The sequence below is a fragment of the Hoyosella levis genome (assembly GCF_026008515.1).
GTDB lineage: Bacteria > Actinomycetota > Actinomycetes > Mycobacteriales > Mycobacteriaceae > Lolliginicoccus > Lolliginicoccus levis.
Genome location: NZ_BQYM01000002.1, coordinates 57672 through 114888, shown reverse-complemented (window position 1 = coordinate 114888; position 57217 = coordinate 57672). Strand labels below are relative to the sequence as shown.

56 protein-coding genes and 1 pseudogene (2 of these 57 only partly in view) are annotated in these 57217 nt (G+C 68.6%); 20 read left to right on the top strand and 37 right to left on the bottom strand.

What is annotated here, in order from left to right:
- From QC765_RS02705 to pgsA, 3 genes are all read right to left on the bottom strand, one after another.
- Window positions 1–280, bottom strand: the 5' portion of a protein-coding gene (locus QC765_RS02705) for a helix-turn-helix domain-containing protein (RefSeq protein WP_278312882.1). Its footprint begins 59 nt before the window's first position; the window shows 280 of its 339 coding nt (coding positions 1–280); it begins with the start codon at window positions 278–280; its stop codon lies off the left edge, out of view.
- Window positions 281–415: 135 nt separating this feature from the next.
- Entirely contained in the window at window positions 416–913 is a 498-nt protein-coding gene (locus QC765_RS02700; protein WP_278313119.1) for a CinA family protein, read from the bottom strand.
- Window positions 913–1536: a CDP-diacylglycerol--glycerol-3-phosphate 3-phosphatidyltransferase gene (pgsA, locus tag QC765_RS02695; protein WP_278312881.1), complete on the bottom strand. Its 624-nt coding sequence runs from the start codon at window positions 1534–1536 to the stop codon at window positions 913–915. The genes QC765_RS02700 and pgsA overlap by 1 nt, the downstream gene beginning before the upstream one ends.
- A gap of 42 nt (window positions 1537–1578) precedes the next feature.
- On the opposite strand from pgsA, the gene QC765_RS02690 reads away from it, so the two are divergent.
- Together QC765_RS02690 and QC765_RS02685 are read left to right on the top strand one after the other, a co-directional pair.
- Complete coding sequence (locus QC765_RS02690) at window positions 1579–2115, top strand: amino-acid N-acetyltransferase (protein WP_278312880.1); 537 nt, start codon at window positions 1579–1581, stop codon at window positions 2113–2115.
- 38 nt (window positions 2116–2153) lie between these two features.
- Window positions 2154–2453, top strand: a complete 300-nt coding sequence (locus QC765_RS02685; RefSeq protein ID WP_278312879.1) for a YciI family protein — start codon at window positions 2154–2156, stop codon at window positions 2451–2453.
- Window positions 2454–2752: 299 nt separating this feature from the next.
- On the opposite strand, the gene QC765_RS02680 is transcribed toward QC765_RS02685, so the two are convergent.
- Entirely contained in the window at window positions 2753–3868 is a 1116-nt protein-coding gene (locus QC765_RS02680) for a TerC family protein (RefSeq protein ID WP_278312878.1), read from the bottom strand.
- A gap of 69 nt (window positions 3869–3937) precedes the next feature.
- On the opposite strand from QC765_RS02680, the gene QC765_RS02675 reads away from it, so the two are divergent.
- Window positions 3938–4075 carry a hypothetical protein gene (locus tag QC765_RS02675; RefSeq protein WP_278312877.1) on the top strand — a complete coding sequence of 46 codons (138 nt, stop codon included), beginning with the start codon at window positions 3938–3940 and terminating at the stop codon, window positions 4073–4075.
- Here the strand turns inward: QC765_RS02675 and QC765_RS02670 are convergent.
- The 4 genes from QC765_RS02670 to thyX form a co-directional block, all read right to left on the bottom strand.
- On the bottom strand, window positions 4072–6816 hold the full coding sequence (locus QC765_RS02670; protein WP_278312876.1) for an FtsK/SpoIIIE family DNA translocase: 2745 nt from the start codon (window positions 6814–6816) through the stop codon (window positions 4072–4074). The genes QC765_RS02675 and QC765_RS02670 overlap by 4 nt on opposite strands.
- Before the next feature lie 338 nt (window positions 6817–7154).
- Complete coding sequence (locus QC765_RS02665; protein ID WP_278312875.1) at window positions 7155–8969, bottom strand: ribonuclease J; 1815 nt, start codon at window positions 8967–8969, stop codon at window positions 7155–7157.
- Window positions 8969–9877 (bottom strand): 4-hydroxy-tetrahydrodipicolinate synthase, encoded by a 909-nt coding sequence (gene dapA / locus QC765_RS02660; protein ID WP_278312874.1) that lies wholly within the window; start codon window positions 9875–9877, stop codon window positions 8969–8971. Before dapA ends, QC765_RS02665 begins: the two co-directional genes overlap by 1 nt.
- A gap of 129 nt (window positions 9878–10006) precedes the next feature.
- A complete protein-coding gene (gene thyX / locus QC765_RS02655) occupies window positions 10007–10759 on the bottom strand; it encodes an FAD-dependent thymidylate synthase (protein ID WP_278312873.1) in 753 nt (250 codons plus the stop codon).
- Between the two features lie 117 nt (window positions 10760–10876).
- Here thyX and QC765_RS02650 point away from each other — a divergent pair, with 117 nt between their 5' ends.
- The gene (locus QC765_RS02650) at window positions 10877–11314 is read left to right on the top strand and encodes an SRPBCC family protein (RefSeq protein WP_278312872.1); all 438 of its coding nucleotides are present in this window, start codon (window positions 10877–10879) and stop codon (window positions 11312–11314) included.
- An 80-nt stretch (window positions 11315–11394) separates the two neighbouring features.
- Window positions 11395–11835: pseudogene (locus tag QC765_RS02645) on the top strand (toxin-antitoxin system HicB family antitoxin); the annotation flags it as partial.
- Window positions 11836–12173: 338 nt separating this feature from the next.
- On the opposite strand, the gene QC765_RS02640 reads toward QC765_RS02645, so the two are convergent.
- The 6 genes from QC765_RS02640 to rpsO form a co-directional block, all read right to left on the bottom strand.
- Window positions 12174–12638, bottom strand: coding sequence for a flavodoxin family protein (locus QC765_RS02640; RefSeq protein ID WP_278312870.1), 465 nt, complete (start codon window positions 12636–12638; stop codon window positions 12174–12176).
- Between the two features lie 3 nt (window positions 12639–12641).
- Window positions 12642–13037 (bottom strand): hypothetical protein, encoded by a 396-nt coding sequence (locus QC765_RS02635; RefSeq protein ID WP_278313118.1) that lies wholly within the window; start codon window positions 13035–13037, stop codon window positions 12642–12644.
- Window positions 13038–13093: 56 nt separating this feature from the next.
- A complete protein-coding gene (dapB, locus tag QC765_RS02630; protein WP_278312869.1) occupies window positions 13094–13852 on the bottom strand; it encodes a 4-hydroxy-tetrahydrodipicolinate reductase in 759 nt (252 codons plus the stop codon).
- A gap of 63 nt (window positions 13853–13915) precedes the next feature.
- Window positions 13916–15268 (bottom strand): M16 family metallopeptidase, encoded by a 1353-nt coding sequence (locus QC765_RS02625; protein ID WP_278312868.1) that lies wholly within the window; start codon window positions 15266–15268, stop codon window positions 13916–13918.
- 97 nt (window positions 15269–15365) lie between these two features.
- Window positions 15366–17627: a polyribonucleotide nucleotidyltransferase gene (locus QC765_RS02620; protein ID WP_278312867.1), complete on the bottom strand. Its 2262-nt coding sequence runs from the start codon at window positions 17625–17627 to the stop codon at window positions 15366–15368.
- A 447-nt stretch (window positions 17628–18074) separates the two neighbouring features.
- Window positions 18075–18344 (bottom strand): 30S ribosomal protein S15, encoded by a 270-nt coding sequence (rpsO, locus tag QC765_RS02615; RefSeq protein WP_149359933.1) that lies wholly within the window; start codon window positions 18342–18344, stop codon window positions 18075–18077.
- A 291-nt stretch (window positions 18345–18635) separates the two neighbouring features.
- Between rpsO and QC765_RS02610 the strand changes: the two genes are divergently transcribed.
- Window positions 18636–19847 (top strand): NYN domain-containing protein, encoded by a 1212-nt coding sequence (locus tag QC765_RS02610; protein ID WP_278312866.1) that lies wholly within the window; start codon window positions 18636–18638, stop codon window positions 19845–19847.
- A gap of 47 nt (window positions 19848–19894) precedes the next feature.
- On the opposite strand, the gene QC765_RS02605 is transcribed toward QC765_RS02610, so the two are convergent.
- Window positions 19895–20902: a bifunctional riboflavin kinase/FAD synthetase gene (locus QC765_RS02605; RefSeq protein ID WP_278312865.1), complete on the bottom strand. Its 1008-nt coding sequence runs from the start codon at window positions 20900–20902 to the stop codon at window positions 19895–19897.
- 157 nt (window positions 20903–21059) lie between these two features.
- Here QC765_RS02605 and QC765_RS02600 point away from each other — a divergent pair, with 157 nt between their 5' ends.
- From QC765_RS02600 to QC765_RS02585, 4 genes are all read left to right on the top strand, one after another.
- Complete coding sequence (locus QC765_RS02600) at window positions 21060–21959, top strand: metal ABC transporter substrate-binding protein (protein WP_278312864.1); 900 nt, start codon at window positions 21060–21062, stop codon at window positions 21957–21959.
- Entirely contained in the window at window positions 21956–22753 is a 798-nt protein-coding gene (locus QC765_RS02595) for a metal ABC transporter ATP-binding protein (protein ID WP_278312863.1), read from the top strand. Before QC765_RS02600 ends, QC765_RS02595 begins: the two co-directional genes overlap by 4 nt.
- A gap of 2 nt (window positions 22754–22755) precedes the next feature.
- A complete protein-coding gene (locus QC765_RS02590; protein WP_278312862.1) occupies window positions 22756–23706 on the top strand; it encodes a metal ABC transporter permease in 951 nt (316 codons plus the stop codon).
- A gap of 83 nt (window positions 23707–23789) precedes the next feature.
- Window positions 23790–24449, top strand: a complete 660-nt coding sequence (locus QC765_RS02585; protein WP_278313117.1) for a metal-dependent transcriptional regulator — start codon at window positions 23790–23792, stop codon at window positions 24447–24449.
- A gap of 29 nt (window positions 24450–24478) precedes the next feature.
- Here the strand turns inward: QC765_RS02585 and truB are convergent, their stop codons facing one another.
- The 11 genes from truB to rimP form a co-directional block, all read right to left on the bottom strand.
- A complete protein-coding gene (gene truB, locus QC765_RS02580; protein ID WP_278312861.1) occupies window positions 24479–25390 on the bottom strand; it encodes a tRNA pseudouridine(55) synthase TruB in 912 nt (303 codons plus the stop codon).
- Window positions 25383–26096, bottom strand: a complete 714-nt coding sequence (locus tag QC765_RS02575; RefSeq protein ID WP_278312860.1) for a 4'-phosphopantetheinyl transferase family protein — start codon at window positions 26094–26096, stop codon at window positions 25383–25385. The genes truB and QC765_RS02575 overlap by 8 nt, the downstream gene beginning before the upstream one ends.
- A complete protein-coding gene (locus QC765_RS02570; RefSeq protein WP_278312859.1) occupies window positions 26093–26977 on the bottom strand; it encodes a metallophosphoesterase family protein in 885 nt (294 codons plus the stop codon). Before QC765_RS02570 ends, QC765_RS02575 begins: the two co-directional genes overlap by 4 nt.
- Before the next feature lie 48 nt (window positions 26978–27025).
- Window positions 27026–28390, bottom strand: a complete 1365-nt coding sequence (locus QC765_RS02565; RefSeq protein ID WP_278312858.1) for an MATE family efflux transporter — start codon at window positions 28388–28390, stop codon at window positions 27026–27028.
- Window positions 28383–29378, bottom strand: coding sequence for a DHH family phosphoesterase (locus QC765_RS02560; RefSeq protein ID WP_278312857.1), 996 nt, complete (start codon window positions 29376–29378; stop codon window positions 28383–28385). The genes QC765_RS02565 and QC765_RS02560 overlap by 8 nt, the downstream gene beginning before the upstream one ends.
- Window positions 29379–29383: 5 nt before the next feature.
- Complete coding sequence (gene rbfA / locus QC765_RS02555; protein ID WP_278312856.1) at window positions 29384–29878, bottom strand: 30S ribosome-binding factor RbfA; 495 nt, start codon at window positions 29876–29878, stop codon at window positions 29384–29386.
- 82 nt (window positions 29879–29960) lie between these two features.
- The gene (locus tag QC765_RS02550) at window positions 29961–30251 is read right to left on the bottom strand and encodes a DUF503 domain-containing protein (RefSeq protein ID WP_278313116.1); all 291 of its coding nucleotides are present in this window, start codon (window positions 30249–30251) and stop codon (window positions 29961–29963) included.
- 117 nt (window positions 30252–30368) lie between these two features.
- A complete protein-coding gene (infB, locus tag QC765_RS02545) occupies window positions 30369–33404 on the bottom strand; it encodes a translation initiation factor IF-2 (protein WP_373876654.1) in 3036 nt (1011 codons plus the stop codon).
- A gap of 150 nt (window positions 33405–33554) precedes the next feature.
- Window positions 33555–33869, bottom strand: a complete 315-nt coding sequence (locus tag QC765_RS02540; RefSeq protein WP_373876653.1) for a YlxR family protein — start codon at window positions 33867–33869, stop codon at window positions 33555–33557.
- A gap of 198 nt (window positions 33870–34067) precedes the next feature.
- The gene (gene nusA / locus QC765_RS02535; protein ID WP_278312853.1) at window positions 34068–35069 is read right to left on the bottom strand and encodes a transcription termination factor NusA; all 1002 of its coding nucleotides are present in this window, start codon (window positions 35067–35069) and stop codon (window positions 34068–34070) included.
- Window positions 35066–35614 carry a ribosome maturation factor RimP gene (rimP, locus tag QC765_RS02530; RefSeq protein WP_278312852.1) on the bottom strand — a complete coding sequence of 183 codons (549 nt, stop codon included), beginning with the start codon at window positions 35612–35614 and terminating at the stop codon, window positions 35066–35068. Before rimP ends, nusA begins: the two co-directional genes overlap by 4 nt.
- Window positions 35615–35707: 93 nt before the next feature.
- Here rimP and QC765_RS02525 point away from each other — a divergent pair, with 93 nt between their 5' ends.
- Together QC765_RS02525 and QC765_RS02520 are read left to right on the top strand one after the other, a co-directional pair.
- On the top strand, window positions 35708–36274 hold the full coding sequence (locus QC765_RS02525; RefSeq protein WP_278312851.1) for a hypothetical protein: 567 nt from the start codon (window positions 35708–35710) through the stop codon (window positions 36272–36274).
- Window positions 36274–36783: a DUF4439 domain-containing protein gene (locus QC765_RS02520; RefSeq protein ID WP_278312850.1), complete on the top strand. Its 510-nt coding sequence runs from the start codon at window positions 36274–36276 to the stop codon at window positions 36781–36783. Before QC765_RS02525 ends, QC765_RS02520 begins: the two co-directional genes overlap by 1 nt.
- Here QC765_RS02520 and QC765_RS02515 read toward each other — a convergent pair.
- Window positions 36744–37484 carry an O-methyltransferase gene (locus tag QC765_RS02515; protein ID WP_278312849.1) on the bottom strand — a complete coding sequence of 247 codons (741 nt, stop codon included), beginning with the start codon at window positions 37482–37484 and terminating at the stop codon, window positions 36744–36746. The two genes, QC765_RS02520 and QC765_RS02515, sit on opposite strands and share 40 nt — an antisense overlap.
- Window positions 37484–39229: a proline--tRNA ligase gene (locus tag QC765_RS02510; protein ID WP_278312848.1), complete on the bottom strand. Its 1746-nt coding sequence runs from the start codon at window positions 39227–39229 to the stop codon at window positions 37484–37486. The genes QC765_RS02515 and QC765_RS02510 overlap by 1 nt, the downstream gene beginning before the upstream one ends.
- Before the next feature lie 82 nt (window positions 39230–39311).
- Here QC765_RS02510 and QC765_RS02505 point away from each other — a divergent pair, with 82 nt between their 5' ends.
- Window positions 39312–40052 (top strand): YaaA family protein, encoded by a 741-nt coding sequence (locus tag QC765_RS02505; RefSeq protein WP_278312847.1) that lies wholly within the window; start codon window positions 39312–39314, stop codon window positions 40050–40052.
- 30 nt (window positions 40053–40082) lie between these two features.
- Window positions 40083–41054 carry an arsenic resistance protein gene (locus QC765_RS02500; RefSeq protein ID WP_278312846.1) on the top strand — a complete coding sequence of 324 codons (972 nt, stop codon included), beginning with the start codon at window positions 40083–40085 and terminating at the stop codon, window positions 41052–41054.
- Here the strand turns inward: QC765_RS02500 and QC765_RS02495 are convergent.
- The 7 genes from QC765_RS02495 to mqo all read right to left on the bottom strand — a co-directional run bounded on the left by QC765_RS02495 (window position 41051) and on the right by mqo (window position 50319).
- Window positions 41051–42517, bottom strand: a complete 1467-nt coding sequence (locus QC765_RS02495) for an MFS transporter (RefSeq protein ID WP_278313115.1) — start codon at window positions 42515–42517, stop codon at window positions 41051–41053. The genes QC765_RS02500 and QC765_RS02495 overlap by 4 nt on opposite strands.
- 188 nt (window positions 42518–42705) lie before the next feature.
- On the bottom strand, window positions 42706–43923 hold the full coding sequence (cobA, locus tag QC765_RS02490; RefSeq protein ID WP_278313114.1) for a uroporphyrinogen-III C-methyltransferase: 1218 nt from the start codon (window positions 43921–43923) through the stop codon (window positions 42706–42708).
- 92 nt (window positions 43924–44015) lie between these two features.
- Window positions 44016–44537, bottom strand: a complete 522-nt coding sequence (locus QC765_RS02485) for a cobalamin biosynthesis protein (RefSeq protein WP_278312845.1) — start codon at window positions 44535–44537, stop codon at window positions 44016–44018.
- Window positions 44534–45952 carry a cobyrinic acid a,c-diamide synthase CobB gene (locus QC765_RS02480; protein WP_373876643.1) on the bottom strand — a complete coding sequence of 473 codons (1419 nt, stop codon included), beginning with the start codon at window positions 45950–45952 and terminating at the stop codon, window positions 44534–44536. The genes QC765_RS02485 and QC765_RS02480 overlap by 4 nt, the downstream gene beginning before the upstream one ends.
- Window positions 45949–46569 carry a cob(I)yrinic acid a,c-diamide adenosyltransferase gene (cobO, locus tag QC765_RS02475; protein WP_278312843.1) on the bottom strand — a complete coding sequence of 207 codons (621 nt, stop codon included), beginning with the start codon at window positions 46567–46569 and terminating at the stop codon, window positions 45949–45951. The genes QC765_RS02480 and cobO overlap by 4 nt, the downstream gene beginning before the upstream one ends.
- Before the next feature lie 67 nt (window positions 46570–46636).
- Window positions 46637–48640 (bottom strand): VWA domain-containing protein, encoded by a 2004-nt coding sequence (locus QC765_RS02470; RefSeq protein ID WP_278312842.1) that lies wholly within the window; start codon window positions 48638–48640, stop codon window positions 46637–46639.
- A complete protein-coding gene (gene mqo, locus QC765_RS02465) occupies window positions 48637–50319 on the bottom strand; it encodes a malate dehydrogenase (quinone) (protein ID WP_278312841.1) in 1683 nt (560 codons plus the stop codon). Before mqo ends, QC765_RS02470 begins: the two co-directional genes overlap by 4 nt.
- Before the next feature lie 161 nt (window positions 50320–50480).
- Between mqo and QC765_RS02460 the strand changes: the two genes are divergently transcribed.
- Window positions 50481–51545, top strand: a complete 1065-nt coding sequence (locus QC765_RS02460) for an alpha/beta hydrolase (protein ID WP_278312840.1) — start codon at window positions 50481–50483, stop codon at window positions 51543–51545.
- 27 nt (window positions 51546–51572) lie between these two features.
- Window positions 51573–53000: a mycothione reductase gene (locus tag QC765_RS02455; protein WP_278312839.1), complete on the top strand. Its 1428-nt coding sequence runs from the start codon at window positions 51573–51575 to the stop codon at window positions 52998–53000.
- A 24-nt stretch (window positions 53001–53024) separates the two neighbouring features.
- On the opposite strand, the gene QC765_RS02450 is transcribed toward QC765_RS02455, so the two are convergent.
- Entirely contained in the window at window positions 53025–53588 is a 564-nt protein-coding gene (locus QC765_RS02450; protein WP_278312838.1) for a hypothetical protein, read from the bottom strand.
- A gap of 227 nt (window positions 53589–53815) precedes the next feature.
- Between QC765_RS02450 and QC765_RS02445 the strand changes: the two genes are divergently transcribed.
- Genes QC765_RS02445 through QC765_RS02435 form a run of 3 tightly spaced genes read left to right on the top strand, consistent with a single transcriptional unit; the run spans window position 53816 to window position 55798 of the window.
- Window positions 53816–54184, top strand: a complete 369-nt coding sequence (locus QC765_RS02445; protein ID WP_278312837.1) for a GntR family transcriptional regulator — start codon at window positions 53816–53818, stop codon at window positions 54182–54184.
- Window positions 54171–55067 carry an ABC transporter ATP-binding protein gene (locus QC765_RS02440; RefSeq protein ID WP_278312836.1) on the top strand — a complete coding sequence of 299 codons (897 nt, stop codon included), beginning with the start codon at window positions 54171–54173 and terminating at the stop codon, window positions 55065–55067. Before QC765_RS02445 ends, QC765_RS02440 begins: the two co-directional genes overlap by 14 nt.
- Complete coding sequence (locus tag QC765_RS02435) at window positions 55064–55798, top strand: hypothetical protein (protein ID WP_278312835.1); 735 nt, start codon at window positions 55064–55066, stop codon at window positions 55796–55798. Before QC765_RS02440 ends, QC765_RS02435 begins: the two co-directional genes overlap by 4 nt.
- 34 nt (window positions 55799–55832) lie before the next feature.
- Here the strand turns inward: QC765_RS02435 and QC765_RS02430 are convergent, their stop codons facing one another.
- Window positions 55833–56747 carry a diacylglycerol/lipid kinase family protein gene (locus QC765_RS02430; protein ID WP_278312834.1) on the bottom strand — a complete coding sequence of 305 codons (915 nt, stop codon included), beginning with the start codon at window positions 56745–56747 and terminating at the stop codon, window positions 55833–55835.
- Window positions 56748–56898: 151 nt separating this feature from the next.
- Between QC765_RS02430 and QC765_RS02425 the strand changes: the two genes are divergently transcribed.
- A protein-coding gene (locus QC765_RS02425) for a TetR/AcrR family transcriptional regulator (protein WP_278312833.1) crosses the window boundary here: on the top strand, window positions 56899–57217 show its 5' portion. 281 nt of this gene lie beyond the right edge of the window; the window shows 319 of its 600 coding nt (coding positions 1–319); the start codon lies at window positions 56899–56901; the stop codon falls past the right edge of the window.

Genomic DNA, 57217 nt, shown 5'->3' with positions numbered 1-57217 from the left:
TGACGAACCGGGCAGTCCGCTCATCGACGCCGGCCGAGGCTGCGGATTCGCTAGCGAGCAGGGAGCTGACATCGAACAGGACATCGGCCAGCTCGACATCGAGGGCGTCGCAGATGGAGGCGAGCAACTCGCTCGATGCTTCCTTGCGGCCACGCTCCACCTCCGACAGGTAGCCGAGGCTCACGCGGGCCATGCTGGACACCTCGCGCAGTGTCCTGCTCTGGGACACCCGGACGCGCCGCAGGCTGTCACCGAGCGCTTCCCGTAGCAGCAGCGCCATGTCGCTCCTCCATCCTCATTGTTCTCCGCAGGCAGCGGCACCAATGGCCGCGAGGCCTAGCGCCGCCTCTCGCGGGCGGGCAACTCACAAAGAGTCAACGCACAGCGACCGCGAGAGGTTCCCAGACCCCTGACTCTAGACCTGTTGACCGTCAACTTCGACGACTAACGCGGCAAACGCCCGCCTGGTCACTGCGACCCGGACGTCCCAGCGTGGCCCGGGGACCGACAGCGCGAGGACTGTCTCGCGATCAGGACCGGCGATGCCGACATACGCGGTGCCCACTGCCTTGCCCTCTTGCTCGTCGGGGCCCGCGACACCAGTGAGGCCAACACCCCAGTCCGCGCCGAGCTGATTCCGCGCTCCCCGCGCGAGCTCGATTGCTGCCTCCGCGGAGACAGCGCCGTGCTGGGCCAAGGTGCTCTCTGCCACGCTGGCCAGCGATGCCTTCAAGTCCGTCGCGTAGACGACCATCCCGCCGCGCAGCACCGCGCTCGCACCGGGCACCCCCGCGATCGCCGCGGTCGCCATGCCCGCAGTGAGGGATTCCGCGAGGGCTATGGTCTGGCCCCGCTCGGCGAGAGCCGAGACCACGGCTCCGGCATTGGTGGCGCCGACCAGCGGGTCCACGATCAGCGGTTCGCTTGGCTAGCGCGTCCATCGCGCCGCAGGCGCAGTGCCTGGACGACATAGTCAACGCCGGTGGCGACGGTAATGATGACGGCGGCAGCCATGAGCGTCGCGCTGATCGGGAACACCCAGCCCGGCAAGGGGAAGATGAAGAAGCAGATCGCGACGATCTGGATGACGGTCTTGAGCTTGCCACCGCGACCAGCCGGCATCACGCCGTGCCGGATCACCCAGAAGCGCAGCAAGGTGATGCCTAGCTCGCGGAACAGGATGATCCCGGTGATCCACCAGCTCAGGTCGCCGAGGATCGACAGGCCGATCAGGGCGCTGCCCATCAACGCCTTGTCAGCGATCGGGTCCGCGATCTTGCCGAAATCAGTGATGAGCCCATGCTTGCGCGCCAGATGCCCGTCGTAGCGATCGGTGACGGCCGCGAGGATGAACAACGCGCCCGCGGTGATGCGCCACACGGTGGACTCGCCGTCCGCGATGAGCAGCGCGACCAGGAACACTGGAACGATCAGGATCCTCAGCACAGTCAGCACGTTGGCCACGTTGAGCACGGGCACGGGCTCGGTCACGCCATCGGCGTGCCCGGGGATTCCTCGATCGTCACTGTTCGCCACCTGTCCAGACTATCTGGCCAGGTTCCGGTTAGTCTTGCCGACATGACAAATCACGGCGGCGCGACCCCGGCGTCGACGGAGAATGCCGGGATGATAGTGCGGCGCGCCCGCACCGCGGACGTGCCCGCGATCAAGTCGCTGGTCGACTTCTACGCCCCGAAGATCCTGCTGGAGAAGAACCTCGTCACGCTCTACGAGTCGATCCAGGAGTTCTGGGTGGCCGAGCATGATGGCTCGATCATCGCCTGCGGCGCCCTGCACGTGTTGTGGGCCGATCTCGGCGAGGTGCGCACTGTCGCCGTCGATCCCCGCTACAAGGGCCACGGCGCGGGCCATGCGGTGGTGGCCCAGCTGATCGAGATCGGCCGCGATCTTGGCCTCAAGCGCGTGTTCGTGCTCACCTTCGAGGTGGAGTTCTTCGCGCGCCACGGGTTCCGAGAGATCAGCGGCACGCCTGTCTCCTCCGATGTGTTCAGCGAGATGCGCCGCTCGTACGATACCGGCGTCGCCGAGTTCCTCGATCTCAGCTACGCCAAGCCCAACACCCTCGGCAACACCCGCATGCTGCTCGCCCTGTGAGTCACCCACCCAGCGCGCGGCACGAAAGGAACAGCACCATGGATCTGCTCGCTATTCGCTATCGCTACGAGGCGCCGGAGGCCACCCAGCGCGATGCGCACCGTCCCGCGCACCGTGAGTGGCTGCGCGGCCAGCTCGCGGACGGGATCGTGGTCTCGGCGGGCGCGTTCGGCGACGGGAGCGGCGCGCTGATCCTGCTGGACGCGGCGATCGCGGGCGGGATCGATGGAGCCCGCGCGCTGCTGGAGGGCGATCCCTTCGTCGTCGAGGGCCTCGCGCACGACATCGAGGTGGCCGAGTGGTCACCGGTAATGGGTGCATTCAGCGACCCCGCCTGAGACGATGCTCTCCGGATCGGCTCGCTCGCAGGGTACTGCCCCGCTTCCTATCCGCTAGCCCGCGCCTGATCCCCGCAGTGGATCCGCGCGCTGAACGGGGTAGGGCTGTGCGGTTTTGCACCCCCGCGCGGCCTCGAAATGGTGCAAAACGTAACACTTCCGAGGCAGTGGACCCTAGCGGGGGGCCTAGTAGCGACTCCCCCGCGCCGAAGTCCCAGCTCCGCGAACCAGCGCCGCAGCCGCGGCGACCGAGCGCGCCGCGGCCTGGCCTGCTCCTGCTAGGGGCCCGGTGCCGCTGCCTAGGCCTGGTCGTCCTTGGATGAGCGTTCCCGCGCCTCGCGGGCATGTTCGGCAGCAGCGCGCTCCTCCACCGCGTTCTCTCGTGCGGCGTTCGCCCCTGCTGCCTTCTCCCCTGCTGCGTTCTCCTCGTCGAGCTCGATCCGCTCGTGGCGGGTCTTGATCAGGCTTGCCACGGTGACGATCACGAGCACGGAGATGATCAATAGCATGGACAGTCCGGTCGAGACTTCCGGCACGGTGACATGCTCGCCGCCGTTGATGAACGGCAGCTCGTTCTCGTGGAGCGCGTGCAGGATCAGCTTGACGCCGATGAAGCCGAGAATGATCGACAGGCCGTGCGAGAGGTACACCAGCCGCTCGAGAAGGCCGCCGATGAGGAAGAACAGTTGCCGCAGGCCCATCAGGGCAAACGCGTTGGCGGTGAAGACGATGTAGGGCTCGCGGGTGAGGCCGTAGATGGCAGGGATCGAGTCAAGCGCGAAGAGCAAGTCGGTCAGGCCGATCACGACGAGCGCGAGAGCGAGCGGGGTGAGGACGCGCTTGCCGTCGATCTTGGTGATGATGCGGTCGCCGTCGTAGGTGTCCGTGGTGGGCAGCACCTTGCGGGCGAACTGGATAATCTTGGATTCTTTTTGCTCCGCGCTATCGTGCCCGCCGGACATCGCGTCCTGGAGCAGCCGGTACGCCGTGTACAGCAGGAAGAGTCCGAAGAGGTAGAAGACCCAGCTGAAGGTGTTGATCGCGGCCGCTCCCGCGGCGATGAAGATGCCGCGCATGACCAATGCCATCGCGATACCGATGAGCAGGACCTTCTGCTGGTACTCGCGGGGGATGGCGAACGAGGCCATGATGATGACAAAGATGAACAGGTTGTCGACCGAGAGGGCCTTCTCGGTGATGTAGCCCGCGAAGTACTCGCCGCCGTAGCGGGTGCCCCAGACGCCCATCACCAGAAAGCCGAAGACGATGGCGATACCGATGTAGATGGCGGACCAGATCCCGGACTCGCGCAGCGTCGGCGCGTGCGGGGTCTTGACGTGGGCGTAGAAGTCGAAGACGAACAGGGCTGCGATCACGGCGATCGTCGCGAGCCAGATCCATAGGGGGACATTCATCAGTGCAAAACCTCCGGGTCACAGGACGGAACTCCGGAGGTCTCTCCCATTAGCCCGATCGGCTAACCAATGGCACCGGACCGCGGACGCGATCGTGATGACGACACCATCGTTTTCGGGATACTCCCCTTCGGTGTCCTCATTAAACCATCCCTGGGCACGCTCAGCACCCAGGGATGGTCGACGACACACCTCTACGAGGCCTAGGTCACGCTCTCGGCGCCATTGCGGACAGCCTCGAGCACGGATTCGAGATCGTCGGACTTGACGAGCACATCGCGGGCCTTCGAGCCCTCGCTCGGGCCAACGATGCCGCGGGTCTCCATCAGGTCCATCAGCCTGCCTGCCTTGGCGAACCCGACGCGCAGCTTGCGCTGCAGCATCGACGTGGAGCCGAACTGGCTGCTCACCACCAGCTCGATGGCCGCCAGCAAGTGGTCGAGGTCATCGCCGACGTCCGAATCGATGTCCTTCTTGTCGCCCGCCTTGGCAGTGGTGACGCCCTCCTGGTAGTCGGGCTCGCCCTGCTTCTTCGAGTACTCGACGATCCGGTGGATCTCCTCATCAGTAACGAACGCGCCCTGCAACCGGGTGGGCTTGCCCGCGCCCATGGGCAGGTACAGGCCGTCGCCCATGCCGATGAGCTTCTCCGCGCCCGGCTGGTCGAGAATGACGCGCGAGTCCGTCAGCGACGAGGTGGCGAACGCGAGCCGCGAGGGCACGTTGGTCTTGATCAGGCCAGTCACGACATCGACCGAGGGCCGCTGGGTGGCCAGCACGAGGTGGATGCCTGCCGCGCGCGCCTTCTGGGTGATGCGCACGATCGCTTCCTCGACCTCGCGCGGGGCGGTCATCATGAGATCCGCGAGCTCGTCGACGATCGCCAGGATGTACGGGTAGGGCCGGTACTCCCGCTCGCTGCCGGGCGGGGTCTTGATCTCGCCCGAGCGCACCTTGTCGTTGAAGTCATCGATGTGCCGCACGCGGCTGGCCTGCATGTCCTGGTAGCGCTGCTCCATCTCCTCGACGAGCCAGGCGAGCGCGGACGCTGCCTTCTTCGGCTGGGTGATGATGGGCGTGATCAGGTGCGGGATGCCCTCGTACGGGGTGAGCTCGACCATCTTGGGGTCGATGAGGATCATGCGCACCTCGTCCGGGGTGCAGCGAGCGAGCAGCGAGACGAGCATCGAGTTGACGAAGCTGGACTTGCCGGATCCGGTGGAGCCAGCGACCAGCATGTGCGGCATCTTGGAGAGGTTCGCGGCAACGAACTCGCCCTCGATGTCCTTGCCGAGGCCAATGACCAGCGGGTGGTGGTCCCGGCGCGTGGAGGGCGCGGCCAGCACATCCGCGAGGCGGACCATCTCGCGATCGGTGTTCGGCACCTCGATGCCCACGGCCGACTTCCCCGGGATGGGCGCGAGCAGCCGCACGTTGTCGGTGGCGACGGCGTAGGCGATGTTGCGGGCAAGCTGGGTGATCTTCTCCACCTTCACGCCGGGCCCCAGCTCGACCTCGTAGCGCGTCACGGTCGGGCCGCGGGTGTATCCGGTGACGGCCGCGTCGATCTTGAACTGCTCGAGCACGTTGGTGATCGCGTCGATCATCGCGTCGTTGGCAGGGCCCCCGAGCTTGGGCGGATCACCCTGGATGAGCAGCTTGCCGGGCGGCAGCTTGTAGTTGCCCACAGGCTTGCGGTCGACGATCTTCCCCGCGGACTTCTCCGCAGATGGCGCCTTCGGTGCGTTCGCTGCAGCATTCCCCGCGTCGCGGGCCTGGTTGTTGCCTCGCCCGCCGATCGGGAAGCGCAGCTGCAGCCGCCGGTGCTCCTTCTTCGAGGATGCGCCGGTGCTGGAGGGGTTGTCCTGGGGCGCCTCCTCAAGGGGCACCTCATCCAGGGTGGGCTGTGGGGTATCGGCCTGGTCGGGGCCGGGCTGCGAGGGACCAGTCGATACGTCGAGGGGCGCGCCGTTCTCCTGGGGCTGGCCCGGTTGAATGGCTTGCGGGCGCTTCCGCGCGGGACGCTTGGCCTTGGTGGGCTCGACAGGTTCCGGTGCCACGGGGGCCGCGTCCTGGCTCGCGGCATCTGCGTGCGTGAGCTTCGCGACGACATGAGCGATAGCGTCAGCGACCTGTCGCATCGTGGTTCCGGTGAGCAGCAGGATGCCGTAGAGGAGCGCGAGGACGAGCAACGGGGTGGCCAGCCAGATCGTGAGGCCCTCGGTCAGGGGCCAACCGGCCACATAGCCAAGGATGCCACCGGCGGCGCGTTGCCCTTCGATGGTGGCCGGGAGCCCGGACAGGACGTGCCACAGCCCAAGCGTGCCCGCGGCAACGAGGCCGCTGCCGAGCACGAGGCGCGGCCGCGCTTCCGGATGCGGCTCGGTGCGCATGAGCATGACGCCGAGCATGGCGAGAATGAGCGGGACGAGCGCGGTGGGAGAACCGAAGAGGGACTGGAATGCCAGGTTGACCCACTCCCCCACTGGCCCGCCGGCGTCGAACCAGACGCTGACCGCGACGATGAGGCCTAGAGAGATAAGCGCCAGCCCCGCGCCGTCGCGACGGTGCGCGGTATCGATGTCATGCGCCTTGCCCACGGTGCGGGCGGTCGCGCCCACTCCGCGCGCGGTGAGCGTCCAGGATGCGGCGATGCCCTTGCCAACGATGCCGGCGATCGAGGGGCCGTTGCTTGCCCGGCGGGCCGGGGCCCGTCCCTTGCGCTGGCGGCTGGCCCCGGACCTGGTGGACCCCCCGGCATGGGTGCGGGCCCGGGTAGAGCGTGTTCCGGTCGAACGTGTCGCGGTGGAGCGTGTCGCGGCAGACCGGGCGGATGTGCCCTTGGCCCCGGTCGAGCCGCTGCGGGCAGGGCTACCTGATGAGCGCGATCCGGCACCGCGTGCAGTCGACTGCGTGCGGGTGGAACGTGTCTGAGTCCTGGCTGGCATGACTGTCACGTTAGCCGCTTTGCCCCCATGAGGACCATGCGCCTCAGCGGTCACAACCAAGTCGTAATGGTTCGTGTGCGGCATATCACCGGATCCGGGAGCGATTCCTGTTCTGCGCGAACAGGATCGAGCGCTCGATCGTCGCTCGGGACATGAGCGTCGTCGCAGCCAGGTGGCACCGCGATGGCGCCTCGCTCGTGAAAGAGGAACAGGAACGGGCGCGCATGCTTGTGATTAAGCCATGCGCGCCCGTGTCCAGTGAGCTTCGCGACATCATCGTGACGGGATCGTTAGCCCCCGAACACGCTGCCGCGCTTGGTACTACACCCCAGCGGGGATCAGCGCTCGACCTCGATGACCGTGGGCACGATCATGGGCTTGCGCCGGTAGGTCTCGGCCACCCACTTGCCCACGGCGCGGCGCGCGGCCTGGGCGATCCGGTGCGTGTCGGTGACGCCATCGGACTCGAGCCGCCGCAGTTCGGATTGCACGCGGCGGACCGCGGCCTCGAACACGTCGGGATCATCGGAGAAGCCGCGCGCGGAGATCTCTGGCTTGCTGATGACCTTGCCGGAGCGCGGATCGATCGCGATCGTCACTGCGACGAAGCCTCCCTCGCTGAGGGTCAGGCGGTCCGCGAGCGTTGGCTCGCCCACATCCCCGACCGCGAGCCCGTCGACGTAGACGTGGCCCACCGGATAGCGACCGGTGATGGACGCGACGCCATCGATGAGGTCAACGACCACACCGTCCTCGACGAGCATGATCTGCTCGCGCGGCACTCCGGTGGACTCGGCGAGCGCGGCGTTGGCGCGCAGGTGCCGCCACTGCCCATGCACCGGCATGACGTGCCGGGGACGCAGCGCGTTGTAGATGAAGAGCAGCTCGCCCGCCGAGGCGTGCCCGGAGACGTGGATCTTGGCGTCGGCATTGGTGACGACCTTGGCCCCGCGGTGCGCGAGACCGTTGATCACAGCATGCACGGACGTCTCGTTGCCGGGAATGAGCGAGGCCGCGAGGATGACCGTGTCGTCGGTCCGGATGGTGATGCTTCGATGCTCGCCTCGGGAGATCCGGGACAGAGCGGCCAGTGGCTCGCCCTGCGAGCCAGTGCACACGATCACGACCTGGTCCTCGGGCAGGCGACCAGCCTCATCGAGGTCGACCTCGATGCCTTCGGGCAAGTCGAGATAGCCAAGATCCGAGGCGATCTGCATGTTGCGGACCATCGACCGGCCCACGAACACGACCTTGCGACCGTTCTTGTGCGCGGCGTCGATCACGTACTGGATCCGGTGAACGTTGCTCGCGAAGGAGGCGACGATGACCCGCTTGGGCGCGCGGGAGATGACGACGTCGAGGGCGGTCCCCACCTCGCTCTCCGGAGTGAGCACGCCGGGCCGCTCGGAGTTCGTGGAATCGATCATCAACAGATCGACGCCCTCGTCGCCGAGCCTGCTGAACCCAGCGAGATCGGTGAGCCTGCCATCGAGCGGAACCTGGTCGAGCTTGATGTCCCCCGTGTGCAGGAACGTGCCCGCCGAGGTCCGGATGCCCACCGCGAGCGCATCGGGGATGGAGTGATTCACCGCGAAGAACTCGAGGTCGAACGGGCCGTAGGTCACGCGGTCACCCTCGGCGACCTCGTTGAAGCGACCGTTGACGCGATGCTCGCGCAGCTTGGCGGAGAGCAGCGCGAGGGTGAACTTGGCGCTGACGATCGGGATGTCCTCGCGCATCTTGAGCAGGAACGGGATCGCACCGATGTGATCCTCGTGGCCGTGAGTGACCACGCACGCGACGACGTCGTCGAGGCGATCCTCGATCGGCTGGAAATCCGGCAGGATCAGGTCCACGCCAGGCTGCTGGTCAGCGGGGAAGAGTACACCGCAATCAATGATGAGCAGCTTGCCCTGGTGCTCGAGAACGGTCATGTTGCGACCGATCTCCTTGATGCCACCGAGCCCGTAGAAGCGCACGCCACGCGGCTCGGCGGGTGGTGGCGCGCCAAGCTGGGCGGTGGAGGAGTCAAACACTATGGAATCCGTTCGGGTTGGATTGGCGCGGGCGCGCGGAGCGGGTGCGACCGGGGGCTCCGGCGGGCCGGCGGTGCGCGTCACGCGACGGCCACGGCGACTGTTCTCGCTAGCCATCAGTGCAACACCCCCGCTGCTCGCATCTCGGCAGCAAGCGCCTGGACTTGTTCGTAGGTGGGCGCGACCTGTGGCAAGCGTGGATCTCCGGTCTCGAAGCCCTGGAGCCGCAGGCCAGACTTGGTGGCAGAGACGCCACCAAGCGCCGCGATGGCTCGGAAGAGGGGGAACATGGAAGCGTTGAGCTTGCGGGCGCGGGCGTAGTCACCAATGTTCGCGGCGTCCAGCATCTTGCGGAGCCGGCCAGCGGCGAAGTGCCCGGCCACGCTGACGAAGCCGACCGCACCGATAGCAAGCCAGGGCAGGTTGAGGGGATCGTCCCCGGAGTAGTACTCGAGCCCGGACTGGGCAATGATCTCCGCGCCCAGGTTGAGATCGCCCTTGGCATCCTTGACCGCGATGATCCGCGGGTGCTCGGCGAGCGCGAACAGTGTGTCGCGCGCGATGGGGACGATCGACCGGGGCGGGATGTCATAGAGCATCACCGGAAGATCAGTGGCATCCGCGACGGCACGGAAATGCGCGAGCAGGCCAGCCTGGGGCGGCCGCGAGTAGTAGGGCGTCACCACGAGCAGGCCATGGGCACCGGCCTGGGCCGATTGCTTGGCGAGCTCGATGCTGTGGGTGGTGTCGTAGCTGCCGGCTCCCGCGATGATCCGGGCCCGATCTCCCACGGCGTCGACCACCTCGCGCACGAGGGTCGCCTTCTCCTCCTCGGTGGTGGTGGGCGACTCGCCCGTCGTTCCGCCGAGGACGAGACCGTCGCAACCTTCCTTGACGAGATGATCGGCGAGCTTGATCCCGCTGTCGACATCAAGCTTGCCGTCCGCGGTGAAGGGAGTGACCATAGCGGTCAGTACGGTTCCGAACGCGCGCGTTGCGCTCGGCGTGGGAACACCCGTCGTCATGGTGCTAACGCTACCTTTCAGCTCTCCGGATACCGAACACCTCGCCACTCCGGTCTCATGCTTGTCACACCTTAGCCGCCTGGCAGCACCCGGCAACACACTGGGCGACCCCGGTGCGCGCCGATGCCATCAGCCCTCGGTGACAAACGGGCTCGTGGCGACCTCGCTGCCGTCGAGCAACGTGCCGATCTCGAAGTCGCCGAACACGTTGGGCGCGACGCCCTGCAGCTGGCGCAGGCACTCGATCGCGAGCTCGCGGATCTCGACGTCAGCATGCTCGGTGGCACGCATACCGATGAAGTGGCGCCATGCGCGGAAGTTGCCGGTGACGACGACCCGCGTCTCGGTAGCGTTGGGCAGGACCGATCGCGCCGCCTGCCGGGCCTGCTTGCGGCGCAGCAAAGCATTGGGCATGTCCGTGAACTTCTGCTCGAGCGCTGCGAGCAACTCCCCGTAGGCATCGCGGGTGACCTGGGCCGACTTGACCAGCAGCTCCTCGAGCTCGGGGTCCCCGGCGATCGCTGGGGGCGCGACGATGTTGGCATCATGCTCGGGCACGTATCGCTGGGACAACTGCGAGTAGGAGAGGTGGCGGTGCCGGATGAGCTCGTGGGTGCAGGACCGCGACACTCCCGAGATATAAAACGTCGCGGAGCCGTGCTCGAGGACAGAGAGGTGGCCGACCTCAAGGATGTGGCGCAGGTACCCGGCGTTGGTCGCGGTGCGCGGATTCGGCTTGTCCCAGCTCTGGTAGCACGCGCGGCCCGCGAACTCGGCAAGCGCCTCCCCGCCCCCGGCATCGGTCTCCCACGGGACGTCGGTGGGCGGGGTGAATTCTGTCCTCGCGATGAGCTGCACCTTCAACGGCACGATCTCTGGCACGGATATCCTCCTACGAGTGCTTGCGCAGCTCGACACTGGACGGCAGGCGCGCGCCAGTCGGTTGTGGCGCACCAGTGAGTATCTCTTACCAGGATTACATGTGAGGAGCGTGGCCGAATGGCAGTCAGCGGATCGATCGACTTCGACATCAAGGCGAGCCCGGAGAAGGTGATGGCGGCGCTCGTGGATGTGGAATCCCTGCCGAAGTGGTCGTCCTCCCACCGCAAGGTAGAGGTGCGCTCGCGTGATGAGCAGGGGCGCCCGCAGCGAGTATGGATGGCGATCTCGACACTGGGCATCAATGATGAGCAGCTTGTGGATTACCGGTTCACCGACACCACGGTCGAGTGGTCGCTCGTGGAGCCGAGCAACCAGCAGAAGACCCAGGACGGCTCGTACGTGCTCGCGCCGAGCGACGCGGGTACGCGCTTGACGTTCGAGCTGACCGTGGACCTGAAGATCCCGATGCCCGGCTTCCTGGTCAAGCGCGGTCAGAAGATGGCTCTCGAGACGGCTTCGAAGGGCCTGAAAAAGTTCGTGGAGGAGCAGGCCTGACGCCCAGCCTCCCCGACTGACGCCATTGGTGACGCCACTTAGAACTTGACTGGCGTCACCTTTGGCGTCACAGTGGTGTCATGGATCTTTCCCGCTATCTCACCCGCCTCCACGACGACCTCATTGCTGCAGCAGCGCTCGGCGATGATCGCACCCAGCAGATCGCGGCAAGCCTCGCCAAGGCCACCGAGCCCACCCTGCGCCTCACCCTGCTCACCGCGCTCAGCGACTTCGCCAAGGAAGTCTCCGCCGAGCTCGAGGGCAGCACCGTCGATGCCCGGCTCAACGGCGACAATGTCGAGATCGTCATCGTCCACGACGCCGACCCGGACCAGGCCACCGCGCGGCCGGACCGCACCGATTTCGAGCAGGCCATGGACGACCTTGGTGGCAACATCTCGCGCGTCACCCTGCGCCTCGTCGACAACATCAAGGCCCGTGCCGAGGAAGCCGCCAACGCCAACGGGGTCTCGCTGAACTCCTGGGTCGGCCAAGCAGTCCGGGGCGCGCTGCGCGAGCAGAGCGCATGGTCCTGGGAGCCCCCGCACAGCCGCGAGCGCCGCAACCCCGAGCCGACCGCTCCCAGCGGGCCTGCTGGCGCCGCCGGATCCACCGGGTCCGCTGGGACCGGGTCCACTAGCGCTGATTCCGCTGGTACCGGGTCCGCTGGAACAACGAGCGAGTCGACCGGTCCCGCGAGCAGCAACGAGGGCCCGGCCTAAAGCTAGTCCGCTGGCCAGGCCGCGGAAGTGTTACCCTTTGCACCCTTCCGCGGCCATCCAGGGGTGCAAAACCGCACACATCAGGACTGCCTGGCGCGAGGTGACGGTCGTTGACTGCCGGCCAAGCGGGCAGGCGATCAGGACATGCCCTCCGCGAGCATCACGGCCACCGTCGCCCCGAGCTCATAGCATTGCTCGCGCTGTTCCTTGGAGGGCATGCCATACAGCTCCAGCGGTGCCGCTACCTGCTTGAGCTCCAGGCCTGTGGTGAGCTTGCGCACCGAGGAGACCGCACCGGCGGTGTCCTGGTTGCCGTGCACCCATAGCCCGAAGGGGCGGCCCGCGACGTCGTCGAGGCATGGGTAGTAGACCGTATCGAAGAAGTGCTTGAGCGCCCCGGACATGTAGCCGAAGTTCGCGGGAGTCCCGAACAGGTATCCGTCGGCCTCGAGCATGTCGGGGACGGTGGCGGCAAGGGCGGCCACGGACCGCACCTCGACGCCTTCTATGTCGGGATCACGCGCGCCCTCGAGGACAGCCTCGAGCACCGCGCGCATGCCTGGCGAGGGCGTGTGGTGCACCACTAGCAGTTTCGCGGTCATCGTTCACCTCGGCTCCCGATCGCGGGCTTCCAGCTCGACCGCCCGGCCCATTGATTCCCGTGCCCGTCGGCGGTCTCCGGCAACATCGTACGCCCGGGCTACCCGGTACCACTGGCGCCAGTCATCCGGCGCGGCATCGAGATCGTTCTTGACCTGCACGAACAGTGCATCGGCAGCGTCGCGCTCGACTCGGCCGGAGGGGCGCCGCGGCAGTTCGGAAGTATCGAGCTCGAGTCCTTCGGCGGCCATCAGCCGAGCGAGCCGATCGTGCGCGAAGCCCGCCCGCAGGGTCGTGTACGCGACATAGACGCCCAGCAGCGGCAGCAGCAGGATCGCCGCGCCCATCACCATCGCGGCTGTATCACCACTGGTGACCAGCAGCACGCCCTGCCTGCCCATCAGGAGCAGGTAGAACACCAGCGCGCCGGTGAGCAGCACGATGGCGATCTTCGTCTTCACAGGTCCATGAAGGGGTCGATACCGATGGTCAGGCCCGGGCGATCACCAATGCCCCGGACCCCGAGCAGCACACCAGGCGCGAACGAGCTGCGGTCCAGCGAATCATGCCGGATCGTCAACGTCTCGCCCTGGGTACCAAGCAGCACCTCCTGGTGCGCGACAAGCCCAGCGAGCCGCACGGAGTGCACGCGCACTCCCCCGACCTCCGCGCCGCGCGCTCCGTCGAGCTCGCTGGTGGTGGCATCCGGGATGTCCGCGCATCCCGCAGCTTCCCGTGCCGCGCCGATCAGCTCCGCCGTGCGTGCCGCGGTGCCGGAGGGCGCGTCGGCCTTGTTCGGATGGTGCAGCTCGACGATCTCCACGGACTCGAAGAAGCGTGCGGCCTGCTCGGCGAATCGCATGCACAGGACCGCGCCGATCGCGAAGTTCGGGGCGATGAGCACTCCCACGCCGGGCTGCTCGTCGAGCCAGCGACGCACTTGAGCGACACGCCCCTCGTCGAATCCGGTCGTACCGACTACGGCATGAATGCCGTGCGAGATCAGGAACTCGAGGTTCCCCATGACAACGTCAGGATGCGTGAAGTCGACAACGACCTGTGCCCCGGCTGTCACGAGATCATCGAGCGCATCATCCTTGTCCACCTCGGCCACCAGCTCGAGATCGCTCGCGGCGGTCACGGCCGCGCAGATCGCCTGCCCGACCTTGCCCCTCGCTCCGAGCACCCCCACCCGCAGCGCGGTCGATTCACCCATGTCGTCCTCGTTCCTGTCGATCCGTCATCACCACTGATCATGCTTGCTCCGCTGACCGCGAGGCTACCCGCCCACGGATCGCGAGGGGCCACACAGCTGGCGCAGGCGCACCGGCGCGGCATTGCCATTCTCGTATGGGCCCACCAGTGCTGCGCCAATGGGCCGCTGGAACAGCTCGCGGGCCACCTCATTGACCTCATCGAGGGTAACGGCGTCGATGCGCGCGATGGTGTCGGCCACGGGCATCTGGTCGCCATAGCTGATCTCGCTGCGACCGATGCGGTTCATGCGCGCTTGCACATCCTCGAGGCCGAGGACCAGCTGGCCGCGCAGGTTGCCTTTCGCCCGCTGGCATTCCGCGGCGCTGATCCCGTTGACGGCGAGATCGACGAGAACATGCTCGATCACCTCGATGACCTCGGTGAGGTTGTCCTCGTGGCAGCCGGCGTAGATCCCGAGCGCCCCCGCATCGGCGAAGGTGTGCGCGCTGGAATAGACCGAGTAGGCAAGGCCCCGGTTCTCCCGGACCTCCTGGAACAGCCGGGAGCTCATGCCGCCGCCGCACACGTTGTCGAGCACCGACAGCGCCCAGCGCCGCGGATCGTGCCTGCCGAAGGATCGCATCCCCAGTGCCACGTGGATCTGCTCGGTCTCGCGCTCGTGGACGGCCAAGCGTGGTTGCTGCCGCAGCACCAGCTCCCCGGCACGCCGCGGCGACGGGCGGCCCTCCCCCTCCACGGCCTCCGCGGCGTGCTGCCGCAGCAACTCGACGACATCGCGGTGGTCGACGTTTCCCGCGACGGCGAGGACCATGTGCTCGGGCCGGTAGCGGGCTTGGTGGAAGCTCTTGAGCTGGCGGCGCGTCATGGATTCGATGGACGCCACGGTGCCGATGATGGGCCGCCCGAGCCGGTGGCCGGGCAGGATCGCCTCGAGGAACGCATCGCCGAGCATGTCGTCGGCATCGTCGTCGCGCATGGCGAGCTCATCGAGGACGACGCCGCGCTCGACCTCGACGTCCGCGGCGAGGCAGCGCCCGCGCAGCACCACGTCAGTGACGAGATCGATGGCGAGCTCGAGGTCGGAATCGAGCACGTGCGCGTAGAAGCAGGTGTGCTCCCGGGCGGTGAAGGCATTGAGCTCGCCGCCCACGGAATCCATGGTCTCGGCGAAGTCCTGCGCGCTGCGAGTCGGGGTTGCCTTGAACAGCAAGTGCTCGAGGAAGTGTGCTGCTCCGGCGTGGCTTGGATGCTCATCCCGCGATCCCGTGCCGATCCACAGCCCCACTGCGGCGCTGCGGGTACCAGGCATGTGCTCGGTGACGATGCGCAGCCCGCTGGGCAGCACGGTGCGCTGCACTGCGTCCCCGATCGTGCGCTGCACCGAATCCCCGATCGTGCGCTGCACGGCGTCCACGTGATATCCCCCTGATGAGTGTCCGGAAACGTCGATGTCGCCGTGAACAGCAGGGCGGCCCTGGTCATGGACCGGGGCCGCCCTGTTGCTGTGCTGCTTATTCAGCGGCTGCGCCCGCGCTGGCGGTGTCGTTGCCACCGCTCGCCGGGGCGCCTTCCTCGGTGTCCTCGACCGGGGTAAGGCTGATCTTGCCGCGGTTGTCGATGTCGGTGATCTCGACCTGCAGCTTGCTGCCCACGTTCACCACGTCCTCCACCTTGCCGATGCGCTTGCCGCCACCGAGCTTGGAGATGTGGACGAGGCCGTCGCGGCCGGGCAGCAGCGAGACGAAGGCGCCGAACGCGGTGGTCTTGACGACCGTACCGAGGAAGCGGTCACCAATCAGCGGCTGCTGCGGGTTGGCGATCGCATTGATGCGGTCGATCGCCGCCTGGGCCGAGAGGCCATCGGTGGCTCCGACGAACACGGTGCCATCGTCCTCGATCGAGATCGACGCGCCGGTCTCCTCGGTGATCTGGTTGATCATCTTGCCCTTGGGGCCGATGACCTCGCCGATCTTGTCCACGGGCACCTTGATGGTGGTGATCCGCGGGGCGTACTGGCTCATCTCATCGGGCTGATCGATCGCCTCTGCCATGACCTCGAGGATGGTCAGGCGAGCATCCTTGGCCTGGCTGAGGGCACCCGCGAGCACGGATGACGGGATGCCGTCGAGCTTGGTGTCGAGCTGCAGGGCGGTCACGAACTCCTTGGTGCCCGCGACCTTGAAGTCCATGTCGCCGAAGGCATCCTCGGCGCCGAGGATGTCGGTGAGCGCGACGTACTTCATCTCGCCATCGATCTCATCGGAGACGAGACCCATCGCGATGCCCGCGACGGGAGCCTTCAGCGGGACGCCCGCATTGAGCATCGACAGCGTCGAGGCGCACACCGAGCCCATCGAGGTGGAGCCATTGGAGCTCAGGGCCTCGGAAACCTGCCGGATGGCGTAGGGGAACTCCTCGACGCTGGGCAGGACCGGCACGAGCGCACGCTCGGCGAGCGCGCCGTGGCCGATCTCGCGGCGCTTCGGCGAGCCCACGCGACCCGTCTCACCGGTGGAGTACGGCGGGAAGTTGTAGTGGTGCATGTAGCGCTTGGACGTCTCGGGGCCGAGCGAGTCGATCTGCTGCGCCAGCTTCATCATGTCGAGGGTGGTGACACCGAGGATCTGGGTCTCGCCACGCTCGAACAGCGCGCTGCCATGCGCGCGCGGGATGATCGCGACCTCGGCAGCGAGCGAGCGGATGTCGGTGACACCCCGGCCGTCGATGCGGAAGTGATCCTGGATGATGCGGCGCCGCACCTGCTTCTTGGTGAGGGACCGGAATGCTGCGCCCAGTTCCTTCTCGCGCCCTGCGAACTGGTCAACGAGCGAGGACAGGACCTCGGCCTTGACCTCGTCGAGGCGTGCCTCGCGCTCGGACTTGCCCGCGATGGACAGTGCCTCGGAGAGCGGCTGGGACGCGACCTTCTCGACGGCCTCGAAGATGTCCGCCTCGTACGGCGGGTAGAGCGGGAACTCGCCGGTCTCCTTGGCGGCACCGCGCGCGAGGGCCTGCTGGGCCTCGCACAGCTTCGCGATGAACGGCTTGGCGGCCTCGAGCCCCTCGGCAACGATCGCCTCGGTGGGAGCCTGCGCGCCCTTGGCGATCATGTCGATCACGTTGTCGGTGGCCTCGGCCTCGACCATCATGATGGCGACATCAGCGTTCTCGCCCTCGCCCGACACGATCCGCCCGGCGACGACCATGTCGAACACGGCCTCCTCGAGCTGCGCGACGGTGGGGAAAGCGACCCACTGGCCGTCGATGAGGGCGACCCGGACCGCGCCGATCGGGCCGGAGAACGGCAGGCCCGACAACTGGGTGGAAGCCGAGGCAGCGTTGATGGCCACGACATCGTAGAGGTGCTGCGGATCAAGGCTCATGACGGTGACGACGACCTGGACCTCGTTGCGCAGGCCGGCGACGAAGGTCGGGCGCAGCGGCCGGTCGATCAGGCGGCAGGTGAGGATCGCGTCGGTCGAGGGGCGCCCCTCGCGACGGAAGAACGAGCCCGGGATGCGGCCCGCGGCGTACATGCGCTCCTCGACGTCCACGGTGAGGGGGAAGAAGTCGAGGTTCTCCTTCGGCTGCCGCGACACCGAGGTCGCGGAGAGCAGCATGGTCTCCTCGTCGAGGTAGGCGACGACGGAGCCGGCGGCCTGCTGGGCGAGGTGGCCGGTCTCGAAGCGCACGGTGCGCTGTCCGAAACGGCCATTGTCAAGCACGACGGAGCTCTCGAAGATTCGGGGCTCGGAATCGTGGCTGTCGGTCATGTATATCTCACTCTCGTCTTTGCGCCGCGCTCATGCGCGGCCGTCTCGCTGCGCGGGTCACGCGGGCACGGGGCGCGCGTGCAGGGCAGCATTGTGTTCATGCCGGGGTGAGGGACGCAGGGGTTTGGGGAGTTTCCAGCGCTGCCCTTGGGAAAGCAGCGGCCCGGTGTGCTCGCGCTCGCCCCTCGCGGCCGCGGCCATCGATCGAAGCGGCCGGAGCAAGGCTCCGGCGGCCACTACCGAGGACCGACCCGTGAGAGGACTGCGAACCCTCGCGGCATGTGGCCGGGTCCACGTGGTCGTGCCCAGCCATCCGCAGACTACCAGGCTAGGAGGGGATCGCGCGCGATCGCGGCGCGAGAATCCCATCAAGCCAAAAACGCCCGGTGCCATCCCCTCGAGGGGATGGCACCGGGCGTTGGCCAGGCGAGCAGCCTGGACCGGATGCTAGCGGCGCAGGCCGAGGCGGCCGATCAGCGCGCGGTAGCGCGCGATGTCAACCTGCTGCAAGTACTTGAGCAGGCGACGGCGGCGGCCGACGAGCAGCAGCAGGCCACGGCGCGAGTGGTGGTCGTGCTTGTGCATCTTGAGGTGCTCGGTGAGGCCGATGATGCGGGTGGTCAGCAGTGCCACCTGCGCCTCGGGCGAGCCGGTGTCGGTCTCATGGAGGCCGTACTCGCTCAGGACGGACTTCTTGGTCTGGGTATCGAGTGCCACTAGTTGCTTCTCCTCAGGATCAGTCCGCGTGATGTGATCGGCGGGAGCCCTCGCGCCTGCCCGGGATCCGTCGCACGGTCCGTGCCGCGCCGGGGCGCCACCGATGGCCAGGCCGCCGCGAACCGCAGCCGGGCCGACCGCGTACTCTATCACTCCTGCGAACGCCTCTCCAAAGCCACGTCGTCGGGCCGGGGTCCGGGCCACGCCAGCCTCGTCGGGTCTACGGTTGTGTAGGCCCGGCGGGGGTTCCCTGCCCGGGCAAGCACCAACCATGGAGAAGGTGAGCAACCGATGCCGCAGCCCAGGCCTGCCAATGCCATCATGTACGTCGACGCGGGGTACCTGTGGCTGACGCTGCAGGAGATGACGGGCAAGATGCACCGCCAGCAGCTCGGCATTGATCAAGTAGCGCTCATCCGGCTGATCGGCGAGCTCGCCCAGCGGCACCATCCCGATATCCGGATCCTCCGCCAGATGTGGTACGACGCCGAGCCAGAGAACGGCTCCCCGGTGATGCACCACCAGTTGATCCGCGACACCCCCGGCGCGTGGTTGCGCACGGGCACGCTGCACTTCATGGATGGCGTCGCCCGCCAGAAGGGCGTCGATACCCGCCTGGTGGCCGACGTCGTGGCCGCCGCGGTGCGCCGGACCACCGAGGAGGTCATCATCCTGGCTGGCGACGGTGATCTCGTGCCCGCGATCGAGGCCGCCGCCGAGGAGGGAATCCGCACCTGCTTGTGGTACTTCGCCGGCGGCGATACCGTGTCGCGCCGCCTGAAGGGAATGGCGGACCATGTGCTCGAGCTTGATCCGCAGATCTTCCTCGACCTCCAGTACCGGGGCCGGCCGGTGGATGGTCCCGCGATCGATTTCTCGCAGTCCGACACGGGCCAGCCCCAGCCAGCCCCCGTGGATCCTGACCACGGCGGCGCCGCGCCCGCCGTGCCCGCGCCGGTCGTCCCGCCCGCCTCCCCGGGCGTGGAGCCCGCGCCCGCGGATGCTGGCGCCACCGCCGTTCCCCCGGCCAGCACGGAACCTGCCAGCGCTCCCCCGGCCAGCACGGGCCAGGGCGTGGCCGGGCCAGCGCCTGACGAGCCTGCTGCCGATCCTGCGCCAGCGCCGGTGCCCCGTCAGCCGGGCCCCTCGCCGCGAGTGATGCCGCGTTTCATCCCGCAGCGCCAGGCGGTCCGCGAGACCGACCTGATCCCGCTCTCGGTGCTCAGCCCCGTGGGCGCGCAGCTCGTGGTCGACACCCAGGGCGAGCCGCGGCGGATCGGCGAGCGCTACGCGCAGCGCTGGTGGGATGCCTCGTCGAAGGAGCAGCAGTCACGCATCAGCGACTATTTCGCCAGTAGTCACCAGTTGCCCCAGCGCGTGGACTCGGACATGCTGCACCTCGCGAGCTCGGCGCTCAGTGTCGAGTTCGTTCCCGATGAGGCCCGGATCGTGCTCCGGGACGGCTTCCTCGCGGAGATCCGCATGCGCATCCGGCGCATCTAGCGGCCCACTGACCTGGCCAGCCATCGGTCTCGTGGCCGACCGGCGGTTCAGTGCTCGGGTGGTGTTTCTCCGAGCAGTTCCCGGGTCCGCGCCACATCCGCGTCGATTGCCTCGATGAGCGCCTCGGCGCTGTCGTAGCGGCGTTGCTCGCGCAGTCGATGGGTGAAATCGAGGGCAACATGCTGGCCATAGAGGTCGGCATCGATACCGAGGACGAATGCTTCCACGGTGCGCGTGGTTCCGGAGAATGTCGGATTGGTGCCCACCGAGATGGCGGTCTGGCATTGCTGCCCGGGCTCGATGGTGGTCCCGGGCACGGTGCCGGGCCCGAGGACGGTGAACCAGCCGGCATAGACGCCGTCGGCGGGCACGGCGGTGTGCACGGGCGGGGTGATGTTGGCGGTGGGGTAACCGAGGTCCTTGCCCCGGCCGTCGCCGCGCACCACCACGCCCTCGATGCGGTGCGGGCGGCCGAGCGCCTCGGTGGCCGCAGGCATGTCGCCGGCGTCGACGCAGGACCTGATGTAGGTGGAAGAGAAGGTGACCTCGTGCTCGGCGAGCAGCCCGACCCCATGAACACCGAACCCGAATCGCTGGCCGAGCTCACGAAGGGTGTCGACGTTGCCCGCGGCCTTGCGACCGAAGGTGAAGTTGTCGCCGACGACGACCTCCGCGACGTGGAGGCGCTCGACGAGGATCTCGTGGACGAAGGCGTCGGGCGAGAGGCGTGACAGCTCGAGGGTGAAGGGCATGACGCAGAAGATGTCGATGCCGAGTTCCTCGACGAGCTCGGCGCGCCTCGTGAGGGTGGAGAGCTGTGCTGGGTGGGAGCCCGGTCGCACGACCTCCGAGGGGTGGGGGTCGAAGGTCATGAGGACGCTGGGCACGCCGAGCCTGCGGGCCTCCTCGACGGCCTTGCTGATCAGCCGCGCGTGCCCGCGATGCACGCCATCGAAAACCCCGATCGTCAGGACGCATCTCCCCCAGTCCGCCGGGATCGAGGAGAGTCCGCGCCATCGTTGTCCACGCCATTGTTCCTGGGGCCACGTCTGCACATGCAAAGCCTACGACGGGTGTGGTGGCGCAACACAACGCGACATCGCTTCGACACGCATGACCGGCCCGCCGATCTGGACAAAGCAGGGCTCCCGATGTTTAGATTACGGTATGACGAACTCTAGGATTCGATGGACGAAACCGCGACTGGCACCGATGCTGGTCGCGCTTGCCACGATCCTCGCGGTGCCTGCCTGCGCGAGCGACAGCGCTGGCGAACCCTCGAGCGATGCTTCGGGCAAGCCCATCGTGCTGACCACCTTCACCGTGCTCGCGGACATCGCGTCCAACGTGGCCGGAGAACATCTCGTCGTCGAGTCGATCACGAAGCCCGGATCCGAGATCCACGGCTATGAGCCCACCCCGTCCGACCTGCGCACCGCCGAGCAGGCCGAGTTGATCCTCGACAACGGACTGGGGCTCGAGTCCTGGTTCGAGCGCTTCGTCACCACGGCGGGCGCCCCGCACGCGGTGGTTTCCGATGGGATCGATCCGATCGCCATCGCCGCCGGTGACTACGAGGGCAAGGCCAACCCCCACGCCTGGATGTCACCCACCGAGGTGCAGGTCTACATCGACAACATCGCTGCGGCCTTCGCCGAACTGGACCCCGACAATGCCGCGGACTACCGCGCCAATGCCGAGGACTACAAGGCCGAGGTCGCCCGCATCGGCGACGAGCTCATCACCGCGCTCGACTCCGTGCCGCCCGCGCAGCGCGCCCTGGTCAGCTGCGAGGGCGCCTTCAGCTACCTCGCTCGCGACGCCGGACTGCAGGAGCAGTACCTGTGGGCGGTCAACCAGGAGCAGGAGAGCGCACCGCGCGAGATCGCCCGTCTCGTCGAGTTCATCCGCGACAACGAGGTCCCCAGCGTCTTCTGCGAATCCACCGTCTCCGACCGCGGGATGCAGCAGGTCGCCCGCGAGGCCGGCACCCGCTTCGGCGGCATCCTCTACGTCGACTCCCTCTCCGAGCCCGACGGCCCCGTCCCGACCTATCTCGAACTGCTCCGCCATGATGTCGACGTCATCATCGAAGGGCTGACCACGCCATGACCACCTCCCCTCTCGACCGCGCCCCATCACGTTCCGCGGCGCCAGCCCTCGACATCAGCGGGCTCCGCGTCTCCTACCGCACCCTCACCGCGCTTGATGACGTGAACCTCGCCATCGGCTGGAACCGCGTGTGCGGGCTCATCGGCACCAACGGATCTGGCAAGTCCACGCTGTTCAAATCCATCATGGGACTCGTCAAGCCGCAGGCAGGAACCATCCGGGTCGCCGGGCAGCCCGCCGCCAAGGCCCGCCGCCAGAGCCTCATCGCCTACGTGCCGCAATCCGAGGAGGTCGACTGGACCTTCCCCCTGAGCGTGCGTGATGTCGTCATGATGGGGCGCTACGGGAGCCAGAACTGGCTGCGCTCCCCCCGCCGCACTGATCACGCCGCCGTGGCCGAGGCGCTCGAGATGGTCGGCATGGCCGCGTTCGCCGACCGGCAGATCGGGCAGCTCTCCGGCGGCCAGCGCAAGCGTGTCTTCGTGGCTCGCGGCATCGCGCAGAACGCCTCCGTCCTGCTCCTCGACGAACCCTTCACCGGCGTGGACAAGACCAGCGAGGCCATGATCATCGACTTGCTACGCGGACTCGCGGGGGCGGGACGCGCGATCCTCGTCTCGACCCACGACCTCTCGTCCCTGCCCGCGCTGTGCGACGAGGCTGCGCTGATCAACCAACGCATCATGCTCCACGGCACGCCCCGGGAAGTGCTCCGCCCCGAGAACCTCGCCCTCGCGTTCGGAGCCAATCCCCTCGCGCCCCGCGCCTCCGTTCCCGCCACGCTGGCAGGCTGACCTTGAATATCCTGGATCTGCTCCTTGACCCGCTGCAGTTCGAGTTCATGCAGCGAGCGTTCATCGTCGCGATCGTCGCGTCCGTCGTGTGCGCCCTGCTCAGCTGCTGGCTGGTGCTCGTTGGCTGGTCCCTGATGGGCGATGCCATCTCCCACGCCGTTCTGCCCGGCGTGGCCCTCGCTTACATCGTGGGCGCCCCGTTCGCTGTCGGAGCGCTCGTGTTCGCGCTCCTCGCGGTCGCTCTCATCGGCGCGGTGCGCAGGACCAGCCGCATCAAGGAGGACGCCGCGATGGGAATCGTGTTCACGGCGCTCTTCGCGTTCGGCCTCGTCCTGGTCTCCCGCAACCCGTCGCAGGTCGACATCATGCACATCCTGTTCGGCAACCTGCTCGGCATCCCGCCCAGCGACATGATCCAGGTGCTGATCCTTGGCGCGATCACCGCTGCGATCCTGCTGGTCAAGCGCCGCGACCTGACGCTCTACGCGTTCGACAAGGCACACGCCCAGGCCGTCGGCATCTCCGTAGCCCGGCTCGGCGGGCTGCTGCTCGTGCTGCTCGCGATCACCATCGTCGTCGCGCTGCAAGCAGTGGGCGTGATCCTCGTCGTGGCCCTGCTCATCACCCCCGGCGCGACGGCCTACCTGCTGACCGATCGCTTCTCCCGCATGCTTGTCATCGCGCCCGCTATCGCGGTGATCGCCTCCACCACCGGGATCTACGCCTCGTACTACTACGATGCGTCCACCGGCGGCATGGTCGTGCTCGCGCAGTCCGTAGCGTTCGCCGCGGCCTACCTGCTCAGCCCCGCCCACGGCCTGCTCACCCGGCGCTGGCAACGTTCCCGCGCGGCGGCAGCACCGGATCCTGGCGTCGGCGAGGCCGGCACGAGCGCATCGGATGGGGGTGCTTCGAGCATCGCTCCCGCGGCACGGAACGACACCGCGAAGTGACGCCTTCGCGAGGATTGCCTAAGCTCGTAGGCGTGCCTCATTCTCACAACCGGACACGATCAAGCCCAGACCCCGCTGCCCCCATGCTGTCCCCCGCGGCCGAGGACTACCTGAAGACGATCTGGTCCCTGTGCGAATGGTCCGATGAGCGTGTCAGCGCCAAGATGCTCGCCGAGAAGGTCGGTGTCTCCGCCTCGACCGTGTCCGAGTCGATCAAGAAGCTCTCCGACCAGGGGCTGGTCGATCATGCCCGCTACGGATCCATCGCGCTGACCGACGCGGGCAAGCGCGCCGCGATCTCCATGGTGCGGCGCCATCGGCTCATCGAGACCTTCCTCGTCCGCGAGCTCGGCTACCGCTGGGACGAGGTCCACGAGGAAGCCGAAGTTCTCGAGCACGCGGTATCCGACCGGCTCATCGCCCGCATCGACAGCAAGCTCGGTTTCCCCGAGCGCGACCCGCATGGCGACCCCATCCCCTCCGAGGATGGCGACGTCTCTGCCCTCGATGCCCGGCCCCTGAGCGATCACGCCGACGGTGACGGGGGCGTCATCGCCCGCATCTCCGACGATGACGCGCAGATGCTCCGCTACTTCGAATCCGTCGGCATCCAGCTCGATACCCGCATCACCATCGTGGAACGCCGCGACTACGCGGGGACCATCTGCGTCCAGGTCGGCAACGACGACACCACTGTGGAGCTCGGCAACATCGCCGCCCAGGCCATCTGGCTCGGGGCATAGCGCGGACCGCGGCGGAGCAGGGCGGGCTGCTAGTCCACGACTCCGACCGGCCGCGCCACGAACACCGGGCTCGCGCGGCGTCCCTTCTCCTCGAGCAAAGCCCAGGCCGTTCCCTCGGCGTCCACCGCGCCGTGGACCCCAGCGAACTCCCCCGTCGGCTCCAGCCACTTGCCGTGGCGCAGTTCCCGGGCCTCTCCCTCGCTGACCTGGCGCACCGGGAAAGCCCTGCTGATCGCCTCATCAAGAGTGAGCGACATCGCGGGCTGCTCGGCGAGCTGCTCGAGGGTGCGCGCGTCATCGAGCGAGAACGGCCCCACCTGCGTGCGCCGCAGGCGCGTCAGGTGTCCACCGACGCCGAGCGCCGAACCGAGATCGCGGGCGAGGGCGCGGATGTAGGTGCCGCTCGAGCATTCGACCTCGACGTCGATATCGAGAAGTTCCCCGGCCTGGCGGGCTTCCACGACCTCGAACCGGGTGATGGTCACCGCGCGCGAGGGCAGCGTGACATCCTCGCCGGAGCGGACCCGGTCATAGGCGCGCTTGCCGTCGACCTTGATCGCGCTGACCGAGGAGGGAACCTGCTCGATCCGTCCGGTCAGCGAGGCGATGACCGGCGCATAGTCGACCTCGGTGAGGTGGCTCGCGGGCGCCTCCGAGATGACGTCGCCCTCGGCATCGTCGGTGGTGGTGGCCTGCCCGAGCCGGATCGTCGCGTGGTACTCCTTGGTGGCCAGGCTCAGGTGGCCGAGCAGCTTGGTGGTTCGCCCCACGCCGAGCACCAGCACGCCCGTGGCCATGGGGTCAAGGGTGCCAGCGTGACCAACGCGCCGCGTGCCGAGGATCCGCCGCGCGCGCCCGACCACGTCATGGCTCGTCATGCCTGATGGCTTGTCGACGACTACCAGCCCGCCGAGGACGTGGCCGCCATTGCGCTCAGCCACGTGCACCGGCCTCCAGGGGCACGATGATCACCGCGACGATGAGACCGCGCTCCACCCGCCACTCCCCATCCAGGACCCGCAGCGGCTCTCCCTCCCGCGCGGTGCCGTCGATGAGGATGCGCGAGGAGAACGTTCCCGTCGCCGTTCCCACCGCGCCGTCGGACCCGGTGACGGCGATGGTGACGTGGGCGTCCTCGAATCCCAGCCAGCGCCCGGTGATCGGGAACCAAGCCTTGTAGGTCGTTTCCTTGGCGCAGAACAGCACCTTCTCGAGATGGATGCCCGGATGCTCCGCGGGAACGGACCCCGCGAGCCAGTCCCGCTCCTCGGGGATGCTCACGCTCGGCAGCACTCCCCCCGGAAGCGCCGAATGTGGTTCCGCATCGATGCCAATGGCCCGCGCATCCGCGGCCAGGCCCACTACAGCGGCCCGGTAGCCCGCGCAATGCGTCATGCTGCCGATCACTCCGCCCGGCCAGGACGGGGCACCTCGATCACCCTTGAGGATCGGCATGTGCTCCGCTCCAGGGACCCCCAGCGTGCTCATCGCGCGACGGGCGAGGTAGCGGACCGTGAAGAACTCGGCCTGGCGCTTGGGGACGGCCCGCGCCACGGCGGCACGCTCCGCTTCCGGGACGAACATGCCCACCGGGTCCTCGAACGCCTCCGCCGCCACCAGCGGGTCCTGCACGAGCTTGTCGATCACGGGGTCTCCTCACGGCGGAAGCTTGCGGGCAACATGAGCGGCGGTGGCGGATTCACCGGCGCGGGGAGGATCTGGCGCAGCACCGGGCTAGGCAGTCCCCGGCGCTTCCACTCCGGCGGATAGCCGATCGATACCTCCTCGAACGGAACACCATCGTAGAAGGTCCGGCGCGGGACGTGCAGGTGCCCGTAGACCACGCTCACCGCATGGTAGCGACGATGCCAATCGGCCGTCAGGTCCGTTCCGCACCACAGCGCGAACTCCGGGTAGCGCAGGATGCGAGTGGGCTCGCGGCGCAACGGCCAATGGTTCACCAGGACGGTTCGCGTTCCCTGGGGCAGGTCATCGAGCCGGGCCTTGGTCTCCGCGACGCGGGCCTGGCACCACGCATCGCGCGTGAGGTAGGGCTCGGGATGCAGCAGGAACTCATCGGTGGCCACCACGCCGCGGTCGCGCGCCACGGTCAGCGCCTCGCCCCTCGTGGCGGTACCGGCCGGGCGCCAGGTGTAGTCATAGAGCAGGAACATCAGGGCGATCGTCACCGGGCCACCGTCGCCCTCCCACACCGGCCACGGATCCTCCGGGGTGAGCACGCCGATCTCGCGGCACAGGCGCACCAGGTAGTTGTAGCGCGCCACGCCCTTGACCTGCATCGGATCGCGGGCAGTGGTCCACAGCTCGTGATTGCCCGGCACCCACATCACCCGCGCGAAACGGGAGCGCAGCACCGACAACGTTGATCGGACCTCGTCGCTGCGCTCGGCCACGTCCCCCGCCATGATCAGCCAGTCGTCCGGGGACTCCGGCTGGATCATCTCCAGGATGTCGGCATTACCACGATGCCCGACGTGCACATCCGACACCGCGAACAGTTTCGCCACGAATCGACCTCCTCCAACGCTTCCAGTATGCCGTGCCCCTCCCTGCCGCTAGCCACGCGGTGACCAGTTCTGCCGGTCGGCTCCCACCACCAGCCATCGATCACCCCGGGCCCGCCACACCACGGCGCCCGCCCGCGCGCAGATGAACGCGGCCAGCCCCGCCCAGATCCCCCGCAACCCCCAATCGAGCAGCAGGGACAACCAGATCATCGGCAGGAAGGCCAGCAATGCCGAGAGCAGCGTCGCCGTGCGCAGGAACGCCGCATCGCCGCTGCCGAGCAGCGCCCCATCGAGCGCGAACACCACGCCCGCTACGGGGACGAGCACCACGAGCATCCACCACACCGAGGCGACGCTGCCCAGCACGCCTGGATCAGTGGTCAACAGCGTCGGGATCGTGGCATGGCCCAGCGCGAAGGCGGCCGCGAGGAGCAGCGAGAACACGACCGACCAGCGGGTGATGCGCCAGGCCATCGCACGGGCTGAGGCTGCCGCGCCCCCGCCGAGCGCCGCTCCGACCAGCGCCTGGGCCGCGATGGCGAGGGAATCCAGTGTCATCGCGATGAGAGTCCACAGGTGCAGCATCAGCTGGTGCGCCGCGACGGCGCTCGCGCCGAACCGGGCCGCGACCGCCGCGGCGGAGATGAAGCATGCCTGGAACGCGAGGCTGCGAATGATCAGGTCGCGGCCGAGCACCACCTGCGCGCGCATGACCTCGGGCCGCGGCCGGATCCCAATGGGATGAGCGGATCGCCGCCGCTCGCGGTGCAGGGCGCCCAGGAAGAGCAGTGCCGCGCAGGACTGGCCGATGACGTTCGCTACCGCCGATCCCAGGAGACCCATCGCCGGCGCGCCGAGCAAGCCGTGGACGAGCATCGGGCAGAGGATCGCCGACACCCCGAGTCCCGCGGCGACGAGCACGAGCGGCCGGACCGTGTCCTGCACGCCGCGCAGCCATCCGTTTCCGGCCATGGCGATCAGGATCAGGGGCGCGCCGAGGATCGCGACCCGCAGCCATTCGAGGGCGGGCTCCGCGATCGCAGGGTCGCCCGACAGGGCTCCCACGACGGGGCCGGCCGCCCAGGAGACCACGACGATGATGCCAAGCCCGATGCCGACAGCCAGCCACGTTGCCTGGATGCCCTCCGAGACAGCCGCGGCGCGATCCCCTGCACCGTGGTGGCGCGCCGCGCGGGCCGTGGTGCCGTAGCTGAGGAACGTCAGCTGGGTGGTCACCTGGGCCAGGATCAGGCCGCCGATGGCCAGCCCAGCGAGGGGCAGTGCCCCGAGCCGTCCCACGACCGCGAAATCATAGAGCAGGTACAACGGCTCAGCGGCGAGCACCCCGAGCGCCGGGAGGGCGAGCCGCAGGATTCGTCCCGGGGTCGCCGGGGGAACTGCCTGCTCAGCCAAGCTCGCGCACCAGTTCCGCGATGAGCGACTCCTGGTCACCCGTGGCGTTGAACCCAGCGGATCGCGCATGGCCGCCACCGCCGAACGCGGCCGCCACGCGCGCGACGTCCACGGATTGCTTGGATCGCAACGACACCGACCATCGTCCGGGCCCAGTCTCCTTGAGCACCCCCGCGACCTCGGCCTCGGCGGTTCCGCGGACGATATCGATCACGGTTTCCCGCTCATCCTCGGGAAGGTCCACGAGGTCAGGCTCGTGGACGGTGGCAAGCACGAGGCCCTCCCCCTGGGCAGCGTCCGGCAGCAAGCGCGCGCCGCCGAGAACGGTCGAGAGCATCCCGAGACGCCCGAACGGATGGGTGTCGAGGAGGTCCCGGGATATCGCGGCAGCGTCGATGCCGCGGCCAATGAGCTCCGCGGCCAGCACATGGGCCTCGGGACCGCACCAGCGGAACGAGCCCGTATCCGTGACCAGGCCGGCATAGAGGCAGTGGGCGATATCCGGGGTGACCGCGTCCTCGCCGAATTGCTTGAGGATCCGCGCCACGAGCATCGTGGTGGAATCCGCATGCGGATCGATGTAGTTGACCTCGCCGAAGCCGGTATTCGATCGGTGATGGTCGATGACGATGGTGCGGCTTGCTGTCCCGAGGTACCGGGCGAGCTCGCCCAGCCGGTCCGACGATGCGGCGTCGACGGAAACGAAGGTGTCCGCGGCCGCGGGCAAGTCGGCTGGCCGACAAATGGCCCCGGCCCCGGGCAGCGTGGCGAACACCTCCGGCAAGTCCGCGGGCTCGGCGAACGCGACCGAGACGCGGGTCCCGCGCGACCGCAGGAAGGCCGCGAGGGCCAGGCCACTGCCGAGCGTGTCCGCATCCGGGTGGATATGGCAGGCGATCACCACATCGCGAGCCCGGGCGAGGAGCTCGGTGACGTCGCGCAGGGCCTGTTCATGCCCCGCGCTGCCACCGCTAGGGAAAGCAGGCACCGTTGCTACCGCGCTTCGCTGTCGCCCTGCTCGGCCGCCGTCGCGCCAGGCGCGTCCAGATCCTCATCCTCGTCGTCGAGCTTGTACGGGTCGGGATCGCCGGCGTAGGTGGCGTTCTCCCGGGCCCGCGCGAGCTCTGCGTCGGCGGCACGGGCCTTCGCGAGGAGCTCCTCCATGTGCCGGGCCGTGTCTGGCACGGAGTCGAGCTTGAAGGCCAGGCTTGGGGTGTAGCGGACGCCGGTGCCCGCTCCGACCCGGGTGCGCAGCTGGCCCTTGGCCTTCTCGAGGGCCGCTGCCGCGCTGTCGAGGTCAGCGGGCGAGTCGAGGTCCCTGCCGCGCACCGTGTAGAAAACGGTGGCGTCCCGCAGGTCGTTGGTGATGCGGGCGTCGGTGATCGTGACGAACTCCAGGCGTGGATCCTTGATCTCGTGCTCGATCGCGGTAGCGACGATCGTGAGGATGCGCTTGGCGAGTCGGCGGGCGCGGGCTGGATCAGCCATCACGGCCCCCTTTCGTATGTTGCGGGAACTGGTTGCTCGCGCCCCGGGCGTGGTGCTGCGGGGGGCCGGGCTCGGGGCGGGTTCAGTCTTCTGGGCCGAGGATACGTCGTCGGGCGGACAGTAGCTCGATCTCGGGCCTGCCGGCGACGTGGCGCTCGCACGTGTCGAGAACGGCATGCACGTGTCCTCCTTCGCCACTAACGGCAGCGATGCCGATCATGGCGCGGCGCAACAGGTCGGGATCACCAACCTCGCTGGTGGCGACCCCGAGCTTCTTGAGGTCCGCGAGGATCGGCTTGATCACCGAGCGCTTCTCCTTGAGGGAATGGACATCGCCGAGGAGCACGTCGAGCTCGAGCGCGCCAACATACACCTGATGACCGGCCTTTCGTGCGGTGAGGGTCGCGGGGACCAGAAGAGGGGCATCGCTGGCATGGCGATGCCCCTCTTCCTCGTGGCTATCCGTGCTGGTCACGAACAGCCTGATGAATCACTCGCGGGGCTTCTCCCGCATCTCGTAGGTCTCGATGATGTCGCCTTCCCGGATGTCGTTGAACGACAGGGTAAGACCACACTCGAAGCCTTCGCGGACCTCGGTGACATCGTCCTTCTCGCGGCGCAGCGACTGGACCGTCGTCTGCTCGGCGACGACCATGTTGTCGCGGAGGATGCGCGCCTTCGCGTTGCGGCGCACCACTCCCGAGAGCACCATGCAGCCCGCGATGAGACCGATCTTGGAGGACTTGAACAGCGCGCGGATCTCGGTGCGACCGAGCTCCACCTCCTCGTAGACCGGCTTGAGCATGCCCTTGAGAGCCTGCTCGATCTCCTCGATGGCCCGGTAGATCACCGAGTAGTAGCGCACCTCGACGCCCTCGCGGTTGGCGAGCTCGGTGGCCTTGCCCTCAGCGCGGACATTGAAGCCGATGATGATGGCGTTCGAGGCCGAGGCGAGGTTGACGTTCGTCTCGGTGACGCCGCCGACACCGCGGTCGATGACCCGCAGCTCCACCTCGTCGCCCACATCGATACCGAGCAGGGCTTCCTCAAGCGCCTCGACGGTGCCGGAGTTGTCGCCCTTGATGATGAGGTTGAGCTGGTGGGTCTCCTTCAGCACCGAGTCGAGATCCTCGAGGCTGATCCGCTTGCGGGACTTCGCGGCCAGGGCGTTGCGCTTGCGCGCATTGCGCCGGTCGGCGATCTGGCGAGCGATGCGGTCCTCGTCGACCACGAGGAGGCTGTCGCCTGCCCCGGGCACGGAGGTGAAGCCCACGACCTGCACGGGACGCGACGGGAATGCTTCCCGGACATCGTCGCCGTTCTCATCGAGCATCCGTCGGACACGCCCGTAGGCGTCTCCGGCGACGATCGAGTCGCCGACCCGCAGGGTTCCGCGCTGGATCAGCACGGTCGCGACGGGGCCGCGGCCACGGTCGAGGTGAGCCTCGATCGCGACGCCCTGAGCAGACTGCTCGGGGTTGGCGCGCAGGTCCAGTGTCGCGTCCGCGGTGAGCAGGACGGCCTCGAGCAGGGCATCGATGTTGATGTTCTGCTTGGCGGAGATATCGACGAACATCGTCTCGCCGCCGTACTCCTCTGCCACGAGCCCGTACTCGGTGAGCTGCTGGCGGATCTTCACCGGGTTGGCGCCCTCGACGTCGATCTTGTTGACGGCGACGACGATCGGCACATCCGCGGCCTGGGCGTGGTTGATCGCCTCGACCGTCTGCGGCATGACGCCGTCATCGGCGGCGATCACGACGATCGCGATGTCGGTCGCCTTCGCGCCACGGGCACGCATGGCGGTGAACGCCTCGTGGCCCGGGGTGTCGATGAAGGTGATCAACCGCTCGTTGCCCTCGAGCACGGTCGGCACCTGGTAGGCACCGATGTGCTGGGTGATGCCACCGGCCTCGCCCTCGCGGACGTTGGCCTTGCGGATGGTATCGAGCAGGCGGGTCTTGCCGTGGTCGACGTGACCCATGACGGTCACCACCGGTGGCCGCTGCTCGAGGTCCTCCTCGACGCCCTCGTCCTCGCCGAAGGTGAGGTCGAACGAATCGAGGAGCTCGCGATCCTCGTCCTCGGGACTGACGACATGAACGTTGTAGTTCATCTCGCTGCCGAGCAGCTCGAGGATCTCGTCGCTCACCGACTGCGTGGCAGTGACCATTTCACCGAGGTGGAACAGCGCCTGCACCAATGCTGACGGGTTGGCATCGATCTTCTCGGCGAAGTCCGCGAGCGAGGCACCACGGGCGAGACGGATGGTCTCGCCGTTTCCACGTGGAAGGCGGATGCCGCCCACGCTGGGAGCCTGCATCGAGTCATATTCCTGGCGCTTCTGGCGCTTCGACTTGCGACCCCTGCGCGGTGCGCCACCGGGACGGCCGAACGCGCCCGCGGCACCGCCACGGCCACGGCCGCCACCACCGGGCCGACCACGGAAACCACCGGGTGCGCCGCCTGGGGCACCACCTGGTGCGCCGCCGGGCGCGCCTCCTGGACCACCGCGGAAGCCGCCACGGGCACCGCCGCCAGCGCCTGGTGCGCCGCCGGGACGACCGGGACGACCGCCGGGAGCGGGGCGAGCGGAGCGAGATGGCATCTGGCCGGGGTTCGGGCGCGCGGGCATCGAACCGGGGCTAGGCCGCGATGGCATCTGCCCGGGCGACGGGCGCGGACCACCCTGGCCTGCTGGCGGACGCGGGCCGCCCTGGCCGGGGGCCGGACGACCTGGCGCGCCACCGGGACGCGGAGCGGGCCGCTGCGGCATCTGGCCGGGCGAGGGACGTGGGCCGCCCTGGCCGGGGGCCGGACGACCTGGCGCGCCACCAGGACGCGGAGCGCTGGGCCGGCCAGGCGCGGGCGCCTGTCGGGCAGCGGGGGCCTCGGTGGGGACGCTGAACGGGTTGTTGCCTACCCGTGGTGCACGCTGGCCGGGCTTGGGAGCACCGGTGCGTGGACTGGCGGGCGCAGCAGCGCCCGGGCTCTCCTGGGCCTCGGGACGGCGCGGCGTGGCAGGCTTCGGCGCGCCCGGCTTCGGGGACGCGGGCTTGCTTGCCTCGGCGGGCTTGCTTGCCTCCGTGGTGCTGGCGGCCGGGGAGGCGGGCTCCTCCGGACGCGGTGCGCTGGATGGGGCTGGTGCTGTCCGTGCCCCGGGAACCGGCGGCGCGGTGGCCTCCGGAGCGGGGCGGGAAGCTGCAGGCTTCGGCGCGGGCGCCTGCGGCGCCGCGGGCTTGGCTGGCCCTGGCTTGGGACGGGCGCCACCGGGGGCCGCCTTGCGCGGTCCCGCGGGTGCCTCGGGCTTGCCCGGGCCGGGTTTCCCCTGGGTTGGCTTTTCCTGGGCGGACTTGCTCTCGCCGGAGCCGGAAGCATACTGCTCGCGGATCCTGCGGGCTACGGGGGCCTCGACGGTCGAAGAAGCAGACTTGACGAACTCGCCTTGCTCCTTGAGCGTGGTCAGGAGCTCTTTGCTCGTGACCGTCTGGCCTGATGCGCTGAGCTCTTTCGCTAGCTCATGCACGCGGATCTTGCCTGGCACTACTCTCCTCACTGATGAGGCCGAGCGGTGACAGGCCGCACGACCTCGGGTTATCGCAGATGATTGTTCATCGCGGGAACTTCATTGCTTGCTCATGTGTTCTCGTGCCTACCCTTCTCGCAGGTCGCGCTGTCATGGTTCATCACTGCCGGTGGCGCGCCCACGGGCGCGATCGCGTGGCGCGGGCCCGCCACCCGCAGGTGACGGTGAATCCCGCACAAAGCGATCAAGCTCCGTGGTGTCCACGTTTCCCGGCCGTCGCAGAGCCCTCCCGAACGCGTGCCGCTTGACTGCCTTGTCCAGGCATTGCGCGGTGGGATGCAACCATGCTCCCCGACCAGGCAAGACCTGGCTCGGATCAGGTGCCAGGCAGAAGCGATGCTCATCGCCCTGCCGAGCCACGATCCTCAACAGATCAGCAGCGAACGCCCGTCGCCGACAACCCACGCAAGTCCGCACCGGCACGTGTGCCGGGCGAAGTGGCGTCGGGAAGATCGAACTGTCGCTCACGTTGAACCACCGACAAGTGTAGCGCGATATGAGCGATACGTTAAATGCGAATCGTTCGGCGGGCCACCGCCCTTAGCTCTCCCGGCGCGGCGCCCTGCTAGCGCTGCGCCAGGAAGGAAACGCGCCGTGCCCGAGCTACGCGTCATCACCGGCAGCGGCATCGCTGCGGATATCGATGCGCCACCCCGTCAGGCGCGCGGCGAGCCTGGCATTCTGCCCCTCCTTGCCGATGGCCAGCGAGAGCTGGTAGTCCGGCACGACCACGCGGGCCGAACGGGTCGCGAGATCCACGACCGACACGGACAGCACGCGCGACGGCGACAGTGCATTGGCCACGAATCGCGCCGGATCCTCGTCGAAGTCGACGATGTCGATCTTCTCCTGGCCGAGCTCGCTCATCACATTGCGCACCCGCTGGCCCATCGTTCCGATGCACGAGCCCTTGGCATTGAGCCCCGCGATATGCGACGTGACCGCGATCTTGGAGCGGTGGCCTGCCTCGCGCGCGACCGCCACGATCTCCACGGATCCGTCGGCGATCTCGGGCACCTCGAGCGCGAAGAGCTTGCGCACGAGGTTCGGATGCGTCCGCGACAGCGTTATCTGGGTGCCACGCATGCCACGAGCCACCCCCACGACGTAGCACTTCAGGCGGTCGCCATGCTCATACCGCTCGCCCGGCACCTGCTCGGCCGCGGGCAGGACGCCCTCGGTCGTGGACAGGTCGCTACCGATCCTGACGATCACCATGCCACGAGCGTTCGCGCGCGAATCCCTCTGGACGACGCCGCCCACGATCTCGCCCTCGTGCGTGGAGACCTCGCCGAAGGTCCGATCGTTCTCCGCATCGCGGAGGCGCTGCAGGATGACCTGTCGTGCCGTCGTGGCCGCGACGCGGCCGAAGCCCTCCGGTGTGTCGTCCCATTCCGCGACGAGGTTGCCGTCCTCGTCCTCCTCGTACGCCATCACGGCAACCTTGCCGGACTTGCGGTCGATATCGATCCGGGCATGTGGCTGATGCCCCTCGGTATGGCGGTAGGCCGTGAGCAGGGCGCTCTCGATGGCCTCGATCACGGTGTCGACAGGAATGTCCTTGTCGCTCTCGATCGCCCGCAATGCCGCGATATCAATGTTCACTTGTGGGACTCCTCGTTGTTCGTGCTCCCGGCCTCTCCGAGCGCGAGCGCGACGGCCCGCGCATCCGGCGCCGAGAATTCCACTTGCACCACCGCGCTGGATACCTCGGCGAGGTCGAGCACATGCGCGGTAGGTCCGTCGGCGCCACTGACCACGAGCATCACGCCCTCTGGCTCGTCCTGGTCACCGACGAGCGCGCCAACGCGGGCCTCGATGGAGCGTCCGGCCGCCCGCACCTTCACCAGCCGACCCCGCGCGCGCCGCCAGTGCCGTGGCAGGGTCAGCGGTCGATCCACCCCGGGCGAGGTGACCTCCAGCACGTAGGCGAGCTCGCCGAAAACCTCGGCGGCGTCGAATGCCTCGGATACCTCGCGGCTCAGGCCGGCGAGCTCGTCGAGAACGGGCGGCTGATCAGCATCGACGACCACAGTGACCATGCTGCGGTTGCCGGCTGGCGAGACCCGTACCTCCTCGAGGTCGCAGCCATGGTCCCGCGCGAGGGGGGACACGATCCGGGCCAGGTCTTCCCGGGATGGCACTGGCATGAACAAACCCTTCGTCTTGGTGTGCGCGGCTGTGCAGCGCACGGCCATGCGTGGCCGCGCGAGGGTCTAGCTTAGCGCGCCGGGGATGGCAGGATGACCGGTGTGAACTCGCACGCGCGCCCCGAGGGCATTCCTGGCATATCCATGACACGACGGCAGTGGCTCGCCGCGGTCCCGCCCGGAACGGTGGCGGCGGGCGCGGCGCTCGGCCTCGTCGGCTGTGGCACGCCCACCGCGCCACGGTCCCCATCGCCGGAGGAGGACATGCTGGGAAGGCATGCCGGCGCTGCGGTCCGTGATGCGGCGCTGGCCCGGTCTGCCTCGGCCTCGTCTCCCGCTAGCGCGGATGCCCTGCGGATCGTTGCCACCCAGCGCGTGGAGCATGCGGCCGCGCTGCGCACCGAGATATCCCGCGCGGCGGGCCGGAGCATCACCGAGCCGCCCGCGAGCCTGGCGGCGGAGCGGGACGCGGTGCTCGCCGAGATCCCAGATCTGATGCCTGGAACCCCGGCGGGCATCGATGCGGTCCGCGCGGGCCTGGCGGAATCCGTGGAGGCCACCCGTCGGGCCGCGATCCGGGCAGCGGGCCACCGAGCGGGCTTGCTGGCATCGGTGAGCGCGTCGTGCGCCTCGCACCTCGAGCTGCTTGGGAGCGCGTGATGCCACCATTGCGCCCCCTCGATGCGCGCGGCCGGGACTCGCATGGCACTCCCTCGCCCAGCGGCGATCCGGCAGCCCTCGACCAGGCCGCGGCGCTGGGCCGGGCCCTCGACCGCGAGCATGCAGCAGTGTTCATGTATGGCGCGCTGGTGGCGCTGGTGGACCCGTCGGCGAGCGCAGGCATCAGCGCTGTGCTGGCGGCGCACCGGGCCCGCCGCGATTCGGTCGCAGAACTGATGGACTCGCTCGGGCTGGCGCCCGTGATCGCTGCCCCGGTCTACGAGCCCCCCGCGGCAATCGATTCATCGGCGTCCGCGCTCCGGGCGGCAGCCATCGTCGAGGAGGATTGCGCGTGCGCCTGGCACGTGGTGATCGTGCGTGCTACTACGCGGCTCGTGCGGGAAGCGGGTGTCGACGCGCTGTCAGGGTGCGCGCGGTCAGCGGCGTCCTGGCGGCTCGCCCTGGGCGATCAGCCTGCCACGGAAGCATTTCCGGGCTCGCCCGCATGACCGGTGCTCGCAGGGCGGACCCGGGCGATCGCGAAACCATCCCAGCCCTTGGTGCCGACCGTCTGGATAGCGGTGGCATCGAATCGCGTCTCCGAGCCGAGGAGCTCGAGGCCCGCGCGGATGCCTCGTGCCGCGGGGTCGGCAGCGTCGAGGATCGCGCCGTGCCACACTGCGTTGTCGAGCACGACGACCGCGCCGTCGCCGCAGAGCGATAGCGCGAGGCGCAGGTATGCGGGGATGTTCTCCTTGTCGGCATCGATGAACACGAAGTCGAAAGGAGCCGCGCCGCCCTCCGGTGCAGCGAGGCCCTCGAGGATCTCGGTCGCCTCGCCGACGCGGAGCTCCACGGAATCCTGCAGGCCCGCATGGCGGAGGTTCTCGGCGGCAATCCTGGCATGACGGGGCTCGTTGTCGATCGTGACCAGCGTGCCACCAGGCGGCAGCGCGGACGCCATCCAGATCGTGCTGTAGCCGGCCAGGGTGCCGATCTCGAGAACGCGGCGGGCACCGCTCATGCTGACGAGCAAGTGCAGCAGCTTGCCGTGGTTCGGCGCCACCTCGATCGGCGGCAGTCCCGCCTCGGTCGCTCGCCGGACGGCGTTCTCCGCGTGCTCGTCCGGCGTGACCACGAGCCGCGTGATCAGCGACTCGACAGCATCGATATCGGCGGGCGGGCCCAGCGGGTGGTTCCCGGAGACCATCAGGTCAGCTCATCGACGATCGTCCCGGCCGGCACCTCGCGGTTCTCCCCGGTGGCGCGGTCGCGGATCTCCACGACTCCGTTGGCCCAGCCGCGTCCCACCACGACGATGGTGGGCACGCCGATGAGCTCGGCATCCTTGAACTTGACTCCGGGAGAGGCCTTGCGGTCATCGAGGATGACCCGCAGCCCCGCGTCATCGAGCTGAGCAGCGATCGACTCCGCGCCGGTCCAGGCTTGCTCGTCCTTGTTGGCGATCACCACATGCACATCGGCGGGCGCGGCCTCAACGGGCCAGCGCAGTCCCTTGTCATCGTGCATCTGCTCGGCGAGGACGGCCACGAGGCGCGACACGCCAATGCCGTAGGAGCCCATGGTGACGCGCGCGGGCTTGCCATTGACGTCGAGCACATCGAGCTCGAACGCGTTGGTGTACTTGCGGCCGAGCTGGAAGATATGCCCGATCTCGATGCCGCGCGCCGAGACAAGCGTGCCCTCGCCGTCGGGAGCGGGATCGCCGTCGCGGACCTCTGCGGCCTCGATGGTGCCGTCGGCCTCGAAGTCGCGGCCAGCGACCAGGTCCACGACGTGCTTGCCGGGGGCGTCGGCCCCGGTGATCCAGCGGGTGCCGGGCACGACCCGGGGGTCGAGGAGGTATCGGACCTTATTGTCCCGAAGCGCCCGCGGCCCGATGTAGCCCTTGACCAGGAAGGGCCGTGCAGCGAAGTCGCTGTCATCGATCATCGCGAACTCGGCGGGCGCTAGCGACGCCTCGAGGCGCTTCTCGTCGACGTCGCGGTCACCGGGGATGCCCACGGCGAGCAGTTCCCAGTCCTTGCCGGGCAGCCGGGTCTTGACCAGGACGTTCTTGAGGGTGTCTGCGGCGGTGGCGGGGCGGCCGAGGCGATCGACGACCTCGTCGTTCGAGTTGGCCCATTCCACGAGCGTCGCGATGGTGGGGGTGCCTGGCGTGTCGTACACCGTCGCCGCGGGCAGGCCCTCGATGGGCAATGACTCGGGCACCGGGGTGGTGACGGCCTCGACGTTGGCGGCGTAGCCGGTCTCCGGGCTACGGACGTAGGTGTCCTCGCCGATCACGCTCTCGGCGAGGAACTCCTCGGAGGCACTGCCCCCCATCGCGCCCGAGGTGGCGGTGACGATGACATAGCGCAGGCCGAGGCGATCGAAGATGCGCTGATAGGCGGCGCGGTGCCGCTGGTAGGACTCGGCAAGCCCCTCATCCGTGACGTCGAAGGAGTAGGAGTCCTTCATGACGAACTCGCGGCCGCGGAGGATTCCCGCGCGCGGCCGTTCCTCGTCGCGGTACTTGTTCTGCACCTGGTACAGGATGACGGGAAGGTCCTTGTAGGAGCTGTACTCGCCCTTGACCGTGAGGGCGAAGAGCTCCTCGTGGGTGGGGCCGAGGAGGTAGTCGGCGTTCTTGCGGTCCTTGAGCCGGAACAGCCCATCGCCGTACTCGGTCCAGCGCCCGGTCGCCTCGTAGGGCTCGCGCGGCAGCAGCGCGGGCAGCGAGATCTCCTGCGCGCCGATCGCGTCCATCTCTTCCCGCACCACGCGCTCCACCTCGCGCAGCACCCGCAGGCCCAGCGGCAACCAGGAGTAGATGCCCGGTGCGACGCGCCGGATGTATCCGGCACGAACGAGCAGCTTGTGGCTGGGGACCTCGGCGTCAGCGGGATCCTCGCGCAGCGTGCGGAGGAACAGGTGAGAAAGTCGGGTGATCACGGCATGCAACACTATCGTGCTCATCGCGGTTGTCGCACATAGCAGCACCGACCTGGCACGCGACAGCGTTAGGGTGAAGGTCGTGCTGATCATCCTCCCGCCCTCGGAGACCAAGGCCATTGGCGGCTCGGGCGCCCCGCTCGACCTCGCCACGCTGGCGCTGCCCGCTCTCGCGCCGATCCGCGAGCACATCATCGATGCCACTGTGGCGCTTGCCGCGAAGCCCGATGAGTGCGCGGCAGCGCTGAAGCTGGGGCCGCGGCAGCTCGACGATGTGGGGCGCAACGCTGCGCTGTGGTCGAGCCCCACGGCGCCTGCGCTCGAGCGCTACACGGGGGTGCTCTTCGATGCGCTCGACGCCGGGTCGATGACCTTGTCGGAGCGGGGCCGGGCCGAGGAACGCTTGTTGATCGGGTCTGCCCTGCTCGGTGCCGTGGCTGCTGCTGATCCGATCCCGTACTACAAGCTCTCCGCTGCTTCCCGCATCCCGGGCGAGCCCACGTTGCGTGCCCTGTGGCGGCCCGTGCTCGGCGAGGAGATCGCGGCGCTGGGCCGGGGGCTGGTCATCGACCTCCGCTCGGGCGGGTACGCCGCGCTCGGTCCGGTGCCCGGCGCGATCTCGGTGACAGTGATGAGCGAGCGTCCGGATGGATCGCGCAAGGTCGTGAGCCATTTCAACAAGCACTACAAGGGCCTGCTCGTCCGGGCGCTCGCGGTGTCGCCGCTCGAGCCCGGGGACGCGCGGGGGGTGGCGCAGATCGCTGGGGACCAGGGCATGCGCGCGGAAGTCTCCGGCGACCATGCGGTGACGTTGGTCGTCTAGCTCCGTGATCCCGGTCGAGGGGGGCTTGTAGTGGACCGACTGGTCCTGGAGCGCCGGCAGGTCTGGATCTATCTCGTGGCGATCGCGGTGGGCTTGCTCGCCGGTAGCGCCTGGCCGCGTGCCGGGGGCATTCTCGAGGCGCTGATCTGGCCGTTCCTGGTGCTGCTGCTATATGTGACATTCACGCAGGTGCCGCTTCTGCATCTGCGCGATGCCCTTCGGGATCGTCGCTTCGTGGCGGCACTGCTCATCGGGAACTTCCTCGTGGTGCCGGCCCTGGTCTGGGGCCTGCTGCAGTTCCTGCCTCCCGACCCCGCGATCCGGCTCGGCGTGCTGCTCGTTCTGCTTGTGCCCTGCACGGATTGGTTCATCACCTTCACGCAGCTCGGGCAGGGAGATGTGCCGCGCGCGATCGCCGCGACACCAGTGAACCTGCTGCTGCAACTGCTGCTGCTGCCGCTGTACGTGTGGCTGATCCTGGGGCCAGGCCTCGCTGCGACGATAGGCCCGCGCGATGCCGTGCCCGCGCTGGCGGTGGTGCTGGTTCCCCTGGCCGCGGCGATCGCCTCGGAGCGGTGGTTCGAGTCCCGGCCCGATCGAGCGCGGGCGCGCGACCGCCTGGCGTGGTTGCCCATCCCCCTGCTGGCGATCGTGGTGCTGCTGGTCGCGGGCGCGCAGGTCCATGCTGTCCGTGACCTCGTGCACCTGCTGCCCGTGCTGGTCCCGGTGTTCGTCGCGTACCTCGTCCTGGCCTCGCTTCTCGCCCGCGGCCTGGCGGGGATGGCGCGGCTGCCCGTCGAGCAGGGGCGCACGCTGGCGTTCAGCATGGGTACGAGGAACTCGTTCATCGTGCTGCCCGTCGCGCTGGCCCTGCCCGGCGGGGAGATCGTGGCCGTGGTGATCGTCACCCAGTCGCTCATCGAGCTGCTCGGGATGGTCTTCTACCTCTGGTGGGTGCCTCGCGTCCTTTTTGCTGGATCGCCGGGGCCGCGGCCGGGCTAGAGGATCTCGCCCGCATCCTGGGCAGCGCGGGCCTGCGCGACCTGCTGCGGGGTGAATCGCATCCACAGGCCGACCAGGATGGTGAGCAGCACAGCCAGTCCAGCGGTGGCGGCGATCGCGAACATGTAGCCGTCGCCGAGGGCAGTGACCTGGCTGGCGGTCATCTCGTCGACGGGCCCGCTGATGCCCCCGAGGTACAGGGTGCGGGAGGTAGCGATGGCACCCACGATGGCGAGCCCCATCGCGCCGCCGAGGGTCTGGGCGACGAGGGCGATCGCGGTGAGCGGGCCGATCTCGCTGCTCGGGACCCCGGCCACGGCGCACAAGGTCAATGGCACCACGGCCATGCCCACGCCGGCACCAACGACGAGGATCGCCGGAAGCAGGTCAGCGACGTAGGTGGACTGGGCGTCCATGCGGGAGGCAAGCCCGAGCCCGACCGCCATCAGCACACCGCCCGAGGCGACGAGCCAGCGCGGCTGGTAGCGCACCGCGAGCGTCGCCGAGACCTGGGCAGCGATGCCGAGCGCGACGGCGAATGGCATGAAGGACATTCCCGCCTCCAGCGGGCTGAATCCGATGATCTCCTGGACGAACAGGGCCACGAACACGGCCATGCACATGGTGATCGAGCCCGCGATGGCGATCGCCACGAAGGTGATGACCCGGTCGCGGTCGCGGAAGAGCACGAAGGGCAGCAAGGGGTTCTCGGCGCTGCGCTCGACGAGCAGGAACGCACCGAGCAGCACCAGCCCGACCGCGAGCGAGAGGAGGACGCTGCCGTGGTCCCAGCCGACCTCGGCGCCCTGGGTGAGCCCGTAGACGAGGGCGGTGGCCCCGAGAGTGCCGAGCACTGCTCCGGGCACATCGAGGCTGCGGCGCGGTCCCTGCGACTCCGGCAGCGCGGTGCGGGCCATGACGAGGATGAGCAGGCCCACGGGGATGTTGACGAGGAAGATCCACCGCCAGGAGATCTCGGTGAGCGCGCCACCGAGCAGGAGACCCGATACGGAGCCGAGCGCGGTCATCATGGCGAAGATCGCGAAGGCCTGGTTGCGCACGGGGCCAGCGGCAAAGGTGGTTGCTACCAGGGCGAACGCCGTGGGCGAGGCGACCGCGGCCCCGGCTCCCTGGAGCACGCGGGCGAGGATGAGCACCAGATCCGTGGTGGCGAGGCCGGCGATGAGCGAGGCCGCGGTGAACGCGGCAACACCAGCCATGAACATGCGCTTGCGGCCGAAGGTGTCGCCGAGGCGGCCGCCGAGCAGCATCAGCCCGCCGAACGCGAGCGCGTAGCTAGTAATGACCCAGGTCCGGCCACTGTCGGTGAGGTCAAGATCATTCTGCAAGCGGGCGAGCGCGAGATTGACGACGGTGCCGTCGAGGACGACCATCAGCTGCAGGGCACTGAGCACGACAATGGCCCATCCGAGGACACGTGTCGCTGCACCGTCGTGGGCCACGTGCGCAGTTCCTCCGCCCGATCCCGCTGGTGTCGCGGATCGCTCGTCGACCGATCGTGAGCCCGGCCCATCGCTGGCCACCGCGTGCTGCTCGCCCGCGCCGATGTCGATGCTCACGGTCCGCGCTCCTTTGCGTCGTCGATCGAGCCTTTCGTTGCTTATCGTCAACCAACACGCGATTCGTTTCATCAAATCCCAGATGCGATTCCGGCCACATCGCCGAAGACGATGATCGCGGGCGGGCGGATGCCGTTCTCGGCCACCGCGGTCGCGACATGCGCGAGGTCAGTGCGCACGACCCGCTGCCCCCGGGTGGTGCCCTCCTGCACGACAGTGACCGGCGTGGCTGCATCGCGCCCGCCGTCGAGCAGTGCGCCCGCGAACTGCGTGATTCGCTCCACTCCCATCAGCAGCACGATGGTGCCCCGCAGCCGCGCGAGCGCCGACCAGTCCGTCAGCGACTGCGGATGCCCTGGCGGCACATGGCCACTGACGATCACGACCTCGTGCGCCACTCCGCGGTGCGTGATGGGCACTCCTGCCGCAGCGGGCACCGCGAAGGCCGAGGAGATGCCGGGGACCATCGTCACGGGCACCCCTGCCTCCACGCACGCGAGCAGCTCCTCGAAGCCCCGGCCGAACAAGTATGGATCCCCGCCCTTGAGGCGCACCACGAACTTGCCGCCACGGGCACGATCGATGAGGGTGTCGTTGATCGCTTCCTGCGCCATCGATCGCCCGTAGGGGATCTTCGAGGCGTCGATGACCTCGACCGAGGGGGCGAGCTCCGCGAGAAGCTCGGGCGGGGCGAGCCGGTCAGCCACCACGACATCAGCATGCGCGAGCAACCGGCGGCCACGCACCGTGATCAAGTCCGGGTCGCCAGGCCCCCCGCCGACGAGCGCCACGCCGGTGTAGGCGCTGGACCGGGAACCGTGATCGTCCACGACACCGGTCTGCAAGGCTTCACGGATGGCATTGCGGATCGCGGCCGACCGCCGATGATCCCCGCCCGCGATCACGCCAACGGTCAATCCGTCATAGGACATCGATGCAGGAGTGACGGCCGTGCCCTTGCGCGCCACGTCCGCGCGCACGCAGAAGGCGCGCTGGGACTCGGCCTCCGCGACCACTGCGGCGTTGACCTCTGGATCATCGGTGCAGGCGATCGCGTACCAGGCCCCCGCGAGATCCCCCGTCCGGTACGCGCGCAGGTCGAGCTGGATCTGCCCGCTCGCCGCCATTCCCTCCACTGCCGCGGTCGCGGCGATCGTCACCACCTCCACGAGAGCACCCGATGCGACGAGCAGCGGCAGCCTGCGCTGGGCCACCGACCCGCCGCCGACGACGACCACCTTGCGGCCCGCGAGATCCAGGCCTACCAGGTAGGGCGCCTGGCCCGGCATGGTCTCGCGGTCCTCCGAAGTGCTATCGCTCACCGTTGCTGCTCCTTTAACTCCACATGCCACCGGCAGGGTGGCGGCGAACCTGCCAAAGCCTAGTACCTGGCCATGCCCGCAGCACCAATGGCCTGTCCGCGCTGCGGCTGGTCGACCCAGGTGGCCCGCGCCACCGCGCCCGTCACGAAGCGCCCCACCAGCTTGGGCACCAGCATGTCGATCGCTGCGGGGGCCCCCGGAACGGGCCATCCGAGCAGTGACGCCGGGCGCGGGATCGGTGCCGAGCCATCTCCCGCGCGGCGCGCGGCTCCAGTCAGCCTCCGTGCAGCGCAGATCGCCGCCGCCTCAGCAACGCTCGGCGTGCCCACCGTGGCCTCCAGCCTGCGGCTCGGCGCATGCACCGGGATCCCGGTGAGCTCGGCGGCCCCGAATCCCTCGATGCGTATTGGCGCGAACGCCTCCACGCCGCGCACGAGGGCAGGCGCCCCGGACTTGCTCTCGAGCGTCCCCACCCCCACGAAGGTGAGCACCCCGGCTGCCCGCGCGAGCTCGGCCAGCATGTCCAGCACATCGAGGTGGCTTGCCCGCGAGGAGATCCCCAGCCCCGCTGTCACGATCACGCTGTCACCCCCGCGCTCGCGGCGGCACGCTGGAGGAACCGGGCCATCGCCGCGGGCCGCGCCACGGGATGAGTATGCAAATAGGAGGCATGCACCCCGCGATGGACTATTCCCTCGCGCACGGCGGTGCCATCATGGGCCCGCCACCCCCACGCGACCTGCGCTTGTCCCGCCGTTCCGCTCCACCCTGGACCAGCATCGACGCTGGTTCGGTGGAACTCGTGGCCGGTGATGCGCTCCCCCGGCTCGAACATCGCCGACGAGAGGAGCGCGGTGGCGTCCCGGTACCCGAGGACGAGCCGCTTCCCGAACCGCGCGCGCAGGTCCAGCGCGCCCACCATCTCATGGCCGTCGAGCTCGCGAGCGAGATAGACCAGTCCCGCGCATTCCGCGTGCACGGGCATTCCAAGCTCGATCGCGCCCCGGATCTGTGCGCGGACCAGTGAGTTCGCCGCGAGCCCGGCCGCGTGCTCCTCCGGGAACCCACCAGGCAGGATGAGCCCCGAAGTGCTGGGGGGCAAGGGGTCGGTCAGCGGGTCGAAACGCACGATGTCCGCACCCGCCGCCTCGAGCAGCTCATCCTGCTCCGCATAGACAAAGCTGAAGGCAGGCCCCGCCGCCACGGCTATCCGCGCAGGTCCTGCTGCTCGCTCGCGCCGCTCCTGTGCTCCCGCGGCTAGCGGCATTGCCACCGCTGGATCCCAGGCCTCGTCCCGCGTGCTCGCCCGCGCGATCGCGCGGATGGCATCGAGGTCGATGTGCGTGCTCGCCAGCGATACCATGGCATCGCGCGCGGCCATGGCGGCGGCACCCCCTTCCCGCGCGGTGACGAGACCGAGGTGCCGGGAGCGCACTGTGGCGGCATCGAGCCGGGGCACGCAGCCCAGCACGGGCATCCCGGCCCGGTCGCACGCTTCCCGCAGCACCTCCGCGTGCCGCTCGCTGCCTACCTGGTTGAGGATCACCCCAGCGATGCGCACACGGGCATCGAAGGTGGCGAAGCCATGAAGGAGCGCGGCGAGGCTCTGGCTGTGGCCGCGCACGTCCACGACGAGCACCACGGGCGCGCCGAGCAGCGCGGCGATGTGCGCCGTGGAGCCGATCGCGGGCTCGCCACTGCCGATACGGCCATCGAAGAGGCCCATGACGCCCTCGATGACCGCGATGTCGCAGCCCCGCGACCCGTGCTGGTAGAGCGGACCGATCAGCTCCGGGCTGGTGAGGACGGCGTCGAGGTTCCGCCCGACGCGGCCCGTGGCGAGACCGTGATAACCGGGGTCGATGTAGTCGGGGCCCACCTTGAACGGGGCAACGCGCATGCCCTGGTCCGTGAGCGCGCCCATGATGCCGGTGGCCAGTGTCGTCTTGCCGCTTCCCGAGGCTGGGGCCGCGAGCACTACAGCCGGGACGGTCACCACTCGATGCCCCGCTGGCCCTTGCGCCCCGCGTCCATGGGGTGCTTGACCTTGGTCATCTCGGTGACGAGGTCCGCGGCGGCGATGAGCTCCGGGGGCGCGTCCCGGCCGGTGATCACCACATGCTGGTTGCCGGGCCGCGCGCGCAGGGCCTCGACCACTTCGCCGACGTCGATCCAGCCCCATTTGAGCGGGTAGGTGAACTCATCAAGGAGGTAGAAGCGATGCCGTTCGGTCGCGAGCCGGCGCGCGATCTCCGCCCAGCCCTCGCGCGCGGCTGCCGCATGGTCGGCTTCGTTTCCCTCCTTGCGGATCCACGACCACCCCTCCCCCATCTTGTGCCACTCGACGGGGCCACCAATGCCACTGGCGAGGTGCGCGTCACCGAGGGCACGCAGGGCGGTCTCCTCGCCGACGCGCCACTTGGCGCTCTTGACGAACTGGAACACCCCGATGTCGAAACCCTGGTTCCAGGCCCGCAGCGCCAGCCCGAACGCGGCGGTGGACTTGCCCTTTCCCGCGCCGGTGTGGACCGCGAGCACGGGTTGCTGGCGGCGCTGCCGGGTGGTCAAGCCGTCGTCGGGGATCGAGCCCTGCTCCGGTACGCCTTTGGGCATCGTGTTCCTTTCGTCCTCGGTGCCACGTCAGTTCCGGACCAGCGGCCGGCATCACCGGCTCGCGCGGCTAGGCCGCGGCGGTCCCTGGCCCTCGCGCCGCGCGAACCACCCCGGAGACGGTACTGGCGGACAGCTGGTTCAACCGTACGCATCCACCCCGGAGGTGGTGGGCGAGTTCGGCGGCAAGGCCCAGGGACACCATGCCCTGCTCGCAATCGATAGTGATCGAGGCGATGCCGTCCCTCGCCATGCCCCGGGCCGCGGCCCGGGCGCGCGCGACGGGATCCGGCCCCGCGGTGGCGCGGCCGTCGGTGAGCAGCACGACAAGGGCCCGCCGATCAGGGTCGCGGCGACGCTCGCGCTGGATGAGCGCGCGAGCCTCGCTCAGTCCCTCCGCGAGCGGGGTGCGCCCCCCTGTGCGGAGATCGCGCAGGCGACGGGCCGCGATATCCGTCGAGCCCGTGGGGGGCAGCACGATCTCGGCGCTAGTGCCACGCAGGGTGATCACGGCGACCTTGTCGCGTCGTTGGTAAGCGTCACGAAGCAGCGATCGCACGGCTCCCGTGACCGCGGAGAGCCGGTCGCGGGCGGCCATCGAGCCAGATGCATCCACGAGGAAGATCACGAGATTGCCCTCGCGGTCCTCGCGCGCCGCCCCGCGCATGTCCTCGAGCCTGATGGCGAGCCCGCCCCGGCGCGGCACCTCGGCGGCCGCGGCCCGGATCGTCGCGAGGGCATGCATGCCGCTGCCCGTGTAGGGCGCATCGCGGACGATCCGGCCCCGCGGGGAGACCGATCGGGAACGGCGGCCCGCTGCGCCCGAGCCGCGGCCTGGCAGCTCGAAGCGGGGCGCGGTGAATCCTGGACCTGGCGCTCCTGCTTTCTGCTCGCGCGGCTGCCCGCCCTGCCCCGGGGCTGGTTCCGGTGGTGGCTCCCCTCCGCCGCCGGGCCCGTCGCCGGGCCCGTCGTCGTCGGGCCCGTCGTCGTCGGGCCTCACGTCGGGATCGTTGCCCTCGGGCTCCCCGGCATCACCGGGACTGCGTGCCTCGCTCGGCGAGGTCTCACCAGGCGCATCGTCGTCGCCTTCTGCGGAGTCGCCTGCTGCGGAACGCGCCTCGTTGATCGCGTCGTCGAGCTCGTCCTCGCTCATCCCCGTCTCGTCGAACGGGTCGCGGCGCCGCCGGTGCGGCAGCGCGAGCTCCGCAGCGATGCGGATGTCGTCCTCGGTGACGGCACTGCCACCGCGCCAGGCGGCGTGCGCGGTGGCCGTGCGAGCGATCACGAGGTCCGCGCGCATGCCGTCCACGTCGAGGCGCGCGCAGATCGCGGCGATGCGCCGAACCTCGCGCTCGGGCAGGCGCACGGCCGCGACAGCGTCACGCGCTGCGCTGATGCTCCCGGCAAGCTGCGCATCGTCGTCAGCGTAGGCATCGGCGAAGGCATGGGGATCACGCTCGTAGTCCAGGCGGCGCATCACAACAGCCGTTCGGAGGTCGAGATCGCGGGAGGCGGCGACGTCGACGGCGAGGCCGAAGCGGTCGAGGAGCTGCGGGCGCAGCTCGCCCTCCTCGGGGTTCATGGTGCCGACGAGCACGAACCGGGATGGGTAGGCGTGGGAGAACCCGTCCCGCTCGACGTGTACCCGCCCCATCGCAGCGGCGTCGAGCAGCACGTCGACGAGGTGGTCGTGCAGCAGGTTCACCTCGTCGACGTACAGGACGCCGTCGTGCGCGCGAGCGAGGAGGCCTGGCCGGAAGGCGTGCTCGCTATCGCGCAGGACACGCTCGAGGTCGATCGAGCCGACGACCCTGTCCTCGGTGGCGCCGATGGGCAGCTCCACCAGCGGGGCCCGGTGCTGATCGGTTCCCGCGAGCGGACTCGGCAGCAGGCGGGCGAGGGCTCGCACGATCGTGGACTTGGCGGTGCCCTTCTCGCCACGCACCAGCACCCCACCGATGGCGGGGTTGATGGCGCAGAGGATCAGGGCAAGGCGCAGCTGGTCCTGTCCAACGATCGCGCTGAACGGGTAGCCGGGCGTATCGCCCGGTTCGCCGGGGCGGCCCTGGATCACGATTCGCTGGAGGCTTCCCCGGCCGTTCGCGCGGAGGACTCGCCGCCGGAATCCGCATCCTCGGCGGGAGCGCCAGCGACAGTGGAAGAGACCTCCACCGGCGCGGTCTCGACGGTCGCGGTCTCGACAGGCGCGGCGTCAGCAGCGGGCGCGGCATCGGGAGCGAGCTTGAGCACGCTGTTGGTCCAGTCCCACAGCTCCCGGTAGAGGGCAGGCTCGGTGTTGAGCTGGCGACCAACGGACGGGATCATGCGCTCCAGGTCCTTCTCCCACGTCTTGTAGCGCGTGGTGAAGCACCGCTCGAGCACCTCGAGCATCGCCGAGACACAGGTCGATGCACCGGGCGAGGCGCCCAGCAGGCCCGCGATCGAGCCGTCCTCGGCGGCGACGATCGCGGTGCCGAACTCCAGCGTTCCCTTGGTGTCCTTGCCGGTGCGGATCGTCTGCACGCGCTGCCCGGCGGTGATGAGGTCCCAATCCTTGCCGTCGGCATCGGGGATGAACTCCGACATGGCGTCGATGCGGGTCTGGTCGGACTGCACCACCTGCTCGATGAGGTACTTGGTGAGCCCCATCTCGTGCATGCCGACGCTCATCATCTGGAAGATGTTGCCGGGCTTGACCGAGAGGAAGAGATCGGTCAGGTGGCCCTCCTTGAGGAACTTCGGCGTCCAGCCCGCGTAGGGGCCAAAGAGGAGGCCGCGCTCCCCGGCGATGACACGGGTATCGAGGTGCGGTACGGACATCGGGGGCGCGCCCTTGGCCGCCTTTCCGTAGACCTTTGCCTCGTGCTGCTTGATCAGGTCGGGATTGGAACAACGCAGGAACTGGCCGCTGATGGGGAACCCGCCGAAGCCCTTGATCTCCTTGATGCCCGACTTCTGCAGCAGGGGCAGCGCGCCTCCGCCGGCACCAACAAAGACGAACCGGGCGATCACGGTGCGCTTGGCACCTGTGCGGACGTTGCGCACGTTGAGCTTCCAGCGGCCGTCGCTCTGCTTGGAGATGTTGGCGACCTCGTGCCCGAACCGCACGTCGTAGCCGAAGGCACCGAGGTGGGTGAGCAGCTGCCGGGTCAGGGCCCCGAAGTCGACGTCGGTGCCGAGGTCGAAGCGGTTGAGGGCGATCGGGTCGCTGTAATCGCGCTTGCGCGCCATCAGTGGCAGCCACTCGGCGAACGTGTTGGGGTCCTGCGTGTACTGGATGCCCTCGAAGACCGTCTCTGCCGCGAGCGCGTCGTACCGCTTGCGCAGGTACTTCACGTTGTCCTCGCCATGCACGAAGCTGATGTGCGGCACAGGATTGATGAACTTCGAGGGGTTGCCGAGGATGCCCTTCTCGACGGCGTAGGCCCAGTACTGTCGCGATACCTGGAAGCGCTCGTTGATGTCGATCGCCTTGTCGATGCTGACGCTGCCGTCGGGATTCTGCGGCGTGTAGTTCAGCTCGCACAGCGCGGAGTGGCCCGTCCCGGCGTTGTTCCAGGGGTCGCTGCTCTCGGCGGCGGCGGCGTCGAGCCGCTCGAACAGCGAGACGGTCCAGTCGGGCTCGAGCTCGGTCAGCAGGGATCCGAGCGTGGCGCTCATGATTCCCGCGCCGATCAGCGCGACATCGACCGACTGCTCGGTATCGCCGCCGCTCGAAGCGTTGCTCCGGTCATGCGCATCATGTTCTGGCACTGGACTCAACTTTCTTGTCCGGTCGTTCGGCACCCATCAACCTCCCATAGACCCTAGCGGGTCCACGAGCGTGATGCTGTCACCGTGCGCGCAGGTCCGCGTGCGGTGTCTTCCATCCTGCCTCATCTGTGTTCTAGCAGTATGCGCGATAAGGTGTTTTGGTGACCACATGGACCGCGGACATCCTGGGGGAAGACTTCGAGCAGCGCACGATCGAGCTGGGCGCCGATCCGGACGGGGAGGGCGAGATCGTGGCCACGCTGGTGCGCTACGTTCCTCCAGCGGGCCGTTTTCCTGCTGCTCACAGCGCTGCGCTCTATGTGCACGGGTACTCGGACTATTTTTTCCAGCGGCATCTTGCCGAGGCTTTCGCTGCTGCGGGGCACGCGTTCTACGCACTTGATCTACGCAAGTGCGGACGTTCCCAGCGCCCCGGCCTCACGCCACATTTTGTGACCGATCTCGCGGTCTACGACGAGGAGCTCGGCGCGTCGATCGACATCATGCGGGGCGAGCTTGGCCCGGGGGCTGGGGATCGCATCGTTGTCTCGGCCCACTCCACGGGCGGGCTGATCCTGCCGTTGTGGCTTGACCGGCTCGAGCAGTCGGACGGCGGCGCGAGCGGCCGCGGGATCATTGGCATGGTGCTCAATAGCCCCTGGTTCGACATGCAGGGATCCTGGTGGCTGCGCAGCGTGGGCACCGCGGCGATCGATGCCGTGGGCCGGGTGCAGCCGCTGCGCATCGCGCAGGACGCGAAATTCGATGGCTATGGGTCGAGCCTGCACCGGGATCGCCACGGCCAGTGGGAATTCGATACCGAGTGGAAGCCCTACGGCGGGTACGCGGCACGGTTCGGGTGGCTGAGGGCGGTCCGGCGCGGTCACCTGCAGCTGCACCGGGGACTCGACTGCGGGGTGCCCTCGTTGATCCTTCGATCGGACCGGACGTGGTTCTCCCCGCACTACCAGCCCGAGATCGACAATGTGGACTGCGTGCTCGATGTGCGCCAGATCGCGAAGTGGTCCGGCTGCGTGGGCAACAGGGTCTGCGTGGTGCCGATCGAGGGCGCGCGGCACGATGTGTTCCTCTCCAACGAGCCCGCGTTGTCAGAAGCCTTGCGCGAGATGAATGTGTTCCTCCGATGGCTCGCCCGCCAGGAGCCGGAAGCGGATGCCGCCTCGCCAGCGGGGACCAGGGAAACGAGCGACGCACCGGTGCGCTGACCGGAATTCGCGGACCGGAGGGTCGAAGTGGAGCACTATGACATCGCGATCATCGGGGCCGGTTCCGGCAACATGATCGCCAATCGCAAGTTCGCGGGCAAGAAGATCGCGATCATCGAGGCGAACAAGTTCGGCGGGACGTGCCTCAATGTCGGGTGCATCCCCACCAAGATGTTCGTCTACACGGCGGACGTGGCCAACCACGTCCGCGATGCCGCTCGCTTCGGCATCACTGCCCGGCTGGAGGCGGTCGACTGGCCGTCGATCGTCGATCGAGTCTTTTCCCGCATCGATGCCAATGTGGCCGCCGCGAAGCAGTTCCGCGAGGACAACCCAAACGTCACGGTCTACTCCACGCGAGCACGGTTCGTCGAGGATCATGTCCTCGAGCTCGAGCCCGCGATCGATGCGCCGGCACGCGCCGGGGCCAGTGCTAGCGGCCGTGGCAGCGAGCGGATCAGCGCTGATCAGATCGTCATCGCCACGGGCTCGCGCGCCACGATCCCCGCCCAGTTCTCCACCTTCGAGGCTGTGGCGAGCGGCCGGGTTCCGGTCTATACCTCCGATGACATCATGCGGATCCCGCAGCTACCGGATCGGTTGGTGATCGTGGGCGGTGGCTTCATCGCCGCCGAGTTCGCGCACGTCTTCTCCGCGCTCGGGGTGGAGGTCACGATCGTCGAGCGTGGCCCCGCGCTGCTGCGGCACCATGACGGGGAGATCTCGCAGCGCTTCACCGCGCTCGCCGGCAAGCAGTGGAGAGTTCGCCTGAACGCCGAGGTCACCGCGGTGGAGGAATCACCGGGCGGGGCTCGCGTTGCCTTGTCCACCGGGGAGGTGCTCGAGTGCGCAGCGCTGCTCGCCGCCACCGGCCGCGCTCCTAGCACCGAGGACCTGGGCCTGGGGAACACCTCGGTGCACGTGCACGAGGACGGGCGGATCGTCGTGGACGAGTACCAGCGCGCCACCGCTGACGGGACGTGGGCGCTCGGCGACGTGTGCTCGCCGTGGATGCTCAAGCATGTCGCAAACCATGAGGCGCGCGTGGTGCAGCACAACCTGCTGCATCCGGACGAGCTGATCGAGGCCGATCACCGGGCGGTGCCGTCGGGGGTATTCACCTCGCCGCAGATCGCGACGGTGGGCCTGACCAGCGAGATGGCTCGCGAGCAAGGGATGGATGTCGTCGAGTCGGTATTCGACTACAAGGATGTCGCCTACGGGTGGGCGATGGATGATCCCGAGGGCTTCTGCAAGATCCTCGTGGAACGATCGTCAGGACTGATTGTGGGCGCGCACCTGATGGGTGCCCACGCCACGGCGCTCATCCAATCGCTGGTGCAAGCGATGGCGTTTGGAATAACGGCCGCGGAGATGGCACGCGGGCAGTACTGGGTGCATCCCGCGCTGCCCGAGGTGGTGGAGAACGCATTGCTCGGGGCGCGCATCCGGTAGTCGGCCCGGCTAGGGGCCGCGCGGTCACCAGGGGTTCGAGCGCAGCACTACCTCGGTGGCGAGCACGCCGAGCTCGGAGTGTGCGCCGGAGGCATCGGTGGTGGTCACGATGCGCAGGTCGCCGCGGATGTGCTGGCCGGATGCCTTTGCGTGGGCGAGCTCGCGCGGGCTGGTCGCGATGATGGTGGTGCCAACCTCTACGGCGGGGCACGCGGCGTCGGTGGCGGTGTCCTGGCTGGTGACCGCCGCAGGATGGCCGGATCCGAGAACGATGAGGCTGCTCGTGCGATCAAAGTGGTGCGCGGCGAATCGCCAAGCAACCGGGGTGGCGGAACGGATGCCGGTGACGTGGACCCAGCCAACGCGCAGCGCGTCGGCGAGAGCGAGGATGTCGGCGTCAGAGGTGGTGGCCGCGACGGGAACTGTGATGGTGCGCAAGCCGGAGTTGTGCAGCCGGGTGCACAGCTCGTCATAGTCCTCGGCGGCCTCGCTCTCGGGCACGAGGACGAGGACGGCAGCATTGCGCTGGTCCCCTCCGCATCGCACCGTGTAGTCGTTCTCCCCCATTGTCTTCGAGACGATCTCCATGCCCTGAACGTTACGCGAGAGTCGTGGTCGCGACCTGCACAGTTGTGCGAACTCACTCGATTGCTGGGGTGGGGCACGGCGCACACCGGGGTCGTAGCGCGGTAGCCCTCATAGGTGGCGGCGGACAACGGGCATTGCACCTTCGCCAGGTTACATCTATGGTTAGTTACACAAGTAATGAACCAGTGAGCCAATGAGGCTCCGGCCGCAGCGCGGAAGGCTAGCCCATGGACGACGGAAAACCCCTTTTCCAGCAGGTGGCCGAGCTCATCGAGGGCTCGATCATCGACGGCTCGCTCGACGAGGAGGAGCAAGCACCCTCGTCCAACGAGCTCGCAGCGTTCCACCACATCAACCCAGCCACCGCCGCCAAAGGGCTCAATCAGCTCGTCACCACCGGGGTGCTCTACAAGAAGCGGGGAATCGGGATGTTCGTCGCCACCGGCGCCCGCGACCGGCTCCGCCAGCAACGCCGCGAGCAGTTCGCCCGCGCCTACATCGCGCCGCTCCTCGCCGAGGCACGCCGCATCGGCATCGCGCCCGAGGAGCTCAGGACCATGCTCGACCACAGGGAGGACCAGGATGACCGTCACTGAACCCACCGCTTCCCCGCCCGCGCCCACCGGGCTGCACGGGGTGACCATGCGCTACGGGCGCCTCCGCGCCCTCGACGGCGTAGACCTCGCGCTGCGCCCCGGCACCATCCACGGGCTCCTCGGCCGCAACGGATCAGGCAAGACCACCGCCATGCGCATCCTCGCCGGCCACCAGATCCCCACCGCCGGGCACGCCACGCTCGACGGCGCCAAGACCTTCGAGAATGACAATGCCGTCGCCGCGATCAGCTTCATCCGGGACGATCAACGGTATCCGGAGGACTTCACCGTCCACCATGTGCTGCGCTGCGCCGCCGCGCTGCACCCCGCGTGGAACGAGCAGCTCGCCCAGCAACTCTGCCACGACTTTGCCCTGCCGCCTCGACGCAAGACCAAGAAGCTCTCGCGCGGCATGCGATCCGCGCTTGCCATCACCGTCGGGCTCGCCTCCCGCGCGCCCCTCACCCTGCTCGACGAGCCCACGCTCGGCCTCGACGCGCCCTCGCGACAGGTCTTCCACGATCGACTCATCGAGGACTACGCGCTGCATCCCCGGACGATCCTGCTCTCCACCCACCTCATCGACGAGGTCTCCCCGCTCCTCGAGCATGTGTTCATCCTCGACCGCGGTCGCGTGATCGCCGATGCATCCGCCGACGAGCTGCGCTCCCGCGCGGTGCGTGCCACCGGGGAGACCCAGCAGGTGCGGGAACTGATCGGCGACGCCTCCGTGCTGGGAACCGAGACGCTCGGCAGCCAGTCGCGCATCGTGGCCGCGATCGCAGCCGACGAGCACCTTCGCGCCGAGGCCCTGCGGCGCGGCGTGGCCCTCGATTCCGTGCCGCTCCAGCAGCTGATCACCCACCTCACCCAGGGAGCATGACGATGCCCGAGGAGAACACCATGCAAACGATCAACCGCGCCACCCGCGTCCGGCAGGCGCTCGCACTCTACCGGCAGGCCTTTCCCAGGCTCCTGATCACCATCGCGTTGATCACCGGGGCGATCTTCGTCGTACAGCTCGCCCTCGCCGCCTACCTCAGCGGGCGGGGCGAGGTCTTCACCGGCTCCGCACCGATCATCCTGGCCATCTTTGTCTTCGTGACCGCGATCCTGACGATGACGCAGTACCTGCCGCTCGCGCTGGGCCTTGGCCTCACCCGGCACGCCTTTCTGCTCGCGAGCCTGGTGCACGCGAGCATCCTGGGCATCGTGCTCACCGCCGCGTGCATGCTCCTCGCGCTCGTCGAGCACATCACTGACGGCTGGTGGCTCGGGTTCACATTCTTCGACGTCGCGGGCGAGCTCCCGGTCCATCCCGCATCAGCGATCGCCATCGTCCCCCTGGGGCTGCTCGCGGTGGCATGCCTGGGTATGCTGCTCGGCGCCATCCACACGCGCTGGGGAGGCACCGGGACCTGGGTCGCCATCCTCGGTACGCTTGCGGCGGCCAGCGTCCTCGGATCGATCGAGAGCCTGGCGTCGCTGGCCCGCAGCGCGGCCAGCATCCTCGACAGCGCGCCCATGGAGGCGCGATTGCTCGGCGGCTATGCTCTCGCCGCCCTCGTCTTCGCGGCGCTCACGAGCGTGGTGATCAGGCGCGCGTCCATCTAGCCCGACCCGATCGCCGATCCCATCACCGATCCGATCATTGGGCGGGCCACGGCACGAGCACTTCGAGCGCTGCGGGCCGCACGGATGCGCGCAGCGGGAGGACCCCGAGCCGATCCCCATCGCCCCAGGCCTCGAGCTCCTCCCCTGGATCCTCGATCCGCACCGCCACGTCCCGGCCGCGGAGGACGGTGACGTCGGGAAGCGCTACGTGGTCGCCGCGGTAGAGGCGGGGCAGCGATCGCAGCAGCCTCGCGCGCGAGTCGGCCGAGACCATCACGATGTCGAGGCTCCCGTCCGCGGGGTCGGCACCGGGCGCGATGTGCATGCCCCGCCCGTAGAAGCCCGAGCTAGCGATGACCGTGGTGAAGCCCCGGAAGCGATAGCAAGCACCATCGACGTCGACGATGTACTGGCGGGGCGGAAACGAGGCGAGGGCCCGGATGGCTGCATAGTGGTACTGGAGCGCGGCGGGAATGAAGCGTGGCGCTCGATCCACCAGCGCCGAAGCGAGGGAATCCACCCCCGCATAGACACTCCCCGCGACCACGTCCGCACCGCGTGCAGTGGTCACGTCGATGAGATCGATGCGCGTAGCCCGGCCATGCAGCAAGTAGTCGGCACTGGCAGCCGGGGCACGCGGAATGCCGAGCTGCCGGGCAAGGTCGTTTCCACGCCCCGCTGGCACGATGCCGAGGGTGCCCCCCGCGTCCGAAACTGCTCCGGCGAGCGAGCCCACCATGCCGTCCCCGCCGACCGCGACGATGATCTCGCCGCGCGCGACCGAGCCAGGCAACAGGGCATGACAATGCTGGGAGCCAGCGCTCCGGGTGATCCTCACCTGGTGTCCCGCCGCCTGGATCCGGCGCGCCACCGGCTCGGCTGCTCGGGCGGCGGAGCCGCCGCCAGCGTCGCGGTTGACCAAGAAATGGAACGCGCGGCCGACGCTCACGGCTTCGGGCCTTGCTGGGTTGGTCTCACCGCACGATGATGCGGGATGCGAGCGAGCCTGTCGATACCTCCAGCGCGAGGCGTGGATCACTGCCGTAGCGAAATTCGGCGAGACTCATCCCGCACATGTCGGATATGTTACGTTGTGACATATGTCGATCAGTCGTCACAGGTCCATCAATGAGGATGCCATCCTCGACGCCGCGCGCGACTGCGTGCTCGCGGTCGGCTGGAAGCGCACCACCCTCACCGATGTGGCCCGGCGCGCCGGCGTCTCGCGCATGTCCATCTACCGCAAATGGAACGACATGCGTCGGCTCATGAGCGACGTGATGACCCGCGAATGGACAAGCCTCCCCGGCATCGACGACCTCCTCGCCACCGAGAGCCACCATTCCGCGCGAGCACCACGCGAGCTAGCAACCGCTCTGCTCGCCATAACCGACTCGCTCCGTGACAATACGCTTTTCG

Coding starts and splice junctions, on each gene's coding strand:
- QC765_RS02440 (WP_278312836.1), top strand. CDS start 54,171: ATGACCGTCACTGAACCCACCGCTTCCCCGCCCGCGCCCACCGGGCTG.
- QC765_RS02650 (WP_278312872.1), top strand. CDS start 10,877: ATGGCAGTCAGCGGATCGATCGACTTCGACATCAAGGCGAGCCCGGAG.
- cobA (WP_278313114.1), bottom strand. CDS start 43,923: ATGCCGGGCCAGGCGCCCTACCTGGTAGGCCTGGATCTCGCGGGCCGC.
- QC765_RS02610 (WP_278312866.1), top strand. CDS start 18,636: ATGCCGCAGCCCAGGCCTGCCAATGCCATCATGTACGTCGACGCGGGG.
- QC765_RS02520 (WP_278312850.1), top strand. CDS start 36,274: ATGCCACCATTGCGCCCCCTCGATGCGCGCGGCCGGGACTCGCATGGC.
- dapB (WP_278312869.1), bottom strand. CDS start 13,852: ATGGGTGAATCGACCGCGCTGCGGGTGGGGGTGCTCGGAGCGAGGGGC.
- QC765_RS02525 (WP_278312851.1), top strand. CDS start 35,708: ATGACCGGTGTGAACTCGCACGCGCGCCCCGAGGGCATTCCTGGCATA.
- QC765_RS02675 (WP_278312877.1), top strand. CDS start 3,938: ATGGCACCGGACCGCGGACGCGATCGTGATGACGACACCATCGTTTTC.
- rimP (WP_278312852.1), bottom strand. CDS start 35,614: ATGCCAGTGCCATCCCGGGAAGACCTGGCCCGGATCGTGTCCCCCCTC.
- QC765_RS02595 (WP_278312863.1), top strand. CDS start 21,956: ATGACCACCTCCCCTCTCGACCGCGCCCCATCACGTTCCGCGGCGCCA.
- QC765_RS02640 (WP_278312870.1), bottom strand. CDS start 12,638: ATGACCGCGAAACTGCTAGTGGTGCACCACACGCCCTCGCCAGGCATG.
- QC765_RS02665 (WP_278312875.1), bottom strand. CDS start 8,969: ATGGCTAGCGAGAACAGTCGCCGTGGCCGTCGCGTGACGCGCACCGCC.
- QC765_RS02620 (WP_278312867.1), bottom strand. CDS start 17,627: ATGACCGACAGCCACGATTCCGAGCCCCGAATCTTCGAGAGCTCCGTC.
- cobO (WP_278312843.1), bottom strand. CDS start 46,569: ATGCCCAAAGGCGTACCGGAGCAGGGCTCGATCCCCGACGACGGCTTG.
- QC765_RS02600 (WP_278312864.1), top strand. CDS start 21,060: ATGCTGGTCGCGCTTGCCACGATCCTCGCGGTGCCTGCCTGCGCGAGC.
- QC765_RS02445 (WP_278312837.1), top strand. CDS start 53,816: ATGGACGACGGAAAACCCCTTTTCCAGCAGGTGGCCGAGCTCATCGAG.
- QC765_RS02680 (WP_278312878.1), bottom strand. CDS start 3,868: ATGAATGTCCCCCTATGGATCTGGCTCGCGACGATCGCCGTGATCGCA.
- QC765_RS02670 (WP_278312876.1), bottom strand. CDS start 6,816: ATGCCAGCCAGGACTCAGACACGTTCCACCCGCACGCAGTCGACTGCA.
- QC765_RS02450 (WP_278312838.1), bottom strand. CDS start 53,588: ATGGAGATCGTCTCGAAGACAATGGGGGAGAACGACTACACGGTGCGA.
- QC765_RS02435 (WP_278312835.1), top strand. CDS start 55,064: ATGACGATGCCCGAGGAGAACACCATGCAAACGATCAACCGCGCCACC.
- rbfA (WP_278312856.1), bottom strand. CDS start 29,878: ATGGCTGATCCAGCCCGCGCCCGCCGACTCGCCAAGCGCATCCTCACG.
- QC765_RS02690 (WP_278312880.1), top strand. CDS start 1,579: ATGACAAATCACGGCGGCGCGACCCCGGCGTCGACGGAGAATGCCGGG.
- QC765_RS02585 (WP_278313117.1), top strand. CDS start 23,790: ATGCTGTCCCCCGCGGCCGAGGACTACCTGAAGACGATCTGGTCCCTG.
- QC765_RS02515 (WP_278312849.1), bottom strand. CDS start 37,484: ATGGTCTCCGGGAACCACCCGCTGGGCCCGCCCGCCGATATCGATGCT.
- QC765_RS02685 (WP_278312879.1), top strand. CDS start 2,154: ATGGATCTGCTCGCTATTCGCTATCGCTACGAGGCGCCGGAGGCCACC.
- dapA (WP_278312874.1), bottom strand. CDS start 9,877: ATGACGACGGGTGTTCCCACGCCGAGCGCAACGCGCGCGTTCGGAACC.
- QC765_RS02635 (WP_278313118.1), bottom strand. CDS start 13,037: ATGGGCAGGCAGGGCGTGCTGCTGGTCACCAGTGGTGATACAGCCGCG.